General features: G+C 64.2%; 52 protein-coding genes and 2 pseudogenes (2 of these 54 cut by a window edge). 47 read left to right on the top strand and 7 right to left on the bottom strand.

Going from position 1 to position 56,577, the window contains the following annotated elements; translation table 11 throughout:
* Positions 1–480 carry the 5' portion of an IS5 family transposase gene (locus tag JZ00_RS12090; RefSeq protein ID WP_039589802.1) on the bottom strand. The gene continues 513 nt to the left of window position 1, outside the view, so only the first 480 of its 993 coding nucleotides appear in the window; the start codon lies at positions 478–480; its stop codon lies off the left edge, out of view.
* A 39-nt stretch (positions 481–519) separates the two neighbouring features.
* Between JZ00_RS12090 and JZ00_RS12095 the strand changes: the two genes are divergently transcribed.
* The gene (locus JZ00_RS12095; protein WP_039589800.1) at positions 520–1,578 is read left to right on the top strand and encodes a DUF3800 domain-containing protein; all 1,059 of its coding nucleotides are present in this window, start codon (positions 520–522) and stop codon (positions 1,576–1,578) included.
* A gap of 132 nt (positions 1,579–1,710) precedes the next feature.
* Here JZ00_RS12095 and JZ00_RS12100 read toward each other — a convergent pair whose 3' ends face one another.
* Positions 1,711–2,004, bottom strand: a complete 294-nt coding sequence (locus JZ00_RS12100) for a helix-turn-helix domain-containing protein (RefSeq protein ID WP_011516230.1) — start codon at positions 2,002–2,004, stop codon at positions 1,711–1,713.
* A 215-nt stretch (positions 2,005–2,219) separates the two neighbouring features.
* On the opposite strand from JZ00_RS12100, the gene JZ00_RS12105 reads away from it, so the two are divergent.
* From JZ00_RS12105 to JZ00_RS31480, 14 genes and pseudogenes are all read left to right on the top strand, one after another.
* Positions 2,220–2,567, top strand: coding sequence for a DUF2958 domain-containing protein (locus JZ00_RS12105; protein ID WP_039388932.1), 348 nt, complete (start codon positions 2,220–2,222; stop codon positions 2,565–2,567).
* A 343-nt stretch (positions 2,568–2,910) separates the two neighbouring features.
* On the top strand, positions 2,911–3,690 hold the full coding sequence (locus JZ00_RS12110; protein ID WP_039388930.1) for a DUF2285 domain-containing protein: 780 nt from the start codon (positions 2,911–2,913) through the stop codon (positions 3,688–3,690).
* Positions 3,691–3,773: 83 nt separating this feature from the next.
* Positions 3,774–4,055 carry a helix-turn-helix transcriptional regulator gene (locus tag JZ00_RS12115; protein WP_039391709.1) on the top strand — a complete coding sequence of 94 codons (282 nt, stop codon included), beginning with the start codon at positions 3,774–3,776 and terminating at the stop codon, positions 4,053–4,055.
* A 26-nt stretch (positions 4,056–4,081) separates the two neighbouring features.
* Positions 4,082–4,939 (top strand): replication initiator protein A, encoded by an 858-nt coding sequence (locus JZ00_RS12120; RefSeq protein WP_039388929.1) that lies wholly within the window; start codon positions 4,082–4,084, stop codon positions 4,937–4,939.
* A gap of 253 nt (positions 4,940–5,192) precedes the next feature.
* Positions 5,193–5,831, top strand: coding sequence for a ParA family partition ATPase (gene parA / locus JZ00_RS12125; protein ID WP_039589798.1), 639 nt, complete (start codon positions 5,193–5,195; stop codon positions 5,829–5,831).
* Positions 5,828–6,112, top strand: coding sequence for a hypothetical protein (locus JZ00_RS12130; protein WP_039391707.1), 285 nt, complete (start codon positions 5,828–5,830; stop codon positions 6,110–6,112). The genes parA and JZ00_RS12130 overlap by 4 nt, the downstream gene beginning before the upstream one ends.
* Positions 6,109–6,642, top strand: coding sequence for a DUF2840 domain-containing protein (locus JZ00_RS12135; protein WP_039388927.1), 534 nt, complete (start codon positions 6,109–6,111; stop codon positions 6,640–6,642). Before JZ00_RS12130 ends, JZ00_RS12135 begins: the two co-directional genes overlap by 4 nt.
* 5 nt (positions 6,643–6,647) lie before the next feature.
* Positions 6,648–7,214 carry a S26 family signal peptidase gene (locus JZ00_RS12140; protein ID WP_439332011.1) on the top strand — a complete coding sequence of 189 codons (567 nt, stop codon included), beginning with the start codon at positions 6,648–6,650 and terminating at the stop codon, positions 7,212–7,214.
* Positions 7,215–7,650: 436 nt separating this feature from the next.
* On the top strand, positions 7,651–9,630 hold the full coding sequence (locus tag JZ00_RS12145; protein ID WP_023110655.1) for a relaxase/mobilization nuclease and DUF3363 domain-containing protein: 1,980 nt from the start codon (positions 7,651–7,653) through the stop codon (positions 9,628–9,630).
* A 302-nt stretch (positions 9,631–9,932) separates the two neighbouring features.
* On the top strand, positions 9,933–10,976 hold the full coding sequence (locus JZ00_RS12150; RefSeq protein WP_046509667.1) for an efflux RND transporter periplasmic adaptor subunit: 1,044 nt from the start codon (positions 9,933–9,935) through the stop codon (positions 10,974–10,976).
* Positions 10,973–14,281 carry an efflux RND transporter permease subunit gene (locus tag JZ00_RS12155; protein WP_039589794.1) on the top strand — a complete coding sequence of 1,103 codons (3,309 nt, stop codon included), beginning with the start codon at positions 10,973–10,975 and terminating at the stop codon, positions 14,279–14,281. Before JZ00_RS12150 ends, JZ00_RS12155 begins: the two co-directional genes overlap by 4 nt.
* A complete protein-coding gene (locus JZ00_RS12160; RefSeq protein ID WP_052742310.1) occupies positions 14,274–15,770 on the top strand; it encodes an efflux transporter outer membrane subunit in 1,497 nt (498 codons plus the stop codon). Before JZ00_RS12155 ends, JZ00_RS12160 begins: the two co-directional genes overlap by 8 nt.
* A gap of 9 nt (positions 15,771–15,779) precedes the next feature.
* Positions 15,780–17,525, top strand: coding sequence for an ABC1 kinase family protein (locus JZ00_RS12165; protein ID WP_039589792.1), 1,746 nt, complete (start codon positions 15,780–15,782; stop codon positions 17,523–17,525).
* A pseudogene (locus JZ00_RS31480) lies at positions 17,522–18,598 on the top strand (MGDG synthase family glycosyltransferase); the annotation flags it as partial. The gene JZ00_RS12165 and the pseudogene JZ00_RS31480, both read left to right, overlap by 4 nt.
* Before the next feature lie 1,359 nt (positions 18,599–19,957).
* Here JZ00_RS31480 and JZ00_RS31485 read toward each other — a convergent pair.
* Positions 19,958–20,194: pseudogene (locus JZ00_RS31485) on the bottom strand (transposase); the annotation flags it as partial.
* Positions 20,195–20,275: 81 nt separating this feature from the next.
* Here JZ00_RS31485 and JZ00_RS12175 point away from each other — a divergent pair.
* From JZ00_RS12175 to JZ00_RS12305, 27 genes are all read left to right on the top strand, one after another.
* Entirely contained in the window at positions 20,276–21,013 is a 738-nt protein-coding gene (locus JZ00_RS12175) for a CerR family C-terminal domain-containing protein (protein ID WP_235433077.1), read from the top strand.
* A gap of 44 nt (positions 21,014–21,057) precedes the next feature.
* Positions 21,058–21,666, top strand: coding sequence for a GumC domain-containing protein (locus JZ00_RS12180; RefSeq protein ID WP_039589790.1), 609 nt, complete (start codon positions 21,058–21,060; stop codon positions 21,664–21,666).
* 48 nt (positions 21,667–21,714) lie between these two features.
* Positions 21,715–22,422 carry a hypothetical protein gene (locus JZ00_RS12185; protein ID WP_039589787.1) on the top strand — a complete coding sequence of 236 codons (708 nt, stop codon included), beginning with the start codon at positions 21,715–21,717 and terminating at the stop codon, positions 22,420–22,422.
* Between the two features lie 109 nt (positions 22,423–22,531).
* Positions 22,532–22,813, top strand: coding sequence for a hypothetical protein (locus JZ00_RS12190; protein ID WP_023110648.1), 282 nt, complete (start codon positions 22,532–22,534; stop codon positions 22,811–22,813).
* Between the two features lie 30 nt (positions 22,814–22,843).
* Positions 22,844–23,293 carry a hypothetical protein gene (locus JZ00_RS12195; protein WP_023110647.1) on the top strand — a complete coding sequence of 150 codons (450 nt, stop codon included), beginning with the start codon at positions 22,844–22,846 and terminating at the stop codon, positions 23,291–23,293.
* Positions 23,294–23,429: 136 nt separating this feature from the next.
* Positions 23,430–24,374 carry a LysR family transcriptional regulator gene (locus JZ00_RS12200; RefSeq protein ID WP_023110646.1) on the top strand — a complete coding sequence of 315 codons (945 nt, stop codon included), beginning with the start codon at positions 23,430–23,432 and terminating at the stop codon, positions 24,372–24,374.
* Positions 24,371–24,634 (top strand): EexN family lipoprotein, encoded by a 264-nt coding sequence (locus JZ00_RS12205; RefSeq protein ID WP_023110645.1) that lies wholly within the window; start codon positions 24,371–24,373, stop codon positions 24,632–24,634. Before JZ00_RS12200 ends, JZ00_RS12205 begins: the two co-directional genes overlap by 4 nt.
* 235 nt (positions 24,635–24,869) lie before the next feature.
* Positions 24,870–26,870 carry a conjugal transfer protein TraG gene (locus JZ00_RS12210; RefSeq protein ID WP_023110644.1) on the top strand — a complete coding sequence of 667 codons (2,001 nt, stop codon included), beginning with the start codon at positions 24,870–24,872 and terminating at the stop codon, positions 26,868–26,870.
* Positions 26,867–27,343, top strand: coding sequence for a hypothetical protein (locus JZ00_RS12215; protein ID WP_023110643.1), 477 nt, complete (start codon positions 26,867–26,869; stop codon positions 27,341–27,343). The genes JZ00_RS12210 and JZ00_RS12215 overlap by 4 nt, the downstream gene beginning before the upstream one ends.
* A complete protein-coding gene (gene trbB / locus JZ00_RS12220) occupies positions 27,340–28,386 on the top strand; it encodes a P-type conjugative transfer ATPase TrbB (RefSeq protein WP_023110642.1) in 1,047 nt (348 codons plus the stop codon). Before JZ00_RS12215 ends, trbB begins: the two co-directional genes overlap by 4 nt.
* Entirely contained in the window at positions 28,383–28,775 is a 393-nt protein-coding gene (locus JZ00_RS12225; protein ID WP_023110641.1) for a TrbC/VirB2 family type IV secretion system protein, read from the top strand. Before trbB ends, JZ00_RS12225 begins: the two co-directional genes overlap by 4 nt.
* Positions 28,772–29,041, top strand: coding sequence for a VirB3 family type IV secretion system protein (locus JZ00_RS12230; RefSeq protein ID WP_023110640.1), 270 nt, complete (start codon positions 28,772–28,774; stop codon positions 29,039–29,041). Before JZ00_RS12225 ends, JZ00_RS12230 begins: the two co-directional genes overlap by 4 nt.
* Positions 29,042–29,053: 12 nt before the next feature.
* Positions 29,054–31,504 carry a conjugal transfer protein TrbE gene (gene trbE, locus JZ00_RS12235; RefSeq protein ID WP_023110639.1) on the top strand — a complete coding sequence of 817 codons (2,451 nt, stop codon included), beginning with the start codon at positions 29,054–29,056 and terminating at the stop codon, positions 31,502–31,504.
* Complete coding sequence (trbJ, locus tag JZ00_RS12240; RefSeq protein ID WP_023110638.1) at positions 31,501–32,244, top strand: P-type conjugative transfer protein TrbJ; 744 nt, start codon at positions 31,501–31,503, stop codon at positions 32,242–32,244. Before trbE ends, trbJ begins: the two co-directional genes overlap by 4 nt.
* Positions 32,245–32,256: 12 nt before the next feature.
* Positions 32,257–32,589, top strand: a complete 333-nt coding sequence (locus tag JZ00_RS12245; RefSeq protein WP_023110637.1) for a hypothetical protein — start codon at positions 32,257–32,259, stop codon at positions 32,587–32,589.
* A complete protein-coding gene (gene trbL / locus JZ00_RS12250; protein ID WP_023110636.1) occupies positions 32,586–33,962 on the top strand; it encodes a P-type conjugative transfer protein TrbL in 1,377 nt (458 codons plus the stop codon). Before JZ00_RS12245 ends, trbL begins: the two co-directional genes overlap by 4 nt.
* 17 nt (positions 33,963–33,979) lie before the next feature.
* Positions 33,980–34,684 carry a conjugal transfer protein TrbF gene (trbF, locus tag JZ00_RS12255; protein WP_023110635.1) on the top strand — a complete coding sequence of 235 codons (705 nt, stop codon included), beginning with the start codon at positions 33,980–33,982 and terminating at the stop codon, positions 34,682–34,684.
* Positions 34,681–35,673: a P-type conjugative transfer protein TrbG gene (gene trbG, locus JZ00_RS12260; RefSeq protein WP_023110634.1), complete on the top strand. Its 993-nt coding sequence runs from the start codon at positions 34,681–34,683 to the stop codon at positions 35,671–35,673. Before trbF ends, trbG begins: the two co-directional genes overlap by 4 nt.
* Before the next feature lie 2 nt (positions 35,674–35,675).
* Positions 35,676–36,947 (top strand): TraB/TrbI/VirB10 family type IV secretion system protein, encoded by a 1,272-nt coding sequence (locus tag JZ00_RS12265; RefSeq protein WP_023110633.1) that lies wholly within the window; start codon positions 35,676–35,678, stop codon positions 36,945–36,947.
* Positions 36,944–37,189: a DUF2274 domain-containing protein gene (locus JZ00_RS12270; RefSeq protein ID WP_023110632.1), complete on the top strand. Its 246-nt coding sequence runs from the start codon at positions 36,944–36,946 to the stop codon at positions 37,187–37,189. The genes JZ00_RS12265 and JZ00_RS12270 overlap by 4 nt, the downstream gene beginning before the upstream one ends.
* 190 nt (positions 37,190–37,379) lie before the next feature.
* Complete coding sequence (locus JZ00_RS12275; RefSeq protein WP_235433078.1) at positions 37,380–38,237, top strand: class I SAM-dependent methyltransferase; 858 nt, start codon at positions 37,380–37,382, stop codon at positions 38,235–38,237.
* Positions 38,234–38,641: a GtrA family protein gene (locus JZ00_RS12280; protein WP_039589780.1), complete on the top strand. Its 408-nt coding sequence runs from the start codon at positions 38,234–38,236 to the stop codon at positions 38,639–38,641. Before JZ00_RS12275 ends, JZ00_RS12280 begins: the two co-directional genes overlap by 4 nt.
* Complete coding sequence (locus tag JZ00_RS12285; RefSeq protein WP_082112077.1) at positions 38,641–39,924, top strand: NAD-dependent epimerase/dehydratase family protein; 1,284 nt, start codon at positions 38,641–38,643, stop codon at positions 39,922–39,924. Before JZ00_RS12280 ends, JZ00_RS12285 begins: the two co-directional genes overlap by 1 nt.
* On the top strand, positions 39,914–41,500 hold the full coding sequence (locus JZ00_RS12290) for an FAD-dependent oxidoreductase (RefSeq protein ID WP_039589778.1): 1,587 nt from the start codon (positions 39,914–39,916) through the stop codon (positions 41,498–41,500). The genes JZ00_RS12285 and JZ00_RS12290 overlap by 11 nt, the downstream gene beginning before the upstream one ends.
* A complete protein-coding gene (wecB, locus tag JZ00_RS12295; RefSeq protein WP_039589777.1) occupies positions 41,497–42,606 on the top strand; it encodes a non-hydrolyzing UDP-N-acetylglucosamine 2-epimerase in 1,110 nt (369 codons plus the stop codon). Before JZ00_RS12290 ends, wecB begins: the two co-directional genes overlap by 4 nt.
* The gene (locus JZ00_RS12300; RefSeq protein WP_039589771.1) at positions 42,597–43,703 is read left to right on the top strand and encodes a glycosyltransferase family protein; all 1,107 of its coding nucleotides are present in this window, start codon (positions 42,597–42,599) and stop codon (positions 43,701–43,703) included. The genes wecB and JZ00_RS12300 overlap by 10 nt, the downstream gene beginning before the upstream one ends.
* Before the next feature lie 116 nt (positions 43,704–43,819).
* Positions 43,820–45,763, top strand: a complete 1,944-nt coding sequence (locus tag JZ00_RS12305; protein WP_039589768.1) for a sigma-54-dependent Fis family transcriptional regulator — start codon at positions 43,820–43,822, stop codon at positions 45,761–45,763.
* Between the two features lie 53 nt (positions 45,764–45,816).
* Here JZ00_RS12305 and aldA read toward each other — a convergent pair whose 3' ends face one another.
* Both aldA and JZ00_RS12315 read right to left on the bottom strand, forming a co-directional pair.
* Entirely contained in the window at positions 45,817–47,253 is a 1,437-nt protein-coding gene (gene aldA, locus JZ00_RS12310) for an aldehyde dehydrogenase (RefSeq protein ID WP_039590059.1), read from the bottom strand.
* Between the two features lie 42 nt (positions 47,254–47,295).
* A complete protein-coding gene (locus JZ00_RS12315; RefSeq protein ID WP_039589766.1) occupies positions 47,296–49,473 on the bottom strand; it encodes a PQQ-dependent dehydrogenase, methanol/ethanol family in 2,178 nt (725 codons plus the stop codon).
* A 290-nt stretch (positions 49,474–49,763) separates the two neighbouring features.
* On the opposite strand from JZ00_RS12315, the gene JZ00_RS12320 reads away from it, so the two are divergent.
* On the top strand, positions 49,764–50,660 hold the full coding sequence (locus JZ00_RS12320; protein ID WP_039589764.1) for an alpha/beta fold hydrolase: 897 nt from the start codon (positions 49,764–49,766) through the stop codon (positions 50,658–50,660).
* Between the two features lie 83 nt (positions 50,661–50,743).
* Positions 50,744–51,151: an ACT domain-containing protein gene (locus JZ00_RS12325; protein ID WP_039589762.1), complete on the top strand. Its 408-nt coding sequence runs from the start codon at positions 50,744–50,746 to the stop codon at positions 51,149–51,151.
* Positions 51,152–51,179: 28 nt separating this feature from the next.
* Here the strand turns inward: JZ00_RS12325 and glcC are convergent, their stop codons facing one another.
* A complete protein-coding gene (gene glcC / locus JZ00_RS12330; RefSeq protein WP_039589760.1) occupies positions 51,180–51,947 on the bottom strand; it encodes a transcriptional regulator GlcC in 768 nt (255 codons plus the stop codon).
* A 232-nt stretch (positions 51,948–52,179) separates the two neighbouring features.
* Between glcC and glcD the strand changes: the two genes are divergently transcribed.
* The 3 genes from glcD to glcF are packed head-to-tail and all read left to right on the top strand — an operon-like array spanning position 52,180 to position 55,964.
* Complete coding sequence (glcD, locus tag JZ00_RS12335; protein ID WP_039589759.1) at positions 52,180–53,679, top strand: glycolate oxidase subunit GlcD; 1,500 nt, start codon at positions 52,180–52,182, stop codon at positions 53,677–53,679.
* A complete protein-coding gene (glcE, locus tag JZ00_RS12340) occupies positions 53,679–54,743 on the top strand; it encodes a glycolate oxidase subunit GlcE (RefSeq protein WP_039589757.1) in 1,065 nt (354 codons plus the stop codon). The genes glcD and glcE overlap by 1 nt, the downstream gene beginning before the upstream one ends.
* Before the next feature lie 3 nt (positions 54,744–54,746).
* On the top strand, positions 54,747–55,964 hold the full coding sequence (gene glcF, locus JZ00_RS12345; protein WP_039589755.1) for a glycolate oxidase subunit GlcF: 1,218 nt from the start codon (positions 54,747–54,749) through the stop codon (positions 55,962–55,964).
* An 82-nt stretch (positions 55,965–56,046) separates the two neighbouring features.
* Here glcF and JZ00_RS12350 read toward each other — a convergent pair whose 3' ends face one another.
* Positions 56,047–56,577, bottom strand: the 3' portion of a protein-coding gene (locus JZ00_RS12350) for an MFS transporter (protein WP_039589754.1). The gene runs 636 nt beyond the window's last position; the window shows 531 of its 1,167 coding nt (coding positions 637–1,167); its start codon lies beyond the right edge, outside the window; its stop codon occupies positions 56,047–56,049.

The raw sequence follows: 56,577 nt of genomic DNA on the forward strand, positions 1-56,577 counted from the left end.
GCCTGTGCTGTTCTTGGTCGAACTCGGCGCGGCAATCAACGTTGCATCCACGACCGTGCCTTGCTTGAGCAGCAAACCCTTGGCGGTGAGGGTGGCGTTGACGGTCGCCAAGATTTGCAAGCTCAGATCATGAGCTTCGAGCAAGTGGCGAAAACGCAAGATGGTGCTTTCGTCGGGAAGATGGTCCTCTCCCATGTCCAACCGGGCAAACTCCCGGAACATCGGCGTGTCGTACAAGGCCTCTTCCATGGCCGGGTCAGACAAGTTGAACCACTGCTGCAAAAAGTGAATGCGCAGCATCGTTTCCACAGCAAACGGTGGACGCCCACCTTTGGCACCACGCGCCGGCGCGTGTGGCGCAATCAAGCCCACAAGCTCAGCCCAAGGCACGACCAGATTCATCTCGTCGAGGAACTCGCGCTTGCGCGTTCTCTTGGTCTTGCGTTCAAATCCAGTGGTGCTCAGGCTCATCTGCTTCATGCTGTCACTGTCTCACATTCAGGGCTGCATGCGGAGGTTTTGCAGACCATCCCTAGCGCAGCGCTTGATTTCGGTGGGCAAGCTGTTTTCAGTTTGGCAGCAGTGGGAATTTCTAATGAGAGCAGCCTTGTAGCAGAGCTTGCCGCCTTAAGGCAGAAGCACAAAATTCAGGCCAACGAACTTAAACTCAGCAAAATTCTGAGGCGCAAGCCTGACTTCGCTCTTGATGCCATCAATCTCTTGGTGAAGAGCGACTTCCCATTCTTCATTGAGATTGTAGACAAAAAGTACCAACTGGCTGTAAGCATTACCAACGGCTTCATCTGGCCTCCGTATTTCAATACTCCAGAATCACAAGATACCGTTTGGATGAAAAACATCTTTGCCGATTACATTTATTACCGAGTTCCCAGCGATGTGGTTTATGAGTTCGTTCAATGCATGAACAATCCATCAAATGAAAAGATTGGCACCTACTTCGATCTTCTCAAAGATTGTGTAAGCCAACATTCCCATGAAGTTGCGCAGGGCATCGCCTCGCAGGTGGAAGAAAGCAAAGATGACTTCCGCATCATGATTGAGAAAGAGGGAGACAAAGCCCATAGACGGTTCTTGCCTCTCCCGGACATCGGCAAGCGCGACCAAGAGATTTGGCTGCTTCCGAATTTCTCATCTTTCACCAACATTTATGCCAGAATGAATCTTTACTTGTCTGGGAGTTTGGAGGGATGTCGAATTTTCCATGATGAGCAAGCCCACTTCGATGAAATCATCGCCGAAGCCAAATTCCAGGCTGAGAACGCTAAGGTAGACCCCGCACAATTCAAATTGCCTTATTCAGACTATAACTTTCAGCAAATGGCTGATTTGTTTTTTAAGGCATCACCAGAAAGCACAGGAATTCAACTCTCCGATATAGTGGCGGGTCTATCAATGCGCTGGTACCAAGCACATTTGCAAGAAGAAGGTGATACACAGGTTCTTGACGAGGCGGTCGATCTACTTTTGCATCACAGCGATAGAGATAGGGGGATAGGAATCAACGTAGTAGGCCCTCATAAAATGGCACACCAGCTATTTGGGGTGGCTGGGTACTGACCTCCCTCTGCGACTGCGACGCGGCGCGCTTCGCTTGCCTCCAGGGAAAGCCCTGCGGGCTATCCCCGCCGCGCGTGGCTTGGCGCCCCTGAACTCCCCGAACCGGCGGCGCCGGATCGGCTGGGCCGTCGCCTACGGCTGGGCCGCTGCTGCGAGCTGGCTTTCAGCCTCGCTCATCAGCACCGCCGTGCTGCATTCGAGCGCGCCGGCGATCTTGAAGATGATCGCCAGCGTGGGCATGTGCTCGCCGCGCTCGATCTTGCCCATGTGGGAACGCTCGATCCCGGCCTGGTGCGCCAGCGATTCCTGCGCGATGCCGCGCTCCATCCGCAGCGCACGCACCGCTGCGCCGAAGGCGTGAGCCAACTCGGCGTCATGGGTGGTGGAGCCGGCCGGTCGGCCGCGCTGGACGGTGCGCTTCTGCATAGACAGAAGCGTCAATTCGCAGCACAATTAAAACCACGTTATCTTTAACTCATTCATACGATTCGATCCTTTTTTGTGGTTCTACGTTTTTACGGAAATCCGCTTTTGCGGCTTCCCACAAAAGCGCAAAGCCGCATCCGTGCATATCTCCAAATCCGCCGAGATGGCTTTACGCTTTCACGTTTCGGCGGATTTGTTCCAAGAAGGGGCCGCCCATGAACCGACTCATCACCGAGGACGAGCGCAGGCAGTTGCTGGCCCACGGCCGGGCCCGTGCCGGTGGCGAGGCCATCGACCCGTTACCCGTCGTGCGGCTGTTCACCCCCGACGCGCACGCCATCTGGCTGCTGACCGCGCTCGATCCCGTTGATGCCGATACGGCCTTCGGCCTGATCGACCTGGGGATCGGTATGCCTGAGCTGGGCACCGTGAAGCTGTCCGATCTGGAGTCCATCGTCGGGCCGCGCAAGCAGCCCGTGATGCGTGATCGGTATTTCCAGGCGGCACGCCCGCTGTCGGAATATCTGCGGCTGGCCCAGGAGAACGGTTCCGTCCTCGATTGAGCGATTCGCCCTGCGGACAAGCGAGGCGTATTGAGACTATTTCCGTCTTACTCCAGACCTGTCCGGTCTGAATTCGCACTCTTGCACCAAAACCGTGCTGGCATGACCGAATCAGTCACGATCTCTGATGCGGGTTCGGGCACGGTGTTTTATGCCGCGCGACGTTTTGAGGTCAGGCGGCCGTCGCATTCGGACGGGATTCGCAATACACCGGAGCCAATCGGTCTTGACACCGCATGTTACAGCTTTGAATTGATGCAAATGATGGTTTTGATCTGGATGCGGTAGCTCCGTTTTGATCTGCCCGTGGCGGCGTTCCTGCGGTTCGACAGGAGCTTTCGCCATGATCCAGCCTCATCATGTTGCGCACTGGTATCCCACTGCCGCCTACCTCTACATCCTGTGGCTGGATGCGCTGGCGCTGGCCTGGGAGTACCTGCGCAGGCATCCCGACTACCGGCTTGACTGGCTGCGCCACCATCGCCGGCCACAGGCCGCACAGCAGGCGGCGCATCGCTGGGGCTTGCGCCTGCTGGAAGACCCGGCGCTGGATGCGCGCGACGCGCATCCGGCCTGGCTGCCCGGCCATACGGCCGTGGTGCAGCTCCATCCCGATGCCGATCCACCGCCGGATGCGGCCGTCTTCGCGTTCTGGCGCATACCCGGACACAAGCAACTGCTGCACGACGGCAAGGGACTGACGCTGATCGCGCGCAGCCCCGGCCATTGCGCGCGCTTCGCGCTCGCTCCAAGCCTTGAAGACGGCATGGCGGTCGCACATGCCCATCGCGGCGGCGCTGCCGCGCCTGCCTGTGGTCATGTGCCCGTGCTGGATGCCGCCCTGGCCCATGCCATGCCCAGGCCACCACCCGCTGCACTGCTGGAGCTGCATACCTTGCAGGCGCTCGACGCGACCCTGGCGGGCGCATCCTTGCGCGAGGTCGGCGAAGGGCTGTTCGGTGCCGACGCCGTGGCCGATTGGTACAGCGACGGCGGCCTGCGCTCCAAGGTGCGCCGCCTGGTGCGGCGCGGCGATGCGTTGATGCGCGGCGGCTATCGCCGCTTAGCACAGCTTTCACCGCTTGAGAAGGGTCGTTTTGAAGGCGACGCAAAACGACCCTGAGCACGCGGGCCGCGTTTTCTGAGACTGCCTCCATCCGGTTGCGCTGTGTGGCCGGAGCTTTGAAAGCTATGGAGGTGTTCACCATGCGTCCTGCTCCCTTGCGGCCTGCCGCTACTGTCTCGACTCCCGCTGCGCAGCCGCAGCGCTATCTCACCAACGACGAAGCCGCCGACTACCTGCGCCTGTCGCCGCGCACGCTGGAGAAGCAGCGCGTGATCGGCGGCGGCCCCAAGTTTCGCAAGTTCGGCCGGCGCGTCATGTACGCCGTGGCCGACCTCGATGCCTGGGCGGCCGACCGCAGCTTCGAGACGACCTCCGATCCCGAATACGCCGAGCACCACTCGGCCGACAGTCGTGCGCGCTGATCGGCGGCGCGCGGCAGGCCATCGCCATGTCCAGCACTGCGCTGCCCATGCGGCAGCGGCCGTTGCAAGAACGCGAACAGCTCGACCTGTTCCGCGCCTTGCCGGGCGACATGGCGCCGCGCGACAGCCAGGACTTGATGGCCTATCCGTTCTTCTCGCTCGGCAAGTCCAAGCGGGTCAAGCCCATCGACTTCCGTGCAGGCAACGTGACGATCCGCGTGGAGGGCACGCAGGAACACGGCATCGCCACGATCTGGGATTCGGACGTGCTGATATGGGCGGCCTCGCAGATCGTGGAGGCGAAGGACGCGGGCCTGCGGCCCTCACGGCTGATGCGCGCCACGCCCTACGAGATCCTGCGCTTCATCGGGCGCGGCAAGTCGCTGCGCGACTACCAGCGCCTCAAAGCCGCGCTGGATCGCTTGCAATCAACCACGGTGGCCACGTCCATCCGCGAGACGAGCGGACGACGCTTGCATCGGTTTTCGTGGATCAACGAATGGAAGGAACTGGCCGATGCCAGCGGCACGCCGCTGGGCATCGAGCTGATCCTGCCGGACTGGTTCTATGCCGGCGTGCTCGACGCCGCCCTGGTGCTGACCATCGACCCGGCGTATTTCCGGCTCACGGGCGGCATCGAGCGCTGGCTGTACCGGCTGGTGCGCAAGCACGGCGGCAAGCAGGAATACGGCTGGCAGTTCGACTTTCGCTACCTGCACCAGAAATCGGGCAGTACCGCCAAGCCCTACGACTTCGCCTGCGACCTGCGCGCGCTGGTCGCGCGGCAGTCGCTGCCCGGCTACGTCCTGGGCATCGAGCGAATGCCGGACAACGGCATGGAGCTGCTGACCTTCCGGCCCGTGCCGCATACGGCACGGGGATAACTTCGGAAAAGCCTGTGGATGGTGTCGTGCTATCAGGCGTGCGGGGTATCGTGCTATCAGGCGTGGGACTATCGTGCTATCAGGCGTGCAGATCGGCCGCAAACCCGCGCCAGCGCTGGGTTTCCTCGCCCTCTAACTTCCCTAACTTAATTTCTCTAACTTTTAGTAGGGAAACGCCGCTGCGGTGGACAACCACCACGCGGCCGCAAACGCAGCGGCAACAGCCGGGCTTTCCAACGCGGAGGGCCAGGCCATGATCGTCGCTCTGCTCAACCAGAAAGGCGGCGTGGGCAAGACCACGCTCGCCACGCACATCGCCGGCGAACTGGCGATGCGCGGCCAGCACGTCGTGCTACTGGACGCCGACCCGCAGGGTTCATCGCTGGACTGGACGCAGCGCAGAAGCCAGCAAGGCTTGCCACGGCTGTTCGGCGCCGTGGGCCTCGCACGCGAAACGCTGCACCAAGAGGCGCCAGAACTCGCCAGGCGGGCCGATCACGTCGTCATCGACGGGCCGCCGCGCATCGCCGCCTTGGCGCGCTCCGCGCTGCTGGCGGCCGAGCGCGTGCTGATCCCGGTGCAGCCCAGCCCTTACGACCTGTGGGCCAGCGCCGAGATGGTGGCGCTGATCCGCGAGGCGCAGGTGTTCCGGCCTGCGCTGCGCGCGGCCTTCGTCATCAACCGGCGCGTCAGCACCACCGTGATCGGACGCGAAGCACGCCAGGCGCTCGCAGACCAGCCGCTTCCTGCGCTGCGCTCGGAAGTGCATCAACGCATCGTGTTCGCCGACAGCGTGGCCGCTGGCCGGCTTACACGCGAGACGGCGCCGGACAGCGCGGCCGCGCGTGAAATCACTGCGCTGGTAGACGAACTGCTGCGGTGGCCGTCATGACAGAGAAGCCATCACCGAACAGCAAGCGCACGGCCAAGCGCGTCGGCATCGGCGCGCGTCCGCCCGCGAATCCGCATGCCGAGGCGTGGATTCGCCAGGGCGACGCGGATGCGCTGGGCAAGGGCGACCTCTACACCGCCCGCCTGACTCTCGACATCACGTCCGCGATGCGGGCGCGCATCAAGGTGTCGGCCTTCACGCAAGGCGTGACCGTGGCCGACCTGCTGCGCGGCCTGCTGGAACGGGAGTTTCCAGAGCAACGTAGGGAGAACGCACCATGACTGCATCCGCTTCGCCTGCCGCTAGCGCGGCCACGGCTGCGCTCGCAGCACCTTCCGGCCAGCCTGCCAGCGCGCCGCTGACGCGCGTGGCACTGGCCTACATCGAACCGCGCTTCAAGCTCTACCTGCGCTTCGGCGAGCCTGCGCGCACACACCAGCTCGACCGCTGGCGGCGCTGCGCGGTGTTCCAGCCGGGCGCCATGTTGTGCCGCATCCACTGGCAGGCCAACGACTACGGCACTGTGCGTTGGCAGCTCATGGTGATGCAGGCTTGCACGCCGCTGGATGCGGCGCAGCGCATCCCCGGCGTGCAGCCAGGCGCGCGCCTGCTGCTGCACGCCGAGGGCGACAACCAGGTGCGCGCCGTGCTGGAACGCATCGACGCCATCGAGGCGCTGGGCATCGCGCCCGTTGCCGTCTCGCCCGCGTACTGGCGCACGCTGGGCAATCGGCTCGCTGCGCGCCTGCCGCTGCCCGAATACACCGCCGAGCGGCACGCCGCCTGGCTGGCCGGGAGGGCATTGCCATGACCACGATGATGGCAACGCGGCCTCGCTCACGCCTGCGCGCTCGCCTCGTGCTGGCGGGCCTGTCCGCCTGCGGCCTCGCTGCGCTGGCCTGGGCGTCCTTTGTGCATCCGTTGCCGCGTCTGACCTACAACCCGTCCGACAGCGTGGCGGTCGGCTGGTATCGCGTCGATCCGCTTGACCTGCGCACCGGCGCGCTGCCACGTCCATTGGCCGTGGGCAGCATCGTCCTGACCACGCTGCCGCCTGACGCTGCCGCGCTGGCCGCGCAGCGCGGCTACCTGCCGACGCGCGTTCCACTGCTCAAGCGCGTGGGCGCGATAGCACCGCAGGAGGTGTGCATTACTGGCGGCAGCGTTCGCATCGACGGTGTGCCTTCGGCCGCTGTGTTGTCCGCCGACCGCTGGGGCCGGCCGCTGCCATCCTGGCAGCAGTGCCGCCGCCTGCGGCCCGGCGAGCTGTTCCTGCTCAGCGTCACCAACCCGGCGTCATTCGACAGCCGGTATTTCGGGCCCGTGCGCGCGTCCGCCGTGATCGGCGTTGCGCGTCCGGTCTGGCTGGAGGCCCGCCCATGATGGCGGCCAATTCGCTGCACGTTGCCGTGCATCTCATCGTGCCATCGGGCGTGCCGATCCAGTGGCTTTCTGCATGTCGTCGCGCGTGCAATGCCAGCGCATCCGCGCTGCACTTCGCGCTGCCTTCCCATGTGCAGGCGTCTTGCCTCGAACGCGCCCGGCCTATGGCCGTCGCCGCGTTCGCCGGCGCGCTGGCTGCTCACGCAGCAGCGCCGCCGGGCCGCCGCTGCCCGGAGCGCCAGCGAGGGGCAAAGGCGGAAGGCAAGACAAAAGGACGCGGCACAGGGCCGCGTCGAAAGCCAGTCTGCACGTGGGGGTGGCGCGGCACACAGCGGCTTCGCCGCCGTGCCGCTTGTGGCGCGAAGTCCGCGCCAAGACAGGGCGGCCCGCGTGCTTCGCACGCCGTGGCACGCCATAGCTTTCCTTGGAGACTGCCATGAGCGACCGCCGCGACGACGATTTCCGCGTGCGCCCCAGTGCCCCGAAGAACCGGGGCCAGGGCTTCGTTTCCAAGGTGCTCAAGCAGGCGGGCAAGGCCAGCGGCGGCAAGTCCTCTATGCGCAATTCCGCAGCCGGTGGCAGCGGCGCACGCGCCGGCCAGCGCCCCGGTTCGCGCTTGGGGCGCGGCCATACGGCGGCGCGCTTCGCGGGCGCGAAGCTCACGCCCTTGTCGCGGCGTGTAACCATCAAGACGCTGCTGGTCAATCAGCGCAATGCCAGCCCGCAATCGCTCGCCAAGCACCTGCGCTACATCGAGCGCGATGGCGCGGGCCGCGATGGCGAGCCGGGCCGAGCCTACGGGCCGCAAACCGACGAAGCCGACCTCGACGCCTTCAAGGAGCGGGCCGCCGACGACCGGCACCATTTCCGCTTCATCGTTTCCCCGGAGGACGGCGCCGAGCTGGACGACCTGCGCACCTACACCCGGCACCTGATGAATCGCATGGAAGCCGACCTGGGCACGCGGCTGGATTGGGCGGCGGTAGATCACTGGAACACCGACAACCCGCACACTCACCTGATCGTGCGCGGGCGTGACGACACTGGCAAAGACCTCATCATCTCGGGCGACTACATCGCGCAAGGCTTTCGCCATCGCGCCGCCGAACTGGCGACCGAATGGCTGGGGCCGCGCACCGAACTGGAGATCCAGCAGACCTTGCAGCGCGAGGTGGAGCAGGAGCGGTGGACGAGCCTGGATCGCACCCTGCAACGCGAGGTCGGCGAGGACGGCCGAGTGCAGATCGAACGCTTCAACGAACCGCGGCTGCAACGCCAGCGCCTGCTGCTAATCGGCCGCCTGCAACGCTTGCAGCGCCTGGGCCTGGCCGACGAAATACAGCCCGGCACCTGGGCCGTCTATGCCGACGCGGAAGAGACCCTGCGCGCCCTGGGCGAGCGTGGCGACATCATCCGCACCATGCAGCGGGCCATGCGCGGCGAGCCGCGCGAGCTGGCGGTGTTCGAGCCTGGGGACGATGGCCGAACCATTCTCGGCCGGGTGGCCGCGAAGGGGCTGGCCGACGAGCTGCGCGACCGGGGCTATCTGGTCATCGACGGCGTGGACGGCAAGGCCCACTACGTCGCGCTCAACGCCCGCGACGAGTTGGCGAACTACCCGGCCGGCGCCGTGGTGGAGGTGAAGGGATCTGCCGACGTGCGGGCAGCCGACCGCAACATCGCCGCGCTGGCGAGCGGTGGCCTGTACCGCACCGACCATCACCTTGCCGTGGCGCGGGGTCAGGCTGTGCCCGGCCGCGATCCGCAGGAAGTCGTCGCGGCCCACGTCCGCCGACTGGAAGCCCTGCGCCGGGCCGGCATCGTGGAGCGCGTGGCCGAAGGGCTATGGAAGGTGCCGGGCGACCTGCCCGAGCAGGGCCGCCGCTACGACGCGCAGCGCCTGGGCGGCGTGGCCGTGGAACTGAAATCGCACCTGCCCATCGAGCGGCAGGCCCGCGTGATCGGGGCTACTTGGCTCGACCAGCAGTTGATTGGCGGCTCGGGCCTGGGCGACCTGGGCTTTGGCGGCGAGGCCAAGCAGGCCATGCAGCAGCGCGCCGACTTCCTGACCGAACAAGGGCTGGCCGAGCGGCGCGGGCAGCGCGTGATCCTCGCCCGGAACCTGCTGGGCACGTTGCGCAATCGGGAACTGGCGCAGGCCGCCAAGGACATTGCCGCCGAATCCGGCTTGGAGCACCGTCCGGTGGCCGACGGCCAGCGCGTGGCCGGTATCTACCGGCGCAGCATCATGCTCGCCAGCGGGCGCTACGCGATGCTCGATGACGGCATGGGGTTCAGCTTGGTGCCGTGGAAGCCAGTGATCGAACAGCGGCTGGGCCAGCAGCTCGCGGCCACAGTGCGCGGTGGCGGGGTGTCTTGGGAGATTGGGCGCGCACGCGGGCCTGCTATCAGTTGAGGCGGTAAACAAAACGCAGCTAGCAACACGATACGGAGGGCTTGCACACCTTCCGATCAAGAAAACATCGAGCGAGCACGGAGGTCATCCGCTCGTTCCGCACTTGACCAAATTATTCGATAAAATATAGTTCGATCGTACGAACTCTATTAGAATCTGACATAACCAAGACCTTCGAGACACTCATGAATCGCTTGACTACCTATGCGCTCGACCTCCATAGACCCGTGCCGTCGGTCCGGGAGACTGGCACTTTGAGCACGGGCAGGAGCGTGCAGGCGTGCACGGTGGCCGTGCTGTCCATGTGTGTACTTCTGCTCGCTGCCTGCACTGATGGCTCAATCTCGTCTAGATCCGTGGCCACGCCGGTGGCTGCAGAAGTCGCTGTGGTACGGCAGGCACGATTACCTGTTACCAACGATGTGACTGGCAGCGTAGTCTCTGATGGACGCATCGACGTGGCTTCGCGCGTGACCGGATTCATTCGCCAGCTCGATGTTCGGGAGGGTCAAGCGGTCAGGCGCGGCGACCTGCTGTTGCGCATCGACGCCTCTGACATCGACGCGGCCATTGCGCAGGCACGCGCCGGTGTGCAGGCCGCCCAAGAGGCTTGGCGGGATGCGCGGCACGACGTGAATCAAAACGTGCAACTGGCGCCGGCCGGCGCGATCTCGGCCGATGCGCTGCGCAAGTCCAGGGTGCGGGAGGAAACCACCCGCGCGACGCTGGAACAAGCGCAGTCGGCGTTGGCGGCGGCACAGGCGCAGCGCAACTACGTGGCCATCACCAGTCCGGTGGACGGCGTAGTCGTCTCAGTGGCCCGGCGCAGCGGCGAAATGGCAACTCCCGGCGCGCCGCTGATGACGGTGGAGTCGCGCGAGGTCTTGCTGTTCAAAGCGTTCGTGCCCGAGCGCAGCCTGGCGGCAATCAAGTCCGGCGACTCGATTCCCGTGCGCATCGACGCGCTGGGCGATGAGCGCTTCAAGGGACGGGTTCGGGGCGTGGTGCCATCGGGCGATGGCGTGACCCGTCGCTATGAGGTGGACATCGTGCTGCCGCGGGACGCGCGCCTGCTACCGGGAATGTTCGGCCGCCTCGAAATCCTGCTGGACGAGAAACAGGCCGTCACGGTGCCGCGTGCGGCCCTTGTGCGACGCGGTGGCTTGGACGGCGTGTTCGTGCTCCAGGACGGCGTGGCGCGTTTTCGATGGCTGCGCACCGGCCAGCGCCTGGGCGATGTGGTGGAGGTGGCCGCCGGCCTGTCGGACGGAGAAACCATCCTCGCCAGCGTCGCCGACACCGTCCATGACGGCATGCCGATCCAGGCCGCCGGGGGCGCGCGATGACGTCGAGGCGCCTGAACTTCGCGGGTTTTCTCGCGAAGCACTTCATCACCTCCAAGCTCACGCTGGTTTTCATCATCGCCGTGGCATTGATGGGTGTCGTGGCGGTGCTGCAGACCCCGCGCGAGGAGAACCCGCAGATCATCGTGCCCGCCGCCGCCGTGGTGGTCGGCCTGCCCGGTGCCTCGGCCGCGGAGGTCGAATCGCTGGTGGTTACTCCGCTCGAAGGCATCCTGAGCGAACTGCCCGGCGTTGATCACATCGAGAGCACTTCCCGCAACTCACAGGGAATCGTTCAGGTGCAATTCAAGGTCGGTGAATCCAAGGAGCAGTCGCTGGTCAAGCTCTATGACCGCGTGATGGCCAGCCGTGCCTGGCTGCCTGCCGATGCCACGACGCCATTGGTGCAAAGCGTCGACGCGGACGACGTGCCGATCGTCACCTTCACGCTGGCTTCGTCGAAATACGATGACTACGCGCTCAACCGCATGGCCGAACGCATGGCCGAGCGCCTGCGCAGTACCGAAAACGTCTCGGTGGTTTCCTTGCGCGGCGGGCAGCATCGCGAAATCACCATCGAACTGGACCCCGATCGCCTACAGGCTTACGGCGTGACCCTCGGCCAAGCCCGAGCGGCCTTCCCAACCAGCAATCTGACGTTGCCACTACAGCCCACCGTACGTGACGGTCAGGTACAAGCCATCAAGCTGGATGCGGCCTATACCTCAGCCGAGGATGTGCGTAACCAGCTCATCGCCGTGCGCGATAAGCGGCCGGTTTACGTGCGCGACGTGGCCACCGTCACCGACGGCCCGCCGCCGGAGCCGGCCACGGCCAGCCGCCTCTCCTTCGGTCCCGGCGATCCACGCTTTGGCACGGCCGATGCCACAGACCTGCCCGCCGTCACCATCGCTGTGGCCAAAAAGAAGGGCACCAATGCCGTGGTGGTCGCCAATGCAGTGATCGACCGCATGCAGCGCATGCAGGCCACCTTCGTGCCCCAGGACATTCAGGTCGTGGTGACGCGCAACGACGGCCAGAAAGCCGACGACGCGGTCAACCTGCTGCTGGAACACTTGGCGATCGCCCTGGTCACCGTGGGCCTGGTGCTGATCCTCTTCCTGGGCTGGCGCGAGGCGTTGATCGTGATGATCACGGTGCCGTTGATCATGGGCATCACGCTGGCGGCCAACCTGCTGGGCGGCGTCACCATCAACCGCGTCACGCTGTTCGCGCTGATCCTGGCGCTGGGGCTGCTGGTGGATGCCGCCATCGTGGTCATCGAAAACATCCACCGCCACTACGCCAGCCGCAAACCGAAGGCGGACAAGGAGGCGGAAACCGTGCTGGCGACCAACGAGATCGGCAACGCCACCAACTTGGCCACCTTCGCGGTGATGCTGGTCTTCATCACCCTGCTACTGGCCCTGACCGGCATGCCGCGCCAGTATTTTTTCCCGGTCGCGGTCACTGTGCCGGTCGCCATGGCCGCTTCCATCGTGGTGGCCTACATCGTCGTGCCGTGGGCATCCAATCGCTGGCTTCATCGCCACGACATCCAGCAGGAAGCATCAGCGCACGGGCAACAGTCCCATGGTCATGGCGCACCGGGGCGGATCGAACGCCTCTACCTGCGCCTGTTCGGCCCCCTGCAGCAGCACAGAAACGTGCGCATCGGCTTCGGTCTGGCGGTGCTGTTGCTGATGACGGTCTCGCTGATGCAAGGCGCCTGGCAGTTCGTCCGTCCGGCGGGCGTGGGCGGGGCTGTGTCCGCGTTGGGCGTGCCGATCGGCTTTCTGCCCAAGGATGACCAGAACACTTTCAACGTGGTGGTTTCGATGCCGGAAACCACGCCGGTGGAAGACACCGATCGCTTGGTGCGCCAGGTCGCCACGGTGCTGGCACAGGAGCCGCACGTGCTCAACTACCAGACTTGGGTCGGCCAGGCTGGTGTAGCCGACTTCAACGGTCTGTTCAAGGGCACCTCCGCGCGTGCTGGCAACCACGTCGCGGAAATCCGCGTCAACCTCATCGACAAGCGTCACCGCAAGGAAAGCTCCATCGACATCGTGCGCAAACTGCGTCCCCAGGTGGAGGCCATTCGCATAGCCTGGCCCGGTGCCGAGGTGGCGCTGGTGGAGCAGCCGCCGGGTCCGCCGCTGCGCTCGACCGTTTTGGCGGAAATCTACGGCCCCGACGCCGAGGGTCTGCGCGCGCTGTCGGCCCAGGTACGCGGGGCCTTCGCACAAACCTACGACACCGTCGACATCACCGACACCGAACCAGAAGATGTGCGGGAGCACCGCATCGTGCCGGACAAGGACAAGGCCGCGCTCTCCGGCGTCTCGACTGCGCAGATTGCCGAGGCGCTGGCGCTGGTCTACGGCGGCACCACCCTCGGCCGCGCCCACCTGCCGGACGAGAAACTGCCGGTGCCAGTCAGGGCCTTCGTGCCGCGCCGCTTTGAGGTCGATCCCGGCCGGCTCGACCGGGTATTCGTGGACAACGCAGCCGGCCAGCCCGTGCCGCTGGTGGAGTTGGTCAAAGTGGTTCCCGCATCGGTCGATCGTCCCATCCTGCACCGCGACAACGAGAAGGTCTCCTTCGTCGGTGCGGAACTGTCGGACTCGGTGCCGCTGTACGCCGTGCTCGACCTGCAGCGGCGCCTGCATGGCATCACCGCGCCGGACGGACGTCCGCTGCGCACCGGCAACCTGCGCTTCAAGGAGGACGTGCCCGACACCATCGACGGCTATCAGTTGCTGTGGGGCGGCGAGATGCGCATGACGCTGGACGTGTACCGGGATCTCTCCCTCTCCCTCAGCGGCGCCCTGCTCATCATCTATTTCGCGCTGGTCGCCTACTACCGCTCGTTCATCGTTCCGCTGGTGGCCATGTCGGCCGTGCCGCTCGGCATCATCGGCATCTTTCCGGGGCACTGGCTGGTCGGCATGGATTTCTCCGCGACATCCATGGTCGGCATCATCGCGCTGACGGGGGTGGTGATCCGCAACTCGCTGCTGATCATCGACTTCATTCAGGACAACATCCGCCACGGCATGCCGCTGAGGGAGGCCGTGCGCCAGGCCGGCGCGGTGCGTCTGCGGCCCATCCTGCTGACGATGCTGGCGATCATCTTCGGCTCGGCCGTCATGGTGACCGACCCGGTCTTCGGGGGCCTGGCCGTCTCGCTGATCTTCGGCACGCTGGTCTCGACTGCGCTGACCGTGTTCGTCGTACCGCTGCTCTACGAGCTGCATGCGAAGCGCCATGCAACCCCGGCGGCCACAGGAGCAGACCATGCATGAGAATGACAGCGGTACATCGTCCCCTCGCCGTCGCCAGGCCCGCGCAGGCCATGAGACCGGCCCATCGGCCCGCCATCGGCTCGTCGGCACGCTGGCGGTGGCGGTGGCGGTGCTGGCGATGCTGAGCGGTTGTGCCTCGCTGGCACCCGCGCTCGATCCCATCGCGCTCCCCGTCGCATCGAACTGGCGGACGCAGCCCGACACGCCGGGCGTTGCGGCCGCGGCTGACCTGGCGTGGCGCGAGTACTTCACCGACCCGGCCTTGCAGGCGCTGATCGAGATCGCGCTGGAAAACAACCGCGATCTGCGCGTGGCGGTGCTGCGCACCGAGGAGGCGCGCGCCGCCTTCCGCATCCAGCGTGCGCAGCAGGCGCCAATAGTCGGCGTGGGGGCGCAGCAAATCCGCACCGGCCTGCCCGATGGGCTACAGCCGCTGGCGGGCCGCTCGGTCCTGGAGGTCAACGTAGCCTCCGTGGGCATCAGCAGTTGGGAGTTGGACCTGTGGGGCCGCGTACGCAGCATGAAGACCGCCGCATTAGAGCAATGGCTGGCCACCGAGCAGGGCCACCGTGCCGTGGAATTGGCACTGGTCGCCCAGGTCGCCGATGCCTACCTGGGCCTGCGCGAACTCGACGAGCGCATTTCGCTGGCAAGGCGCACGGTGGAAAACCAGCAAGCGCTGGAGCAAATCTTCCAGAAACGCTTGGAGCTGGGCCACGGCTCGCGGCTTGAGCTGACCCAGGTGCGCACCCTGCTGAGCCAGGGCAAAGCCCTGCAGGTGCAACTGGAGCTTGCGCGCGAACAGCAACGCAATGCCCTGGCGCTACTGCTCGGCAGCGACCCCCAATTGCCGCCGCCATCGGCCCCGATGGATGAAGCCCTGGTCATGCCCGAACTGAGGCCCGGGCTGCCATCGGACCTGCTGGTCAACCGCCCGGACATCCTGGCCGCCGAGCATGCGCTGCGGGCGCGCCAGGCCAACATCGGTGCGGCGCGCGCCGCGTTCTTCCCGCGCATCGCACTGACCGGCGGTGCCGGCTCGGTCAGTACCAGCCTGAGCGACCTGTTTTCGTCGGGCACCCGGGTATGGTTGTTCCAGCCGACGATCGAATTACCGATCTTCGATGCTGGCATGCGACAGGCCAATCTCGACGCTAGCGTCGTGCGGCGTGACATCGCCATTGCCGAATACGAACGCGCGATCCAGGCAGCGTTTCGCGACGTCTCCGACGCCCTGGCCGCAAGGCAGAAGCTCACCGAGCAGCTCGTCGTGGCGCGCCAGGCCCACGCCGAGCAGAGCGAGCGTTTGAAACTGGCGCGGATGCTGTTCGATGCCGGCTCGGCGGCGCACCTGGAGGTACTGGACGCCGAGCGCGACCTGCTTGCCGTCGAGCAGCAACTGGTGCAGGTACGCAGGGCGGCATTGTCAAGCCAAATCGGGCTGTACGCGGCGCTGGGCGGTGACACGAACCAGCCCCCGAAAAGATGAGGAAACGCAATGTTCTGGCAGGCACTGACCGCGATGCGTGATCTACGGCGTTTGCACGAAATCGCCTCGATCCTGATCCGCTACGGGTTTGGCGACATGGTGCGCCGGATGGGGCTGTCCAACGCCCTGGAGCGGGCGGGGACGGCACTGCACTGGAACGAAGCGGCAGACTTCGCCCACATGACGCCCCCCGAGCGCGTGCGGCGGGCGCTGGAGGAAATGGGGCCGACTTTCGTCAAGCTCGGCCAGGTGCTCGCTACCCGAGTCGATCTACTCGAACCCGAGTGGACCGCCGAATTCGGGAAGTTGCAGGACAGCGCGCCGCCCGCTCCCTGGGCAGCCGTACATCAGCAGCTCAGCGAAGACCTCGGCGCGCCACCCGAGGAAATCTTCGCGGCCTTCGATCCCGAGCCTCTGGCGGCCGCTTCCATTGCGCAGGTGCATCGGGCGCGTCTCGAAGATGGCGGCGAAGTCGTGGTCAAGGTGCGCAGGCCCGGCATTCGGCCCATTCTGGAAGCCGATCTGCGCTGGCTTGCGCGCCTGGCCGAACTCGCCGAGACGGAGAGCGCGGAATGGCGCGTCCTGCATCCGCGCGAGATGGTGCGCCAGTTCGCCCAGTCGCTGCGCAATGAACTCGATTTCGCCGGTGAATGCCGCAATGCCGAACGCATCGCCGAGAACTTCACCGGCTATACCGATCAGGATTCTCCTCCTGCCGTCCCGGGCGAGGAGAAGCCGGACGCGGATGGCGCACCTCCCATCATCGTCATTCCCCGCGTGTATTGGCAGTGGACCGGCGAGCGGGTCTGCGTACAGGAATTCATTGGCGGTATTTCCGGGCGCAGGCTTCAGGCCGTAGATCAGGCTGGCCTGGACCGCAAGGTGCTCGCACGGCGTGGCGCCAATGCGGTACTGAAGATGATCGTCGAGGACGGGGTGTTTCACGCTGACCCCCATCCGGGCAACGTGTTCTATTTGCCGGGCAATCGAATCGCCTTCATCGACTTCGGCATGGTTGGCAGGCTGGCGGAGGAACGCCGCGACCAGTTGATCCGCCTGCTGCTGGGGCTGGTGAGGAACGACGCCGGCGGCGTCGTCGACGTCATGCTCGAATGGACGAGCGACGGCGTGGCAAATGAGCAGGATCTATTGTTGGAAATCCAGTCTTTCATTGATCGCTACCACGGCGTGCCGCTGAAGCAACTGCGCTTGAGTGCAATGTTGTCCGACCTCGTGGCGATTCCGCGCCAGCATCACCTCGTCCTGCCTAACGACCTGTCCCTGCTGGTAAAAGCCTTCGTCACACTGGAAGGCTTGGGCCGCGAACTCGATCCCGGCTTCGACATGGCCAACCAGGCACTGCCGCTGCTGGAGCGTGCCATGCACGTGCGCTACTCCCCGGCAGCGCTGCTCAGACGGGGGCGGCGGGCGGCCGGTGACATCTTCTCGTTGCTGGCTGGCTTGCCCCAGGACATCTCCAGGCTGCTGCGAGCCGCCCGCCGTGGCCGTCTGGAAGTACACATCGACGTCACCCATCTGAGACGGGTCGGCGATCAACTCGACAATGCCGCCAACCGCCTGGTGATCGGGATCGTCGTCGCCGCGCTCATCGTCGGCTCGTCCATCGTCATGACCGTGTCGGGAGGACCGACGCTTCTGGGGTTACCGGTTTTCGGCCTTCTCGGATTCCTTGGCGCGGTGGCCGGCAGCCTATGGCTTCTGCTTTCCATTCTGCGCAGCGGGAGAGGACGATGAGCAGCATCGGGAAGGTCGTCATCTTCTATTCCTCCATCGGATACGGACACATCAGTGCCGCTCAATCCATTCAGGACGAGATACGGCGGCAATCTCCGGCGACCCAGGTGCTGCTGCAGGACATCCGCACGTTCATGCATCCGGTGTGGCGGCGGGTCGACGAGCGCCTGTACTGGTTCGCCGCCAGCAATCTGCCGGAGTGCTTCGAGAGTCTGTTCCGTGCGATGCAGACGCGCGGCAGCCGTGCCCTCTCGCTGTCGACGCTGCCCAACGATTATCCGGAAGAACGCGTATTGGCCTACTTGGCCGCGCAGCGACCGGATGCTGTTCTCGCCACCCATTACGGGGCGGCCCAGGTGTTGGGAACCTTGCGGGAGAAAGGGCTGTTGTCCGACCCGAGAATCGGCTGGCTGCACACGGATTTCTTCGAGGGCTATTTCCCGCGCATCTCCAAGCGGATCGACCGCACCTTCGTCGCGCATCCGGAACTCGAACGACGCTGGCTGGCGGCGGGGGTTGCGGCCGGGAAGGTCGTCACCAGCGGCATGCCGGTGCGGCCTCCGGCGACATCCGCAGACGCCCGCCGCATCACGCTCGAGGAGCTGGGGCTGTCGGTGGACGTAGCGACACTGCTGCTGAGCGGCGGCAAGGAAGGGGCGGGGAACTATCCGGGGGTGATTGACAGCGTCGTTCGCCACTGCCCGGGCTGCTTGCAGATCATCGCGGTGTGCGGCACGAATTCGAGGCAGTACGAGGCGCTCGCCGAACTGCAGGAAAAATTGCCGCAGAGGGTGACACTGAAGCCTCTGGGGCTGCTGCCGCGCAGTGACATGGCGTCCTGCATGGCCGCCGCCGACATCCTGGTCACCAAGGCGGGCGGGATGACGCCAGCAGAGGCTTTTGCACTCGGAGTGCCGACTGTGCTGCTCGATGTGATCAGCGGCCACGAACGCGAAAATGCAGCCCTGTTCCAGCGCCAGGGTCTGGCCAGGTTCGCGGTTTCCGCCGACGATGCCGGGAGGTTCGCGATGGAGTTGCTCTCCGACCCCGCCCTGCGGGAGGCGATGCTGCGTGCCCAGCGAAAATTCCGGCAAAGCATCGACATCGCGAGCATCGTCCGATTTGCGCTGGACGATGGCTTCAGGCCGGCCCGGCCCTTGCCCGACTACGGCGTCGAAAACGGAGCCCCCGTCCAGGGGATCGACCAAGCGCTGGCGCAACTGGATTCCGAAGCGCCGGCAGAGGTCGAACTGCTGTTGTCCTACGCCACCTCGCAAACGCCGCAACGGGTCGTCCTCGAAAATCCATTTGGGCATCTTGCCATCCGCATCAACGGCATCGTCTACAGCGCGAACTACATCGCGGACCCGTCCGTCGATCGGAACTTCCTGCAGCACGTAAGCCTGGCAGACTACCTGTACGGCATCAATCGCCCGTCCCGTTCGCAGGTCCATACCAACACCTACGGCATGGCTTATGGCCGTGAGACGCTCGGGTTGCGGGTCCAAGGCATTCCCGCCGAGCGTCGTGCGGCCATGGTGGCCGAGGCACACCGCATCGAGAACGGATTCCGGGACGGAAGCCTGCGCTGGAACAGGAGCGATCTCAATTGCGCCGACGTGGTTGCGCGAATTCTCGCCGCCGGTGGCTACGGCGACCGTTCCCTGTACGACTGGGCGGGCTTACCGAGCATGCCGTTGGACCTGTTCGAGCGGATGCGGGCGCGCTTCGAGGAAGCCCCTTCCTTGCGGGAAGAACTGGTCGCCTACCGGTTAATGCCTGGAACCCAGGCAAGCTATCGTTTCTCCCGTTTCCCGCTGTCGTTCGGGCAGCCATTGCGCTCGATGGCGCGCGTCCTGAGCGATGCGCCGGGGGATGCGCTCGAACAGGCGACGACCCGGCAGGTCACCGGTTACTTTGGGGACCGGCGACTCTATGTGGAGGACCTGCGGGCCTGCTGGTCAGCTTCGGGATTTGCGGATCGCTCCTTGACCGGCCGTCCCCACTTGGCGCTGGAGCAGGCCATCCTCGCCGATCTGCGGCGCCTGCTCGCGGTATACGCGAAACTGCCGCTCAAGCGGATCGAGCGCTTGGGGAGGTCCCCCGCCGCACAGGCATACCACCGCCTCGTCGACCGCGGGCTCGAACTCGCCCGACTGGCCACCGAGCATGCCGAGGATGATCTGCGTCATCGCGCCGACCGCCTGCGCACGTTGTTCACCCAACTCGTGGAGAACTATGGGCGGATCGACCCGCAGCGCCTGGAGTCGCGCCACGTGCGGGCATACCTTGCGCGGCTTCGGGCGTTCGAGTCGGCGCTGGAGCGTGAACGCGTGCCCGCCCGTACTGCGTGGGCGCTGCTGCACGCGTGGTGGCACAGGATGGTGGCGCCCGCTCGCGCCAGCGCGCGGGCGCATCCTCGCGGCAAGGGGTCAAGTGGGTTCAGCGGCATGCGGGTTGATCCGGGCGAAGTCAAGCCTACCGGCGATGCGAAAGAGCACGGTGCGCATCCCCTCGAAGCTGGTCCAGCCACGCGCTCGGCGCTCGGCCACCTGGAAGCGCCCATTCAGGACTTCCAGGAGGCCATTGGTCTTGCGGGGCTGGGTCCAGGTGACGATGCCCTCAAAGTAAATTCGGATCAACCAGGCGACGTCCGTCATCGGCTTGAGACCTCCATGACAGTTGCCAAACCCTGCAAATGAGTACACCCGATTTCTCGCCGTTCCATTACCATTGCAAAGATCGTTCGTATGAACTATATTTTTACCGGAACAGCCGGAGGATGTATGCGCAATCATGCAGAGACAACCAGCGGCCACGAGGCGCGCAGTGCCAAGACCCGATCGCAGTTGATCGAAGCGACGATTGACGTTGTCGCTGCTGTTGGCTACGAGGGGGCAACCACACGCGCCTTGTCCCAAGCGGCTAAAACCACGCTGTCGGCCATTCCCTACCATTTTGGCAGCAAGAAGGAACTCTATCTGGCCGCAGCGGACATGATCGCCGAATATGCGGCCAATCGCTTCGTGGAAGCCGCAGCCTTGCTTGACGATACGTCGAACGTCGAGCTTTCCGCTCGCTTCGAACTCGCACTGATCCAACTGCTCCACACCATGCTGGAGGAAGCCGAGCCCCATGCCTGGACGGCATTCGTGGCCCGCTGCGCTTACGACAACGACGACGCCTTCGCCCTGATTCACGGACGCGCGATCGCGCCGCTGCAGGAGCGTCTAGTGCATGCCGCCAGCCAGTTCAGCGGCCGATCTTCCGATGACGAGGCACTGCGGCTGCGCGTCAACGCCATCATGACGGCGATCTTCAGTTTCAGGTTTCTGCGCGGCGTGATGCTCCGTGGCATGGACTGGAAAAGCATTCAGACCCAGGCCGTCGGGCAAATCACGGACATGGTCCGCGATCTGTGCCGAAGCGGCTTTCTTGCTGTTCGGCCGGCTGGTGACGGCGCGGACCGAAAAACAGGCCCCACCTGATTCCCTGATTCCACCAACCCCTCTCAATTGAAAGGAAATGCACCATGACTCTCCAATCCTACGCACACCAGACCGTCGCATGGGCGAAGCAGCGCCTCGATGAGACCGATGCCATTCTCTCCGAGGTCGAAAAATTGGCCACCGACATCAAGGAGGATTCCCGCAAGCAAGCCGACGCAGCCCGCGCACGCCTCGCGGAGTCCCGCGCGAAGCTGCAGCAGTACTACGATGCGCTGCGTGCACAGGCAGATACCGTGAAGCAGGAAGCGGGCGAAATTCAGGACAAGCTCGAAGCCGAATGGATCGAGGTCGAGTCCGCCCTCCAGCAGTTTGTCGCCACCACCGGCGATCAGGTGAAAACCGTGCGCAGCATCGTCGTCGTCCGTGCCCGCGCACAGCGGCAAGCGTGGCAAGACTCCCTGAAGGATTTGCGTGGCCAGGCGGCTGATGCCGTCGAGAAGGCCCGCGGCGAACTCGATGCCGCGTTCGATCACCTTTCCGCCGCGGCCGACAAGTTCCAGGCGCGCATCGGCGAGGTCAAGGACGCCGGCGATGAGTCCTGGCGTGCCGTGAAGCAGGGGTTCACCAATGCCAAGGCCGCTCGCGATGTCACGGTTCAGAAGATCAAGGACACCTTTTCCAAGGTTCTTTGAACGTAGGCGCCACATCGCTTAATTTTTGGCTCATCCGGAGAAATCATCATGAAACTTCGCTTTTCCACGATCGCCTTGGCGCTGGCTGCCCAGGCAGCATTGCTGTCGGCTCCTCCCGCCCTGGCACAGAATGCAGAAGCACAGGCCGATTCAGCCGCCACACAGAAGAAGCCCTCAAGGGTTCACCAAGCACTGGCGTGGTCGCAGGACCGGCTGGCCCAGCTTGATGCCAACATTGCTGCCCTGGAAAAAGACGCCAGCAGGCTCCAGGGCGAGGCGCGTACCAAGGCCGATGCGGCGTTGGCGGACCTGCGCAAGCAGCGGGATGCCTATCGCCGCCGGGCTCAAGATGCCGCAGCCAACGCAAAGAACTGGAGCGATGCCCAGGTCGCCGAAGCACGTCAGGCGCTCGACAACGATTGGGCCGCCTTCCAGGCCGCCCGAGACAAGTATCTTGAAGAAAGCAAGGCCAGCATCGCTACGCGGCGCGCCGTACTGGAGGCGGAACTTGAGGCGCAGCAGAAAGCGCTTGCTGGATTGCGTGCCGACACGGCCAAGCTCGCGGCAGATCAGCGCGCAGCCATTGAGGGGCGTATTGCTGCACTGAATGCAGACGTGGAGGAGACCAAGGCCCGGGTCTCAAAAGCCTCGGCCGAGGTATGGGAGACCACGAAAAAGAGCTATGGGGAAGCCCAGCGGCTTTTCTCTGAGACCTATGCGTCTATCCGCCAGTCCATCGACGAGGCCAAAAAGTAATTTCCCTAATGCCGGAGACGCAGGCATGTCCTGCGCATTCTCGTCTCTGGCGCATGTGCAGATGCATGGGAAGGTGACAGCCGGAAAATTCTATTGAAGGGGAAAGGCGATGAATCTGACAAGTGAAATCAAAGCCCTTGGCGTAGAGATCGCCGAGCAAGCTCGCCAACGGACGAAGCCGCAAGATGAAGCCCCGCCCCCCACCGAAGAAGTGAGCTGCGTCAGCGAAGCACGTTCTCAATTACACGATGCCGACGCTTTCTTGAAAGCTGTAAACGAAACCCTTGACGAGTTTGCGGACGATCTGAATAGGCACCCGCGCTTGACGGCGCTGGCCGCGCTTGGCATCGGCCTGGCTGCGGGCGTCGTCATCGGTTACCAGGCTCGATAACCGATTTGTGCTTTCCTTGAAAGGTCTCCTATGTCGACTCTCAACTCTGCAAAACTCTACGGCCGCATAGCATTGCTGCGCCGCCAAGTCCTGCTTCGACAGCTCATTCGGCGCAGTATCACCGCCGCACTGGCTATCGCGGCGTTCATCGCCACCTCCGGGCTGGCGACTTATGCGCTGTTCCTGGCCATCAAAGCTCCTCTCGGTGATCTCGGGGCAACACTGGCAATCGCTACCCTTTACTTGGTGGCGGCGCTCATTTTGCTGGGTTACACCTTGCATGAGCCACATTCCCCTGAACTGGAGGCACTTGCCGAAATGGAGGCCGCCGCGCTTGAAACAGTCACGGCCGATACGCAAGGCATCGTGCAACTGGCCACCGCAGCCGGCCACCGCATCGAGAATCTTGGCAGCAGCTTGACTCTTGGCGTTGGCATGCTGGGCGCGCTTCGCAAGCTCCTGGCTTCTCGAAAGCCTTAAAGAACGGGGCGCAACCGACCGGCTGTGCCGGTGAGTACTCACAAGAAGAACGCACCGCGAGACGTAGATCTGTGCCAACGCGGAACTCAGTTATCACGGCAAGGATTTGCCAGCCACCCAGTGAGGAAGGGGACACATGGAACTTCGTCACTTGCGCTGCTTTCTGGCCGTGGCCGAAGAACTCCACTTCGCCCGTGCGGCCGAGCGGCTGCACATCGAGCAGTCGCCGCTATCGCGCACCATCAAGGAACTGGAAGAAGACCTGGGCGAGCAGTTGTTCGTCCGTACTAGCCGCAGCACACGTCTGACGCGGGCCGGCAGACTGTTTCTGGAGCACGTGCCGCGTGTGTTCTCCGCCTTGCAGCAGGCCCGCGACAGCGTGAAGGCGGCAGCCAGTGGCTTCCACGGCCAATTGCGCATTGCGCTGTCCGATGGCATCACGCCCTCACGCTTGCCGACCTTGCTGGCGATGTGTCGGCAGGAGGAACCCGAGGTTGAGATTCGATTGTTCCAAGTGCCGCTGTCACAGCAGATCAAGGGGTTGCAAGACGATCTGTATGACGTGGGCTTTGCACAGTCCGATGAAGTGGGCGATGGCATCGCGGCTGACGCAGTGTGGAGCGACCCGCTGATGGTGGCGGTGCCGGCGCGGCACCATCTACTGAAGCACAAGCGAATTCCACTGGATGAAGTGCTGCACTTTCCTCTCGTGCTATGCGACCCGCAGGCGTGCGAGGGCCTCGCGCGACAAGTCGAGCGTGTTCTGCGCCGCTCTGACCGGGAACCGCTGATCGTCGAGCGCGTCGCCTCGTTCGAGCTGATGATGGTGGTGGTTTCAGCCGGCTTCGCCTTGGGACTGGCAGGCGGCCCGCACATCGCGGCAAGCCGGGAGCCCGGCGTAGTAGCTCGACCCTTGGCGGGACGTTCGCCCATGCTGCTGACCTACCTGCTGCGGCGCGAAGGCGAGATTTCGGAAGTGCTGTCCCGATTCATCGAGCGGGTGCAAGCCATCGATTTGTCCGAAGGCATGAGGTCCGCTCTACCACCTGAACCTGATCTCCAGGAGGAAACCGACCTATGAAGAAATCCATCCTGTTCCTGCTGGTCGTGCTGCTAACCGCTTGTGGCCCGTCTGAGGCCCCCAAGCAGGCCAACGTGCCGACCGTGGATGAGTTGGCCGCCGATCCGTCGCGGCTGAAGGAGTTGCGCCAGCAATGCAAGACCGACCGCGTAATGCTTGGCGACGTGTTGTGCAATCGCGTTGCCGAGGCCACGCGCAAGCGGTTCTACGGCGACGGAAAGACGCCCTACACACCATCGGAAACGCCACCGAAGTTCTGATCGTCAGTTCTCTGCAATAAATCCTGCCCTTCTTTGCAAACACGCCGCAGCGCGCTCGCGCCTGCGGCGTTTTTATTGGTTTCTTCGCAGCCTGAAACCTTGTTTTTTTCATCATCTTGCTTCCGATAACGGTCTTTGACCGGCACTGACTCGGCACTGATCCTCGCGCTATGCGGCACGTCCTTGTGCCGCTTTCTGACGAGGAATCAGCGCAGGGGAAATCGGAGGCCAGTGAATGCAAGCTCAGGGCGTGCTGTTCGGGCAGATCGCCGCCGTCTTCGGCATCGTGATCGCCGGTGTGTGGAGTGCAACGCAATGGACAGCCGCCGCCCTGGGCTATCAACTACGCCTTGGCTCGCCGTGGTTCGACTTCTTTGGAACGCCGGTCTATCACCCCTGGCGGCTGTTCGAGTGGTGGTTCTTCTTCGATGCCTACGCGCCGCACGTCTTCGACATAGGTGGCGCGATTGCAGGCGGCAGCGGCCTGGTAGCCGTGGTGGTCGCCATCGCCATGTCGGTGTGGCGCTCGCGGCAGTCGCGCCTGGTCACTACCTACGGTTCGGCACGCTGGGCCGATGCGGATGACGTTCGCAAAGCCGGGCTGACTCAGCCGGCCGGCGTTTTCCTCGGCCTGCATCGCGGGCAGTACCTCCGGCACGAAGGCCCGGAACACGTCCTGACCTTCGCGCCCACTCGCAGCGGCAAGGGCGTGGGACTGGTGGTGCCCACTTTGTTGAGCTGGCCCGCGTCCGTCGTAGTCCACGACATCAAAGGCGAGAACTGGACGCTCACCGCCGGCTGGCGTTCGCGGTTTAGTCATTGCCTGCTGTTCAACCCGACCGATGCGAAGTCGGCGGCCTACAACCCGTTGCTGGAAGTGCGGCGCGGCGCGCATGAAGTGCGCGACGTGCAGAACGTGGCCGATATTCTGGTCGATCCCGACGGCGCGCTCGAACGCCGCAACCATTGGGAAAAGACTTCGCACGCGCTGCTGGTCGGCGCGATCCTGCATGTGCTCTACGCAGGCGAAGACAAGACGCTGCGCGGCGTCGCCAACTTCCTCAGTGACCCGGCTTGCCCGTTCGAGCTGACGTTGCACCGGATGATGACGACGAAGCACTTGGGCGATACACCGCACCAGGTTGTCGCGTCCGCTGCGCGCGAAGTGCTCAACAAGTCGGACAACGAGCGGTCGGGCGTCCTTTCCACCGCCATGTCGTTCCTCGGCCTGTACCGCGACCCTACGGTGGCCGAAGTCACGTCGCGCTGCGACTGGCGCATCGCCGACCTGATTTCCACCGAGCACCCGGTATCGCTTTATCTGGTGGTGCCGCCGTCCGACATCAGTCGCACCAAGCCGCTGATCCGGCTCATCCTGAACCAGATCGGCAGGCGCTTGACGGAATCGCTCGACGGCAGCGACGGCATCCAGCGCCGCCACAAGCTGCTGCTGATGCTCGATGAATTTCCAGCGCTGGGCCGGCTCGACTTCTTCGAGTCCGCGCTGGCCTTCATGGCTGGCTACGGCATCCGTAGCTTCCTCATCGCTCAGTCGCTCAACCAGATCGACAAAGCCTACGGCCAGAACCATTCGATTCTGGATAACTGCCACGTCCGCGTGACGTTCGCCACGAACGACGAACGCACGGCGAAAAGGATTTCCGAAACACTCGGCACCGCCACCGAACTGCGCGCGCAGCGCAACTATGCGGGCCACCGGCTCGCGCCGTGGCTCGGGCATCTGATGGTGTCGCGGCAGGAAACCGCGCGCCCGCTGCTGACGCCCGGCGAAGTGATGCAGCTTCCGCCGGATGAGTCCGTGGTGATGGTGTCCAGCGTCGCGCCGATCAAGGCGAAGAAGCTGCGCTACTACACCGACGCCAATTTCAAGCGCCGTGTGCTGCCGCCGCCCGCGCTGGCGACCGGGCAGTACGCCGACGTGCCGCCATCGCGGCCCGACGACTGGAGCGGGCTGGCGATCCCGGCCGTACCCGCCGCGCCGGCCACAGCATCCGCCGACGACCTGGGCGGCACCGATGACGGCGGCCCGCGCCGCCAGCCGGAGCTATCCGAAGTTACCGAATACAGCCCCGAACCGCTGTCCGCAGGCAATGACCTGGGGCTGCTCGATGACGACGACGACCTGCCGCTACCGCTTCCCGGCCAGCTCGACCCGGCCATGCAGCGCACGGCCCGGCTGGCTTCCCTCGACCCCAACGACGGAATCGACCTATGAGCCAATACCGCCTCAATCTGTTCATCCAGCACGAGCACGCCAAGCGGCTGGAAGAACTGGCCGCCAAGAAAGGCGTGTCCAAGTCGTCCATCGTCGCGGCGGCGCTGGCGTCCTGGCTGTCGCCGGACGCGGGCGACCAGCGCGAGGCGGCCATCGCCAAGCGGCTGGATCGCCTGTCGCGGCAGGCCGATCGACTGGAGCGCGACCAGAACATCCAGATCGAAACGCTGGCGCTGTTCGTGCGCTACTTCCTGACGGTCAGCACGCCGGTGCCCGAAGCGCATCAGGACGCGGCCCGCGCGCAGGGCAAGGCCCGTTTCGAGCAGTTCGTTGAACAGTTGGGCCGCCACCTGCTGCGCGGGCGCAGCCTGGTGCGCGATGTGGTGGAGGAACTGCACCCCGACCCAATGCGGATGGATGACGCGGCGGCGCAGGCCGAAGCCCATGAACGTGCTGCGGAGCGTGCCTCATGAGCGCCGTCCCGCAGATCCCGCCCGAACCCCGTTCATCGGCCGCGACCTCGCTGGATCGCCGCATCCAGATGCTGCGCACGGCAATGGGGCCGCTGATCGCCGCCGCGCTGGAAGACCCGGACGTGGTGGAAATCATGCTCAACCCCGACCGCACCCTATGGGTGGATCGGTTGTCGTCTGGCCGCACGCCGCTGGGCGTCGAACTGCCCGAAGCCGATGGCGAACGCATCATTCGCCTGGTGGCCGCGCACGTCGGCGCGGAAGTGCATCGCGGCCAACCGCTCTTGACCGCCGAGTTACCCGAAACCGGCGAGCGGTTCGAGGGCATCTTGCCGCCGGCCGCGCCTGGCCCGGCCTTCGCGCTGCGCAAGCGGGCCGTGAGCATCATCGGCTTGGATCGCTACGTCAGCGACGGCATCCTGACCGCAAGCCAAGCGGACTTCCTGCGCCGCGCCGTGCGCGAGCGCCAGAATATCTTGATCGCCGGAGCCACGAGCAGCGGCAAGACCACGCTGGCGAATGCGCTGCTGGCCGAGATCGCCGCCACGGGCGACCGCGTGCTGGTGCTCGAAGACACCATCGAGCTGCAATGCGCGGCCCGCGACCATGTACCGCTGCGCACCCGCGCCGGCGTCGTGTCGATGACCGAGCTGGTGCGCGCCACGATGCGCTTGCGCCCCGACCGCGTGATCGTCGGCGAAGTACGCGGCGGCGAAGCCCTCGACCTCATCAAAGTGTGGGGAACGGGACACCCCGGCGGCATCGCCACCATCCACGCTGGTTCCGCGCTGGGCGCATTGCTGCGCCTCGAACAGTTGATTCTCGAAGTCGCGGTGAACCCGCCGCGTGCGCTGATCGCCGAGGCGGTCAACGTCGTCATCCACATCGCCGGACGTGGCCGCAAGCGCCGCGTCGGAAGCATTGCCCGCGTCGTCGGCTTCGACGGCATGGGCTATCGCCTGGCGGACGCGCTGGAAACGCCGTTTCCCGAGTTGCCGCCGCTTTCTTCTCCGTCCCCTGACCAACCTGGAGAACTGCCATGACGCAGATGCACGCTCACGCTTTCCGCTTTTCCGTAAATCCGCTTCCCCGCCTGTCCAGCCTTGCGCGGCTGCGCAGCCTAGCCCACCCGGCGGGGCAAGGTCTGCTGCTGGCCGCGCTGCTGCTGTTGCTGGCTGGCACGGCACAGGCCGCCGGTTCCTCGATGCCCTGGGAAGGGCCGCTGCAATCCATTCTGGAGTCGATTCAGGGGCCGGTGGCGCGCATCGTCGCGGTCATCATCATCATCGCCACGGGCCTCGCGCTCGCCTTCGGCGATACGTCGGGCGGCTTCCGCAAGCTGATCCAGATTGTGTTCGGCCTGTCCATCGCCTTCGCTGCGTCCTCGTTCTTCTTGAGCTTCTTCAGCTTCTCCGGCGGGGCTGTCGTATGAGTACGGCCAACGATCTTCCGGGCTTCGAGGTGCCGCTGCATCGCTCGCTGACCGAACCGATCCTCATGGGCGGTGCGCCGCGAACGGTCGCCATTGCGAACGGCACGCTGGCCGCCGCCGTCGGACTGGGCCTGCAACTCTGGATTCCTGGCGTGGTGCTCTGGATCGTCGGCCATTCGCTGGCGGTGTGGGGCGCGCGCGTCGATCCGCAGTTCATGGTCGTGTTTGCCCGGCACATCAAGCACAAGCCGCTGCTGGACGTGTAGGGGGATGCCGCCATGCTGAACCTTGCCGAATACCGCCAGCGGCCCGCGCTGCTGGCCGACTGGCTTCCCTGGGCCGGGCTGATCGCGCCGGGCGTCATCTTGAACAAGGATGGCGCTTTCCAGCGCACGGCGCGCTTTCGCGGACCGGACTTGGACAGCGCCACGCAAGGCGAACTGATCGCCACCTCGGCCCGGCTCAACAACGCGCTTCGCAGGCTGGGTTCGGGCTGGGCACTGTTCATCGAGGCCGAGCGCCGTCCCGCCGCCGACTATCCGCGTTCCGACTTCCCCGAACCACTGTCGTGGCTGGTGGAGGAAGAACGCCGTGCCGCGTTCGAGGAATCGGGCCATCACTTCGAGAGCGGCTATCACCTGACGCTGGCCTACCTGCCGCCGGAGGAATCCCGCGCCCGCGCCGCCAAGCTACTTTACGAGAACACGCCCAGCGACGGCGTGGACTGGCGCGGCCGGCTCGATGCCTTCGTGGCGGAAACGGATCGGGTCTTTGACCTGCTCGATGGTGTGATGCCGGAAATCGCCTGGCTCGATGACGCTGAAACGCTGACCTACCTGCACGCCACGGTGTCCACGCGGCGCTACCGCGTGAGCGTGCCGGAAGTGCCGTTCCATATCGACGCGCTGCTGGCCGATTCCGCTCTGGTCGGCGGCCTCGCGCCGACGCTGGGCGACCAGCACCTGCGGGTGGTGTCGGTACGGGGCTTTCCGACTTCCACCTGGCCGGGCCTGCTGGACGACCTCAACCGCCTGGGCTTTGGCTACCGCTGGAGTACGCGCTTTGTCTGCATGGACAAAGCCGAGGCGGAAAAGGAGTTGGGCCGCCTGCGCCGCCAGTGGTTCGCCAAGCGCAAGAACGTGGTGGCGCTGCTGCGCGAAACCATCTTCCAGCAGGAAAGCCCGCTGGTCGATACCGACGCCAGCAACAAAGCGGCCGATGCCGATGCCGCCTTGCAGGAGCTGGGCAGCGATCAAGTCGCCTTCGGCTACCTCACCGCCACGGTGACGGTGCTCGACGCCGACCCGGCCGCTGCCGATGAAAAGCTGCGCATGGTGGAGCGCGTCATCCAGGGCCGGGGCTTCGTCACCATCCCCGAAACCTTGAACGCGGTCGATGCCTGGCTGTCGTCCATTCCCGGCAATGCCTATGCGAATGTGCGCCAGCCCATCGTCTCGACGCTGAACCTGGCGCACATGATGCCGCTGTCGGCGGTATGGGCCGGGCCGGAGAAGAACGACCACCTGGGCGGCCCGCCGCTGATCGTCACCCGCACCGATGGCGCGACGCCGTTCCGGCTGGTGACGCACATCGGCGACGTGGGCCACACGCTGGTCGCTGGCCCGACCGGCATGGGCAAGTCGGTACTGCTCGCCATTTTGGCGATGCAGTTCCGCCGCTACTTCGGCTCGCGCATCTTCGCATTCGACATGGGGCGCTCGATGCGAGCCACCATTCTCGGCTTGGGCGGCGAGCACTACGATCTCGGAGCCGATGGCGGCATTGCCTTCCAGCCGCTCGCCCGCATCGACGGCGAGGGCTACCGCACCTGGGCGGCCGAATGGGTGGAAGGCCGTCTTCTGCATGAAGGCGTCACCGTCGGCCCGGACGAGAAGGCGGCGATCTGGTCGGCGCTGGGGAGCCTGGCCGGTGCGCCGGTGGAGCAACGCACGCTGACCGGGTTTTCCGTGCTGCTGCAATCCAACGCGCTGCGGCAGGCTCTGTCGCCGTATGTACTGGGTGGCGCGCACGGCAAGCTGCTGGACGCCGACCGCGACCGGCTGGGCATGGCCGCCGTGCAGGGCTTCGAGATGGAAGAACTGATGCACAGCCCCGCCGCCGTGCAAGCGGTGCTGCGCTACCTGTTCGCCCGCTTCGATGAGCGCTTCGACGGTGCGCCCACGCTGCTGATCCTCGATGAAGCCTGGTTGTTCCTCGATGAGCCGTCTTTCGCGGCGCGCATCCGGCAATGGCTCAAGACGCTGCGCAAGAAAAACGTGTCGGTGATCTTCGCCACGCAATCGCTGGCCGACATCAAGGACTCGACCATCGCGCCCGCGATCATCGAAAGCTGCGCCAGTCGGATTTTTCTCCCTAACCCTCAGGCGACAGAGCCTCAGATTCGCACGATCTACGAGGGCTTCGGCCTCAACAGTCGGCAAATCGAGATCGTCGCTACCGCGCAGCCCAAGCGCGATTACTACTACCAATCGCGCCTGGGCAATCGCCTGTTCGACCTCGACCTGGGGCCGGCCGCGCTCGCTTTTGCGGGCGCATCTACACCACAAGACCAACGCGACATCGACCGCGTGCTGACGCAGGCCGGCGCTCCCGGCTTCGCCGGCGCGTGGCTGCGCCATCGCGGCCTCGATTGGGCCGCCGACCTGCTGCCGTCCTCACCGGCGGCGGCTTCTTTCCTCAACTCCCCACCACTGGAGGTTTCACCATGAATACCAAGCACCGTTTGCTGTCTGCCTCGCTCGCCACCGTGCTGTCGGTGTCGCTGTTGGCCTCACAGCCTGCATCCGCACTGACGGTGTTCGACCCGTCCAACTTCGTGCAGAACACGCTGACCGCCGTGCGCACACTGGAGCAGATCAACAACCAGATTAATCAGCTCCAGAACGAAGCGCAGATGTTGATGAACCAAGCGCGCAACTTAGCGAATCTCGACTTCAACATCGTCAATCGCCTGCGCTCGACACTGGCGACTACCGAGCGCCTGATCACCGAGGCACGCGGCCTGGCCTACGACGTGCAGAGCATGGATGCCACCTTCGCCCGGCTGTACCCGGAGCAGTACGCAGCGACGGTGAGCGGCGACCAGATGCTACGCGACGCGCAAGAGCGTTGGAAGAACACCTTGAACGGCCTGCACACCGCGATGCGGATGCAGGCGCAGGTGTCGCAGAACCTGGCCCAAGACGAAAGCGCACTGGCCGACCTCGTGAGCCAGAGCCAGTCGGCCACCGGCGCGCTGCAAGCCATGCAGGCGACGAACCAGCTTCTCGCCTTGCAGGCCAAGCAGTCCATCCAGGCCCAGCAGCTCCAGATCACGCAAGACCGGGCGGCCTCGCTGGAACTGGCGCGGCAGGCGGCGGCCACCGAGCGCGCCCGCGAAGTGCGGCGGCGCTTCCTCGGCACCGGCACGCCGTACACGCCGCAGTCCGTCAACTTCTACAACAACTGACAGGAGGCGGCCATGCGATGCGTTCACGTCCTGCCGGTTTCGTTGCTGGCCGTGCTGCTGACCGCGTGCGGCCAGCAACCGGCCGAACACCTGGCCGCGACCTTGGCCGCCGATGCCGTGCGGCTCAAGGCGCTACGCGCGCAATGCGCGGCCGACCGGCAGGCCGTGGGCGAAGACGCTTGCCGCGCCGCCGCCGACGCCTTCCGGCGGCGCTTCTTCGCCGGCCACACCGGGCCGGACGAATACGGCTCGCTGGCCGACCTGCCACCGATCCCGGCGAGCTTCGACACGCCCACCGATGACGCTGGTGATGCGCCGCTCGCCGCTACGGAGGACACGCCATGAATGACGTGACCATCATCGACAAGTTCCTCGATACATTCTCGCGCTACATCGACTCCGGTTTCGGACTGCTGCAAGGCGAGGTGGCGTTCCTGACGGCCACGCTCATCGTCATCGACATGACCATCGCGGGACTGTACTGGGCCATGAGCCATGCGACTGGCCAAGGCGAGGACGTGATCGCCAAACTGGTTCGCAAGGTGCTCTACGTCGGCGCCTTCGCCTACATCATCGGCAACTTCAACTGGCTGGCAAGCATCGTGTTCCGCTCGTTCGCCGGTTTGGGCATCACTGCCACCGGCTCGGCCATCACGATGGAGAACTTTCTTCAGCCGGGGCGACTGGCAAAGACCGGCATCGACGCGGGTGCGCCGATCTTGGAACAGATCGGCGACATGGCGGGCTTCCCCGAGGTGTTCGTGAACATCGACCCCATCGTGGTGATGTTCCTCGCCTGGCTGGTGGTGATCCTGTGCTTCTTCGTGCTCGCGGTACAGCTTTTCATCACGCTGATCGAGTTCAAGCTGACGACGCTGGCCGGCTTCGTCCTGATCCCGTTTGCGCTTTGGAACAAGACGAGCTTCCTGGCGGAAAAGGTACTCGGCAACGTGGTGTCGTCAGGCATCAAGGTCTTGGTGCTGGCCGTCATCGTCGGCATCGGATCGGGCCTGTTCACGGAGTTCCAGGTTCACCCCGACGAGCCATCCATCGACCACGCGCTGGTCGTGATGCTGGCCTCGCTCGCCTTGCTGGCGCTCGGCATCTTCGGCCCCGGCATCGCCACGGGCCTCGTGTCCGGTGCGCCGCAACTCGGCGCGGGCGCGATGGCCGGCGCGGCGGTTGGTGCTGTCGGCACGGGTGTTGCCATCGGCGCCGCCGCTACTGGCGTGGGCGGCGCGGTCATGGCTGGAGCGCGCATGGCCCCGGCCGCCGCCAAGCTGGCCGGCGCGGGTGCGCGTGCCGCGACCTCGGCGGCTGGTAGCGCCCGCTCGGCGTTCCAGGCCGGTTCCGCCGCTGCTGGCGGCGGGGCCAGGGGTGCAGCGGCTGGCCTAGGCAATGTCGCCAAGACGGGCGCACAGGCGGCGGGCCGCCGCGCCGCGTCTGGCGCTTCCGCTGCCGGGCAGAAGGTGGCCGATTCATTCCGCGCCGGCTGGAACGGCACAGGCGCTGGCGCTGCTGGCGCAGGCCAGGCCGCCGCTGGCGAAGCAGCAGACGGTGCTGCCGGCTCGCCCAAGCAGGAACAACCCGCCTGGGCCAAGCGGATGCACCGCCGCCAGCAAATCACCCATGCCGCGACCACCGCCGCCCACACGCTTCGCGGGGGCGACGGCGGCGGCTCCGGGCAAGGCCCGAGCCTGCGCGATTCCGATACCTGACCTTCAAGGAGAAACCCATGCGATTCAAGCGACCGCAGGTGCGCTATGCCGACACGCCGCAGCCTGCCACCCCATACCAATCCGCCGCCCAAGTTTGGGACGACCGTATCGGCTCGGCCCGCGTACAGGCGAAGAACTGGCGTCTCATGGCGTTCGGTTGTCTAGTGCTGGCACTGCTGATGGCCGGTGGCCTGGTGTGGCGCTCGGCGCAGTCCATCGTCACGCCCTATGTCATCGAGGTGGATGAAGCCGGCCAGGTGCGCGCCGTAGGCGAAGCCGCCACGCCGTACCGGCCAGGCGATGCGCAGATCGCACACCACTTGGCGCGCTTTGTGACGATGGTTCGCTCGCTGTCCGTCGATCCCATCGTCGTGCGGCAGAACTGGCTCGACGCCTACGACTACACGACCGACAAAGGCGCGGCCGCGCTCAACGATTACGCCCGCACCAATGACCCGTTCGCGCGCATCGGCAAGGAGTCGGTGACGGTGCAGATCACCAGTGTCGTCCGCGCAAGCGACACGTCATTCAACGTGCGCTGGACGGAACGCCGCTATGTCAACGGCGCGGCCGCCGGGCTGGAGCGGTGGACGGCCGTGGTGTCCATCGTCCTGCAAACCCCGCGCACCGAAGAACGCCTGCGCCGCAATCCCTTGGGCATCTACGTCAATGGCCTGGCGTGGAGCCGCGAACTGGATTCTTCCGAAGGAGCCAAGCCATGAACCTGCCTTTCCGCTTTTACGCTTTGCCGTCGATCCTGCTTGCCCTTGCGGGCTGCGCCTCGCAGGGCAAGCCGCCTCCGGTCATTTCGCTCGATGGGCCGGTGCAGGCGCAACCGCTGCCCGAGCCGCCCAAGCCGGTCGAAGTCGTGGCCGTCCCCGAGCCGCTGGCGCTGCCCGCGCAGTTGAAGCCGCTGCCGGAGGTCGATATGGCCCCGGCTGCGCCGGAGCCAGCCGACGAGAAGGTGCGCGTTTCGCGCGCCAACGCCGAGGCGCGCATCGCGCCGACCCGCGAGGGCTACGTCAATGCGATTCAGGTGTGGCCCTTCACGGACGGCGCGCTCTATCAGGTCTATGCCGCGCCGGGGCGCGTGACCGTGGTTTCCTTGCAGCCCGGCGAGGAACTGATGACGGTCGCCGCTGGCGATACCGTGCGCTGGATCGTGGGCGATACGTCCAGCGGCAGCGGCGAAGCGCTGCGCGTCAATGTGCTGGTCAAGCCCATCCGCTCGGGCCTGAAAACCAATCTGGTCATCACCACCAGCCGACGCACCTACCTGCTGGAACTGACCTCGACGGAAAAGGCGTGGATGGCCTCGGTGTCCTGGGACTATCCGAAAGACCGGATGCTGGCCTTGCAGCGCCAGTCGCAGGCGGCCAGCGCCGCCGCGCCGGTCGATACTGGCTTGTCGCTGGAGAAGATCCGTTTCCGCTACGCGGTCAGCGGTAGCAATCCGCCGTGGAAGCCGCTGCGCGCCTTCGACGACGGCGAGAAGGTCTATATCCAGTTCCCGCCCGGCATCGCGCAAGGCGAATTGCCGCCCTTATTCGTCATTGGTGCGCAGGGCGACGGGCAACTGGTGAACTACCGCTTCCGCTCGCCGTACTACATCGTGGATCGGCTGTTCGGCGCGGCTGAACTGCGCCTGGGCGGCGATGGCGGCGACGTGGTACGCATCGAGCGCACCGATGGCGTGGCGCGGAGGAACTGACCATGAGCCAGGACGACACTCCCGACCTCGCCACGCCGCAGGCGGCGGACAAGATCGCGCCCGAGGCGGTGGCGCTGCGCGCGCAGCCGCGCCCGGTCACGCGCCTGAACCGGCGCACCCTGGCCATCCTTGCCGGCGGCCTCGCGGTCGCCGTGCTCGGCGCGCTGATGTGGTCGCTGCAACCGCAGAGGCGCGGAGCCAGCGAGCAGGCCGAGCTTTACAACGTCGATCGCGTCTCGAAGTCGGAAGGGCTGGATGCGCTGCCGGCGGATTACTCGAAGCTGCCGCCCGCCGTTCCCGAATTGGGGCCGCCGCTGCCGGGCGATCTCGGCCCGGCCATCGTGAAGTCGCAGCAGCCGGTGACGGCCGCCTATGCGGCCCCCGGCCACGATCCGAACGACGCGCTGCGCAAGGAAGCCGAAGCGGCCGCGGCTTCGTCCGTGTTCTTCCGTTCGGGTGCGCAGGCGGCTGCGCCGGTCGCGCAGTCGCAGGTCGCCGCCGCGCCGGGCTTCGCCGCCAATGCGGCCTTCGACCCGATGGCCGCAGGGCCGGCTTCGACGGCGGCCCTGCCTGCCGACCCGACCGCCGTGCAGAACCGGCAAGACCAGAAAGAGGCTTTTCTGAAAGGTGGTTCTACGGAAACCCGCAATTCCGGCAACCTGACCCTGCCGGCTTCGCCGTACCAGGTCATGGCCGGAACGGTGATCGCAGGTGCCTTGGTAACCGGCATCAAGTCGGACTTGCCGGGCGACGTGATCGCCACGGTGACGGAGCCGGTCTATGACACGGCGACCGGGCGCTTCCTGCTGATCCCGCAGGGTTCGCGCATTTTGGGCCGCTACAACAGCCAGGTCAGCTACGGGCAGAGCCGGGTGCAGGTGGTGTGGAACCGGATCATCCTGCCGGACACGTCATCGCTCACGCTCGACAACCTGGCCGGCACCGACCCGGCCGGCTATGCCGGCCTGGAAGACGATGTGGATTGGCATTGGGATCGCATCTTTGCCGGCGCGGCGCTGACCACGCTGCTAGGCATCGGCGCCGAGCTGGCCGCGCCGGAGAACCGGCAGGACGGCGATCGCATCATCATCGCCGGGCGCGACAGCGCGCAGGACAGCATCAATCAGGTCGGCCAGGAGATGACCCGGCGCAACCTCAACATCCAGCCGACCTTGACCAGCCGGCCCGGCTTGCCGGTGCGGATCATCGTGGCGCGCGATCTGGTGTTGCGTGCCTATCAGCCGCTCTTTTTCAACAAGGGAACTTCACGATGAGCACGACCAGGAAATTGCGGCTTGGCCCTCTGCCTCGCCATGAAGTCATGAAGCTGACCTTCTCCTGCCCGGCCAGCCTGAAAGCCGACCTCGATGCCTACGCCGCGCTGCACGCGCAGGCGTATGGCGAAGCGGTTGATGCGGCCACGCTGATCCCGCACATGCTCGAAGCCTTTATGGCGGGGGATCGAGGATTCAGGAAGGGAAGTGTGGGCAAGGCCGCAGCCCCTAAGCCTGGTTGACGATGCAGACGCATCCGCCATACGCGCACGATGAAAGCGCAGCCCGAGGGCTGCGCTTTCGCTTTGAGAGGTGGTTTGTGACACGCTAGGGCTATGATGACGATGCGACCTTGCCCGCTGTGCCGCCCCTGGGTTTGCCGCCGCGAAGCGCCTATCCGGCACCTAGCTCGAAAAGAGACAAGCGTACGCGATGGCCGAAATCTGGCCTAACCTGTTGCCCCATAAGACCTTTCGCGCCGATGCATCCCTGCGCCAAAGACTTGACAGCGGACATTTTTTATCGGACCCCTCGCTCAAGGCCTTGGACGTCGATGGCATCGAGCGCCTCGAACTTCACGCCAAAGTGCTCGGGCGCAAACGGATGCTGCGGGAAGTCTTCGTGGAGTTCCACCACGTGCTCCGTCGCCTGGCAGAGCGCTATTTCACCGTCGGGGGCCTTGAGGTGGAGTTGGGGGCCGGCGTCTCGCCCATGCGTAACTCATACCCGCAAGTGCTGGCCACCGACATTGTCTGCACCGATCAGTTGGACATGGCACTCGATGCCGAGGCAATGAGCCTTGATGATCAGTCGGTCCGGGCTTTCTTTTGCCAAAATTGTTTTCACCACTTTCCTCATCCCGAGCGGTTTTTCACCGAACTGGAAAGGACCCTCAAGATCGGCGGCGGCGCTATTTTGATCGAACCCTTCCATGGCCCCTTTGCCGCGTTCCTCTACAAGCGTCTGTTCAAATCCGAAGGGTTCGACATGCACTACCCTTCCTGGGAAACGCCATCGACCGGTCCCATGAACGGCGCCAACCAGGCCCTCAGCTACATCGTCTTCGTGCGCGACAGGCAGGCGTTCGAACGCAAGTACCCTGGCCTGGAAATTGTCCATCAGGAGATCGGCGGCAACTATCTGCGCTACTTGATTTCCGGCGGCCTGAATTTTCGCCAGTTGCTGCCTGACGCGCTGATCCCCGCACTCAAGGTCATCGAAAAACTGCTGCATCCGTTGCGACGGGTCTTGGCGCTGCATCACATCGTGGTGCTCAGGAGGGCGTCTTGACCTTTATCCGGTACGGCGCCATCCAACTCATGGCCTATGCGTTGGACATGGGTGCTTTTCTGTTGTTGATCGCGTTTTTCGAGGGCCATCCCGTCCTGGCCAACATTGCCGGCAAGGCCATCGCCGGTGTGTTCGCGTTCTTTGTGCATCGGCACTTCACGTTCCAGTCGACCCACGGCAGCGGCAAAGCCCAGGCGGTGCGCTACTTCTCGCTGCTCGCCATCAACATCCCGGTCGCTTCGACGCTGTTCAGCGTGGGCCTGTATTTCGTCGACAGCCCCGGCCCGGTTAAATTGATCTGCGATGTGCTCTGTGTGGCCCTGACCTACTGGATCAGCAAACTGTTCGTGTTTCATTCCGGCACGCGCCCGCCCGTTCCGGCTGACCGCGCGGAGGGTACTTGATGAAATTGGTGATTACCGGCGCGACCGGCTACATCGGTCAACGCTTGTCAGCCCTCGCAGCGGCACGCGGACACGAAGTCATTTGCGCCACGCGCGAGCCGTGCCCCGCGGCTTATGCCTGGCTTCCCTACGATCTACGCGACCCGGCGCCCAACTGTCCGGCCGACGCCCAAGCGCTGATTCATCTGGCAGCCCACACGTCGAACGCTGTCCATAACGACGCGGACGGCGAAGTCAGGGCAGCCCAGGCGCTGATCGAATGCGCCCGGCAAGGCTCGGCCAAGTTCATTTTCATCTCCAGCCAGACCGCCGAGGCCACCACCCCGAGCGTTTATGGCCGGACCAAGTGGCGTATCGAACAACCTGTGCTGGCGGCTGGCGGCACGGTGATCCGCCCCGGCCAGGTCTATGGTGGCCCCGAACATGGGCTCTTTGGCTTGTTGTCGGGGTTGGTTCGGCGAAGCCCGCTCATACCGATCCTCATCCCGGCACCCTGTGTGCAGCCCATTCATGTCGACGACCTCGCGGCCGCGATACTGGCCGTTGCCGAGCGGGATGACATTCGTGCCGAAATCCTCAACGTGGGCGCCGTGCAACCGATTGCCTTTGGTCGGTTCCTGATGTCGATTGCAACGCATCGGGTCCGTGCCCTTCGGCTGCCAATCCCGGTACCGGTGGCACTGCTCAGGCTATTGCGCCGGTCACTCGGGCAATCGCTGAGTACGAAACTGGGCCTGGAGCGGATTTTCTCCCTCATCCTGCTGCCGCCCATGGACACCGAACGTTCCCTGCAAAGACTCGGCCTCCGGTTGCGCCCCCTTGCCTACGGCATGCATCGCTCCGGCCATGGCCGACGTCGCGGTCTCCTCCGGGAAGCGGCGGCGCTGTTGGGGTATTTGCTCAAACGTCCGCCGCAAATAAACCTGGTCATTCGCTACACCAGGGCACTGGAGCATGCGGGCAGGACCTGCCCCATTCTTCACTCTCGCTGGCTGATGCGCTGGCCGATGCTCATGGCGCTCCTGGATGACGCCGGCATCCTGGGCAAGCCCGACGGCCAGGAGCTGGCCTGGCGCCTGCAAGTTGCACTCGGTATCGCCGAAGCCAGCCCACAAGGGGCGCAGGTGTTCCTTGGCGCGCTGCCCCCGCGCAGCCTGCCGGTGACCGTGGCGGCGCTGGGACTTACCCTGGCCAGCGCACTGGCGTGGAAAGTGGCGGCGCTGGCGTGCCGCCCTTTCGCCCGTCAGCTTTTGCTCGGAAGTGAAGCCCATCGTGGCGCCTGAATTCGATGTAATCATCGTCGGCAGCGGCCCGGCCGGGACTTCAGCCGCCTATCCGCTGGTCAAGGCAGGCCTGAAAGTCCTCATGGTCGATGCCCAGGCCGATACGCGCCCTTCAAAGCCGCCAAGCCGCCCATTCCTCGACGCCAGGGCGAACGATGAGCATCAATGGAAATGGATGATCGGCGATAACTTTCACGCCTTGAACCAGCTGGATGCGGTATCGCCCAAGTTGAAGACACCGACCCACGCCCATGTCTTCGAACGATTCAACGCCGACAACCGCATCGAGACCGATAATTTCATCGGCATCGGCTCACTGGCAACCGGAGGCCTGTCCAATGCCTGGGGCTGCGGCGTAGCAACGCTCAGTGCGGGCGATTTTGCCGGGCTGCCCATAGATTATTCCGAGATGCAGGCGTCGTACGAAACCGTCGCTCGGCGCATCGGTATCAGCGGCCGGGTCGACGATGACCTGTCGAGCTACTTCGGCCTCGATGAGTGGTCGCAGCCACCGCTGCCGCTGGATGCCCTGCACCGGCGCCTGCTCGATCAGTACGCCCGGCGCTGGCCGGGGTTTACCGATCCGGGCTTCCGTCTTGGTCGCTCCAGGGTCGCCGTGTTGAGCCAGCCTTTGGAAGAACGCAAGGCCTGTGATTTGTCTGGGAACTGCTTGTGGGGCTGTCACAACCAAGCCTTGTACAGCGCCTCTCAAGAGCTGAAAAAGCTCAAGCAATACCCCGGCTTCCAGCACGTCCAGGATTTTCTGGTGGACGACCTGTTGAAACAGGACGGTTCATGGATGATCAACGATCGTCGCTCCGCCCGGCGGTTTTGCGCGACGCGCCTGCTGCTGGCAGCAGGCACCCTGGCCTCGACCCGGCTCGCCCTCAAGCGCCTGAACCATTACGCCCCGATACCCTTGCTGTCTTCGCCAACCGCGGCCTTCCTGCTATGGCTGCCAAAGATGCTCGGCGCCCCAAGGGGGCCGACCTTTGGCCTGGGGCAGCTTTCGTTCGCCCTTGAGCTATCGTCCACTGCAACGGCCTTCGGTTCGACGTTCAGTACCACTGGTTTACCGATGGGCGAGTTTGTCAACCGGATCCCCATGAGCAAACGCCACAGCATCGAACTGCTGAAGAACCTGCTGAGCGCTTGCCTTGTGGGAAACATCTTCCTGCCCGGGCACCTGTCCCACAACACGGCACGCTTGTCGCCCGATGGTTCGTTGAGCATTACCGGCCAAGTGCATCCCGACCTGCCAACACTCATGAAGACTGCCGAGGCCAGGCTACGCCGGATCTATTGGAGAATGGGCGCGCTGTTGATCCCCATGAGCTTCACCCTCGGCAGGCCGGGAGCGGATATCCATTATGCGGGAACCCTGCCCATGCACTCGATGCCAAAGCTCGGACAGACCGATAGCCTGGGCGAAGTCGCGGGCCTTGGCGGCGTGCACATTGTCGACGGTGCCTGTCTGCCCAGTCTGACCGAAAAGTCCCACACGTTGACACTCATGGCGAACGCGGACCGGATAGCCCGCTCTCTTGCCACAACGATGGGAAATCAAAAGGCATGATTCGCAAGGTACTTTGCATCGTCGGTACACGCCCGGAAGCCATCAAGATGGCCCCGGTGATCAAGGCGCTCCAAGCCGAAAGACACATCGATTGCCAAGTGCTCGCCACCGCCCAGCACCGAGGCCTGTTGGACCAGATCCTGAACGGTTTCGCAATCACCGCCGACCTGGACTTGGACATCATGCGGCCCAACCAGTCATTGGCGACACTGACCTCACGCTTGCTGCTTGAGCTCGACGGCGTGCTGCAAGGCGAGAAACCGGATGTCGTGCTGGCTCAAGGCGATACGACCACGGTCATGTCTGCTGCGCTGGCATGTTTCTACCTGCGGATTCCCTTTGGCCATATCGAGGCCGGCCTGCGTACCGGGGACCTCGACAACCCGTTCCCCGAGGAAGCCAACCGGGTGATCGCCAGCAAGCTGACCCGCTGGCATTTCGCGCCCACCCAGCGCGCCGTGGAAAACTTGCGGGGCGAAGGCGTCGCGGCCAGTGCCATCACCCTGACCGGGAACACCGTGATAGACGCGTTGCTGATGACCGCAGCACAGGAATCAGCCTTGGCTGTTCCACTGGATTCCAGCAAGCGCCTGGTACTGGTCACCGCCCATCGCCGGGAGAACTTCGGCGAACCGTTCCAGAATATTTGCCAGGCACTCAAGTGCCTGGCCGAACGAAACCCGGACATCCAGATACTCTATCCCGTCCACCCCAATCCGAACGTCAAGGATGTCGCGCATCGCCTGCTCGGCCAGTCCCCGAATATCCTTCTCTGCGCACCGCTGGATTACGCGCCGTTCATCGCGGCAATGAAACGCTCGTACCTGATCATCAGCGACTCCGGAGGAGTCCAGGAAGAAGCACCGGCCCTGGGCAAACCGGTGCTGGTACTGCGAGAGGAAACCGAACGCCCGGAGGCGGTCGACCTTGGCGTGGTCAAGTTGGTAGGCGCCCACCGGGACACTATCGTCGAACAGGCACAGCGTCTGCTCGATGACCCGCAGGCTTATCGAAGCATGGCACATGGGGTTTCCCCCTATGGCGACGGCAAGGCCGCAGCCCGTATCGTCAAAGTCCTGAAGCAGTATTTCCAATCATGCGCATGATCTATTTGTCGCCGGTGCCATGGGCCAGCTTCAGCCAGCGGCCTCATCACTTCGTCAATTGGTATCACCACCAGACTGGAGCGCCAGTGCTCTGGATCGATCCGTATCCCACGCGCTTGCCAACGCTGAGCGATTTCAGGCGTAAGCCGCCGGTCGCCGGCCAACAAAACGCCAGCGTTCCTCCCTGGTTGCAGGTCCGCAAACCCCGCAGTCTACCCATCGAGCCCCTGCCGGGATCGGCAATGCTGCTCAAGCGGCTGTGGCAAAACCTGCTCAGGGAGGCTGCGGCATTTTCCGCAAAAGCGCCTTGCAGGATCTGCGTCGGAAAACCTTCCGAACTGGCCTTGCAACTGCTGGCGCTCATCCCTGACAGCCATGCCGTCTACGATGCCATGGATGATTTCCCGGCGTTTTACCAAGGCCTGTCACGCAGGTCCATGGCGCGTCGCCAGGCGCAGGTCATCCAACGGGTGGATAAAGTACTGGCCTCCTCCAGCCCGCTTCACGACAAGCTCCGGGGCATGACCGACCAGATAGAACTGGCCCTCAACGCCTGCGACATGCAGCAACTGGCACCGGTTGAAAGCCTCGACCTGGGCGCCAAACAACAAGTGCTCGGCTATGTCGGCACGTTGGGTCGTTGGTTCGATTGGGATCTGGTCATCGCGCTGGCGCAGGCCAATCCAGCACACCGGGTCCGACTGATCGGCCCGCTCTTCACCCCACCACGTCGCGTATTACCCGCCAACATCGAGCTGCTCCCCGAGTGCTCCCACGCCAGCGCAATCGCGGCGATGGCGACGTTTTCAGTGGGCTTGATCCCGTTCAAGCTCAACCGCCTGACCGCTTCGGTCGACCCGATCAAATACTACGAATACCGTGCCCTCGGCCTGCCCGTCCTCTGCACCCGCTTCGGTGAAATGGCCTCGCGGGACAAGGAACCTGGCGTCTGGATCGTGGATGAAGACACTGATCTGCGTAAGACCATCGTTGAAGCGCTTGCCAGCCGAACTGATCGTTCTGCTGTCGAACAGTTTCGCGAGGCACATCGTTGGGCGGGTCGTTTTTCTACGGTGGATCTTTTGAAGGGAGAATGATGGCTGAAAAATCGCGCGCCAGCGTCTATGGTTGATACTTGCAACGCAGACCATCCCCTAATAACAAGATTGCCGTGAGAGCCCTGCGCGGGCGTCACGCCCGATGGGAGCCTTTCATGACCCTGCATAGCGCGCAGCCGATCCCCAGCGAACTGGCGGCCTTCGTCAACGATCATTTTTCCGGACGCGGCCTCAAGCCCGATGGCGTAATTGCACAGTCCTGGTACCGCAGCGTCGTGGAGCATCGGCTCGACCCTGGCGCGGCAAGCCGCAAGAACATACTCAGTGCCGAGGACATCCGTCGGCATCAGGAACAGCACCAGCAATATCTTTCCATTGCCAGCCAGGGGGTCAGCGGTCTGGCCCGGCGCGTGGTGCCCGCCGGCTTCGCCGTACTGCTGAGCGACGAACGTGGCATCACCCTGGACTCCCGGCTGCCCGACCAGCCCGACATCTATACACAATCAGGGCTGGTGGTGGGTGCGCAGTGGGAGGAATCGGTGGTGGGCACCAATGGCATTGGCACAACCCTGGCCGCCGCGCAGCCGTTGATCATTCATCGGGAGGAGCATTTCCTGGCGTCCAATTTCAGCCTGAGCTGTTCGGTAGCGCCCATATTCGATGCCCAAGGCCTGCTGCGCGGCTGCCTGAACGCAACTTGCATGAACAGCAAAGGTCCCCGGGAAAGCCAGTACCTGACGCTGCAACTGGTGATCATGTACGCGCGCCTGATCGAAAATGCACATTTCCGCCAGAGCTACCGCGACCGCTTGACCTTGTCCCTCAAGCCCCTCGATGAAATCGCCGACCTGGCCAACGAACAATTGCTGGCCCTTGATGAGAGCGGCCACATCATCGGCGCCAATCGTGCAGCCTTTGTAGCCCTGGACCTGGCTGAGGGGCCGGCATTGCTGGGCACAGCCATCGATCGCGTGCTACCCACCACAATGGACGATTTGCTCAAACTCAGCAACGGCGGCGCCCTGGGGGTTCGTCTACGTGGTCTTCGGGATGAGGCGTTGCTGGAGGTCGGACTGCGAATCCCCTCTCGACAACACCGCTCGCGCCCCATCGCCCGTCCTGCCCCTGACGCTCACCCGGACCTGCAACAACTCGCCGGCCTCGACCCTCAACTGCAACAGAGCGTCCGCCGGGTGCGCAAGGTGATCGACAAAGGGATCCCGATCCTGATCACCGGCGAAACGGGAACCGGCAAGGAAGCCTTTGCCCGCGCGATCCATCAGGCCAGCCATCGTCGCACAGGGCCTTTTGTCGCACTCAACTGCGCAGCCATCCCGGAGACTCTGATCGAGAGCGAGCTATTCGGTTATCGCGCCGGCAGCTTTACCGGCGCGAACCGAAAAGGCATGAAGGGCAAGTTGGAACTGGCCAATGGCGGCACACTGTTCCTCGATGAGATCGGCGACATGCCCGCCCATTTGCAAACCCGCTTGCTGAGGGTGCTGGCGGAGCGGGAAATCGCGCCGCTGGGGGCTGAAGTGCCGGTGGCGCTGGACGTCCAGGTGATCTCGGCGACTCACCAGGACTTACCGACCATGATAGGCGAGAAGCGCTTTCGCGAAGATCTGTTCTATCGCCTCGCCGGCATGAACCTGGCACTGCCCGCCTTGCGCGAACGCAGTGACCGCGCCGCGCTGATCGAGCGGCTGCTCGCGGCACAGGACGAAACCCGCTCGCTACGACTGGAAACGGATGCCCGCCGGTGCCTGCTCGATTACCACTGGCCTGGCAACATCCGCCAGCTACTCAACAGCCTTCGTTATGCGGTGGCCCTGGCTGAAGACGGCGTCATCGACCTGGACTGCTTGCCCAGCGAAGTGTTGGCGCCACAGCGGCTGTCATTGCCCGCCAATACCAAACCATTGGCCGGCAATCTGGGCGAACAGTTGGGCGATGAGGAGTCCCGCCGCCTGCTGACGACCTTGCGCCAGCATCGCTGGAACGTCAGTGCCGCCGCTGCCGACCTGGGCATCTCCCGCTCCACGCTGTACCGCAAGATGAAAAAGCACGGCGTCGTCGCGCCCAATGACCTGTTCTGATACGCCCATGAAAATGCCGGCGACCTTGCGGTGCCGGCATTTTTCTCGCCAGATCAGACTTGGATGTAAACCACATGGGTATGAGTGTATTCATACAAGCCGTGCTTGCCGTCCGCGCCGCCAATACCGGATTTGCGCGCCCCCGCATGGAAGCCCTGCATCGCTTCGAAGTTCTCTCGATTGATGTAGGTTTCGCCGAAATCCAGCTCGTTGCTCGCGCGCATGGCAGCACTCAGGCTGCTGGTGTAGATCGATGACGTCAGGCCGTAATCGCTGTCATTGGCCAGGGCAATGGCTTCGTCCAGGTCTTCGACAATCTGGATCGGCAGCACCGGGCCGAAGATCTCCTGGCGCATGATCGCCATCTCGCCACCGCATCCGGCCAGCACCGTCGGCTGGTAATGGAAGCCCTGGCCTTTGTCGGCCACCGCGCCGCCCGTGACCACTTCGGCCCCCTCCCCCTTTGCGACCGTGACCATCCGCGCCACCTTGTCCAGCGCCGCCTGGTTGATCAACGGCCCCATGTCCAGATTGTCCTCGGCCAACGGGTCGCCGTAACGGGTTGCGGCCATCGCGGCGGCCATTTGCTCGATGAACGGGTCGGCGACTTTGCGCTCGACATACACCCGCTCGGCGCAGTTACAGACTTGCCCGGTGTTGATCACCCTCGAAGCGGTGATGGCCTTGACCGCGAGGTCCAGGTCCGCATCCGCCAGCACGATGGCCGGCGCCTTGCCACCGAGTTCCAGGTTGAGCTTGGTAATGTTCGGCGCCGCCGCGGCCATGATCCGCGAGCCGGTGCCGACGCTGCCGGTGAAGCTGATCAGGTCGATGCCTGCATGACGGGTCAGGTCATGCCCTACCGTCGCTCCTGTGCCGCTGACGACATTGAACACCCCGGCCGGCAAGTCGGTCTCGGCCACCAGGCGCGCAAATTCGAAGCAGTTGATGGGCGTTTCTTCGCTGGGCTTGATCACGATGGTGTTACCGGTCACCAGAGCCGGCGCCATCTTGCGAGCGATCAGGAAGAACGGGAAGTTCCACGGCAAAATGCCGGCCACCACACCCAGTGGCTTGCGCAGCAGGAAAATGCTTTCGCCGGCGCGGTCGCTGGTCAGCACCTCTCCCTCAAGGCGTCGTGCCCACTCGGCCATGTAGTCCAGATAATCGGCGGTGAAATTGACTTCCACCCGCGCCAACCCCAACACTTTGCCCTGCTCGGCGGTGACGATATGGGCGAGTCGTTCGGCGTTGTCGCGCACTTTGGTAGCGATTTTTCGCAGGTAGCCGGCACGCTCGATGGCCGGGCGGGCGGCCCAACTTTTTTGCGCCTTGCGCGCCGCGGCAATGGCCGCGTCGACCTGCTCGCCGCTGGCTTCGGGCACCCGTGCCAGCAACCGGCCGTTGGCCGGGTTGCGCACATCGATGCTTGGATCGCTGGGAATGAAGGCGTTGGCAATGAAGTTCTGGTAATCGGTGATCTCGGTCATGTGCTTGCTCTCGCGGTCAGTTTCAGAACGATGCAGGGGCATTCATTTGGCGGTGAAGGTTTTCCAGACGCCGCCTTCCTGCTGCAGGTCGTGGGCACGCTTGATCAGGTATTGGTGGATTTGCTCCACCTGTTCCGGCGTGAAGGCGTCGGCAAAGGACGGCATGCCGTCCGGCACGCGGCCGCCGTAGAGAATGCCGAGGAACATCTGATGTTTTTCCGCCGTCAGCTTGCGCAGGTCCGGCAGCACACCGCCGCTGACCGCATGAATGCCGTGGCATTGGGAGCAGTAGCCGTCGTAGAGCTTGCCGCCGGCGTCCACTGCGGCCAGGTCGCCGGTCAGGGGCGGCGGTTCCGGCGTGTCGGCGAGCGGCGCTGGCTCGTTGAGCTTCGCAGTGCCGCCCAGCTTGTAGGTCAACACTTGGGAAAACGGCCGGACCCCGGCGCGCAAGGACAAGGCACCGGCAAAAGTCGAGAAGGCGCCGCCCCACCCGGCCATGAACGTCACGTACTGCTCACCGTCCACGCTGTAGGTAATCGGCGCCGCCATCACACCGCTGGCCGCCGGCTGCTCCCAGAGTTTCTTGCCACTGTCGGCGGCGTAGGCGATCACCCGGCCGTCGGCGCTGCCCTCGAACACCAGATTGCCGGCGGTGCTCAAGGTGCCGCCGTTGAAGATCGTCACGTAGGGCACTTCCCACGCCGGTTGCTGCTTGACCGGGTCCCAGGCGATCAGCTTGCCCGACCAGCCCTTGGCCATTTCCAACAGCCCATCGGCGTCCTCCGGCATCATCCCGGTGCGCAGGCCAAGTTGGTACATGCTCTTGAACGGGTTGCGCTTCGGCGCCTCGGGGATGTGCTCGTAATAGGCGGACATGATGTGCGCCGGGATATACACAAGACCGGTGTTCGGGTTGTAGGACATCGGCTGCCAATCATGGGCGCCCCAGAACGCAGGCGTGACCAGTTTGCGCTTGCCATCCTTCCAGTACGCGGCGTTCTCGTCATCGACGATCGGCCGGCCCGTCTTCATGTCCATGCCCTTGGTCCAGCTCTGCGGCACGATGCCCTTGGCCGACAGCAGCTCGCCCGTGGCGCGGTCGATCACGTAGAAGAAACCGTTCTTCGGCGCTTGCATCAGCACCTTGCGCGGCTTTCCATCGATCGGCAGCTCCGCCAGGATCATGTGCTGGGTGGCGGTGTAGTCCCAGGCGTCCCCCGGCGTAGTCTGGTAGTGCCAGGCGTACTCGCCCGTATCGGCATTGACCGCGACGATCGATGACAGGAACAGATTGTCGCCCTTGGCCTGGCTCCGCCATTTCGGGTCCCACAACGAACCATTGCCCACACCGATGTACAGCAGGTTCAAGTCCGGGTCGAACGCAAAGGAATCCCATGCCGTGCCACCACCGCCCTGGGCCACATAGGCGTCGCCGTGCCAGGTCTTGGCGGCAATAGCCATGGCCTTGTCTTCGGGCGGCAATTTGGGATCGCCCGGCACCGTGAAGAAGCGCCAGGCCTGCTTACCGGTCTCGGCGTCGTAGGCGGTGACATAACCGCGTACGCCGAACTCGGCGCCACCGTTGCCGATCACGACTTTGCCGTTGACCACTCGCGGGGCTCCGGTGATGGTGTAGCTGCGCGAGTGATCGGCCCGGGTGTCCACCGACCAGGCGCGCTGGCCGGTCTTGGCGTCGATGGCCTCCAGGCGACCATCGAGCACGCCCACGTAAACCTTGCCCTTCCACACCGCGACGCCTCGGTTGACCGCGTCGCAACAGGCCTCGCCGGCACGATTGCGGTCAGACTTGGGGTCGTACTTCCAGATCAACTTACCGTCGCGCGCGTCCAGCGCATAGACCACCGAGAATGGGCCGGTCGTATACATTACGCCGTCGACCACGATAGGCGTGGCCTCGACACCGCGATCCAGGTCCAGCTTATAGCTCCACGCGAGCCCCAGCTGGCCGACGTTCTGGTCACTGATCTTGTTCAACGGGCTGTAGCGCTGTTCGTCGTAGGTGCGACCGGTGCTCATCCAGTTACCGGGTTCCTGGTCGGCGGCGATGATGCGCCTGCCGTCGACATTCGCTGGCATGTCCTGCGCCCAGGCCGGGACCGTATGGAAGGTAAGCGCCAGCACGACAAATAGCGCCTTGAGGGGAATGCGAAGGGCCGCGTTCCGAGAAGCAGTAGGCACGGCGAGGCCAATCTGTGTCATGGGGGGACTCCTGGTTCTTATTAGTAGCGAAGCCATTGCGCTGCGCACCAAGAGAGGAGCAACCCCCATGCCAGCGTTTGAAAACGCTTCGCAAGCCCCGTTCCATGGGACTTTCGGCTCGTGTAGCGGGTCGCGAAGCCGTGCGACAGTTGTCGCATTCCCCGCGACAGTTGTGCCAGAGGTGCGCCAAGTTGCACACGATTCGTGAAGAAAGCTGTCACACGCAGTGCCTTAGTACTCGACCCCGTGCGCTCTACAATAGGCGCAACCATCAGCAGGAGAGCCACGCGATGTTCGCCTCATTTGAATCGGGCCGGTGCCAAGTCAATGGCATCACCGTCAACTACCGCAAAGGCGGAAGCGGCCAAGGCCTGCTCCTGCTCCACGGGCATCCCCAGACCCACGTCATGTGGCACAAGATCGCCGAACCCCTGGCGAAGCATTTCACCGTGGTCGCGGCGGACCTTCGTGGCTACGGTGACAGCGACAAACCGGCAGGCGACGCCGAGCACCTCGCCTACTCCAAGCGGCAAATGGCGCTGGACGGGATCGAGCTAATGCATGCGCTGGGATTTGTGAAATTTGACGTGTTGGCACATGACAGGGGCGCGCGCGTGGCCTGTCGCATGGCGATGGACCACCCGGACGCAGTGAAGCATTTGGTCACGTTGGATATCGCTCCGACCCTGGCGATGTATGAGCAGACCAACGAAGCGTTCGCCCGCGCCTACTGGCACTGGTTCTTCTTGATCCGCCCCGCTCCGTTTCCCGAAACGCTGATCGAGGCTGATCCGGAGCTTTACCTGCGCAGCGTCATGGGCACTCGCAGCGCTGGCATGGCGCCGTTCACCGACGCCGCCTTTGCCGAGTACTTGCGCTGCCTGGCACTCCCTGGCGCAGCTCATGGTCTGTGTGAAGATTACCGGGCAAGCGCCAGCATCGACCTGGAGCACGACCGAAGCGACCGGCAAGCCGGCAGAAAACTTTCAATCCCGTTGCTCGCGTTGTGGGGGGCGGACGGCGTCGTGGGCCGCTGCTTCGATCCGCTTGGAGAATGGCAAAAAGTCGCGATCGACGTGCGAGGGAAAGCGTTGCCGTCGGGGCATTACATTGCCGAAGAAGCGCCAGAGCATTTGATCGATGAGGTGCTAGGATTCCTGCTCCCTTCGATCCCTGGAGGCAGGTAGTTACAGGCGGTATCAGCTTCAACGACACCCGCCAGCAAATTCCTGCAAGATGGCTCACTTATTCCATCGAACGGTGAACCGACATGTCAGGCGAGAAATCGATCGCGAAACTACTCAGCGGAATGAGCCCGACGCTCAATGACGGGGATTACGTCTTCTGCTGCGTCACTGACCCAGACCTCGTCAAAGGCGAGGAGATCCTGGGCAGCTTCCGCGAAAAAGAAGGGCTGACGGTGATCATCGAGCGCAACAGGGCCAAGGCCCTGGGCCTGGACTTCGAATACGTCGCCGCCTGGATTACCTTGACCGTGCATTCCGCCCTGGACGCCGTCGGCTTGACCGCTGCCTTCGCAACGGCCTTGGGAAACGCCGGTATCAGCTGCAACGTCATCGCGGCTTACTACCATGACCATATTCTCGTGGGGCGGGAAGATGCACAGCGGGCGATTGAGGTTCTGGAAGCGCTTGCTCGGTCAGGGGGTGGAGAGTGATATCGGTTAACTGATCCAGCCGCTGCCGCTACGCCCACCCCTCAAGCCGCAACGTGGCACGCACCAGGCGTTGCTCTTCGTTTTCGATTTCCTTGAGGTTTTCGCAGATGCTCTGGATGTGGGCGATGGCCGCCTTGCGTGCCTGCTCCGGCAGGCGGCCGGTCACGGCGTTGTAGAGCCGGGCGTGTTGGCGGTCGATCTGGCGCTTCTGCGGCTCGCGGTGATAGAGGTTGTTGACCGAGGCGAATACCGAACTGAGCAACAAATCCGTCAGCGAGCGCAAGGTTTGCACCAGTACCGGATTGTGCGACGCCTCGCAGATTGCCAAGTGAAACGCATGGTCGAGCCGGGCGTGGACGCTGGCCTCCAAGGGACGGCCATGGGCATCGAGCATGGCCTCGTAGCTGCGGGTGATCAGTACGAAATCAGCCTCGGTCCCGCGCAAGGCCGCCAGGCGCGCGGACTCGCCTTCCAGCAGGCTGCGCACTTCAAATAAATCATAGAGCGTACGTGGCTGCGAACTGAACAGGTGCATCAGCGGCGACACCAAGCCATGCCCGGACAGGTCGGCCACGAACGACCCTTTGCCCTGCTCGGTCTTGATAATCCCGCGAGCGCGCAGCAGCTTCAGTCCCTCGCGAAGCGCAGTGCGGGAGACGCCGAGTTTTTCCGTCAACCGCCGCTCCGAAGGCAATAGTTGCCCAGTCTTGAGTACGCCATCGACGATCAGGCGCTCGATGCGCTCGCAGACCACGTCGGCGACTTGGAGATTACGGCGCGTCTCTTCGCTATCCATCAACCCTCCTACTGGTATGACCAGCTTCGAAACAATGCTCAAGCTCGTTCAGAGGCTTGCGTAAGCCGCTGTTATGACGTGATTTTATTCAATCATTGTAGAGGGCGACCTTAAAGAACTGGTTCGACCAGCGTGGCACCCCATAGACAGTAGAACGCCCCGGGCCAATGATGCAAGTCAGCCGTATCGGAACAGACCTCTGATAAAAACAAGCGAGTGTCGCCTGCGAACGATGAACATTCTCTACGACGAACGCGTCGACGGCGCCCTGCCTGACGTCGACAAAAACGCGCTGCTACTGGCCCTGCAAACCCAGCTGCCCGACCTGGAAATCCTGCATCAATCCGAAGAGCTCAAGCCGTACGAGTGTGACGGACTCTCCGCTTACCGCACCACGCCCATGCTGGTGGTCTTGCCCCGACGTATCGAGGAGGTCCAGGGCGTACTTCGGCTCTGCCATGCGCGCAAGGTGCCTGTCGTGGCCCGGGGCGCGGGCACCGGTTTGTCTGGCGGTGCCTTGCCATTGGAAAAAGGCGTGTTGCTGGTAATGGCGCGCTTCAACAACATTTTGCACATCGACCCCGCCGCCCGTACCGCACGGGTTCAACCAGGCGTGCGCAACCTGGCGATTTCCCAGGCGGCTGCACCGTTCGGCTTGTACTACGCGCCGGACCCCTCCTCGCAGATCGCCTGTTCAATCGGCGGCAACGTCGCTGAAAACGCCGGTGGCGTGCATTGCCTCAAATACGGGCTGACCGTGCACAACCTGCTCAAGGTCGACATTCTCACCGTCGACGGCGAGCACCTGACCCTGGGTTCCCAGGCCCTCGACTCGCCCGGGTTCGATCTGCTGGCATTGTTCACCGGTTCCGAAGGCATGCTCGGGGTGATCACCGAGGTCACGGTCAAACTGCTGCCCAAACCACAGACGGCCAAAGTGCTGCTGGCGGCTTTCGATTCCGTTGAAAAGGCCGGCCACGCCGTGGGTGACATTATTGCAGCCGGCATCATTCCGGGCGGCCTGGAGATGATGGACAACCTGGCCATTCGCGCCGCCGAAGACTTCATCCACGCTGGCTACCCGGTGGACGCCGAAGCTATCCTGCTGTGCGAGCTCGACGGTGTGGAAGCCGACGTCCACGATGACTGCGACCGGGTACGCAAGGTATTGGAACAGGCCGGTGCCACCGAAGTGCGCCAGGCTCGCGACGAGGCCGAGCGCGTGCGCTTCTGGGCCGGGCGCAAAAATGCGTTCCCGGCGGTGGGCCGCCTCTCGCCCGATTATTACTGCATGGACGGGACGATCCCGCGCCGGGAACTACCGGGTGTGCTACGGGCTATCGCGGCGTTATCGGCTGAATACGGCTTGCGGGTCGCTAACGTTTTCCATGCCGGCGACGGCAACATGCACCCGCTGATCCTGTTCGATGCCAACCAACCGGGCGAGCTCGATCGCGCCGAAGCGCTGGGCGGCAAGATCCTTGAATTGTGCGTGAAGGTCGGCGGCAGCATCACCGGGGAACACGGCGTGGGCCGCGAGAAGATCAACCAGATGTGCGCACAGTTCAACAGCGATGAACTGACCGTGTTCCATGCCATCAAGGCAGCGTTCGATCCGAGCGGGTTGCTCAACCCTGGCAAGAACATTCCGACGCTGCATCGCTGCGCCGAGTTTGGCGCCATGCATGTCCATCTGGGGCAGATGCCCTTCCCCGAACTGGAGCGTTTCTGATGGGCAGCGAACAGGATTTCGACAACAGCGCCGCGCTGCTGGAGCAGGTCAACCAGGCGCTGGAAGACGCCACCCCGTTGCGTATCCAGGGGTCCAACAGCAAGGCCTTCCTCGGACGCAGCGTGGCAGGTGAAGTCCTCGACACCCGCGCCCACCGGGGCGTTGTCAGCTACGACCCGACTGAATTGGTGATCACCGCTCGCTGTGGTACGCCATTGGCAGAGTTGTCCGAAATACTCGACGCGTCACAGCAGATGTTGCCTTGCGAACCGCCCGCCTTCGGTGACAGCGCCACCGTGGGCGGCATGATCGGCTGCGGACTCTCCGGGCCGCGACGCCCCTGGTCGGGGTCGGTGCGCGACTTCATCCTTGGCACGCGGGTCATCACCGGCCAGGGCAAGCACTTGCGCTTCGGTGGCGAAGTCATGAAAAACGTTGCCGGCTATGATCTGTCACGCTTGATGGCGGGCAGCTACGGTTCGCTGGGCGTGGTGACCGAAGTGTCCCTCAAGGTCCTGCCAAAACCGCGACAGACCTTGAGCATCAGCCTGGAAATGGACGCCGCCCGGGCTTTGTCGCGCCTCGCCGAATGGGGCCAGCAACCCCTGCCGATCAGCGCCGCATGCCACGATGGCCAGCGCCTGCACTTGAGGCTTGAGGGCGGAGAAGGCTCGGTGGCGGCGGCCCGCGACCGTTTGGGCGGCGAGTTGCTCAACGCTTCGTACTGGCAGGACTTGAATGAACACCGCTTGCATTTCTTCGAGGAGGAGCGGCCCCTCTGGCGCCTCGCCTTGCCACCTGCTACGCCCCGACTGCCGCTGCCGGGCGTCCAGTTGATCGATTGGGGTGGCGCCCAGCGTTGGCTCAAGTCTGGCGCCGAAGCGACCTTCATTCGCTCGCTCGTCGAACAAGTCGGTGGGCACGCGATCTGCTACACCCCTGGCCAGACCGACAGCCCCTTCCAACCGCTAGCCGGCGCGCTGATGCGCTATCACCGGAACTTGAAGCGCCAACTCGACCCACGGGGCATCTTCAACCCCGGTCGCTTGTACGCGGAGCTCTGAACCATGCAGACCACCTTGAGCGAAAACGCCCGCCAGTTGCCTCGCGCCGAAGAAGCCGAACGCATCCTGCGCAGTTGCGTGCACTGCGGTTTCTGCAATGCCACCTGCCCGACCTATCAGTTGCTGGGTGACGAACTGGATGGCCCGAGGGGGCGCATCTACCTGATCAAGCAGGTGCTCGAAGGCAACGAAGCGACCCGCAAGACCCAGGAGCACCTGGATCGTTGCCTGTCGTGCCGCAACTGCGAAACCACCTGTCCTTCAGGTGTCGACTATCACAACTTGCTGGACATCGGTCGTGCGGTGGTCGATGCGGCAGTCCCGCGCCCATACGGCCAACGCCTGTTGCGCGAGGGGTTGCGTGGCGTGCTGCCCAATCCGGCGTTGTTCAAAGGGCTGGTGAGCAGTGGCCAGGTATTGCGTGCGTTGCTGCCCAACACGCTGCAAGCCAAGTTGCCGCGCAACACGCATCCTGCGAAGTCACGACCGACCACCCGCCATGACCGGCAAGTGCTCATGCTCGAAGGCTGCGTACAGCCGAGCCTGTCGCCCAATACCAATTCGGCCGCCGCGCGGGTGCTGGATCGGCTGGGAATCAGCGTCGCTGCGATTCGCAAGGCCGGTTGCTGCGGTGCGCTGGACTATCACATGGACGCCCAGGCCGCCGGCCTCGATCGCGCCCGACGCAACATCGACGCATGGTGGCCCGCCGTCGAAAGCGGTGCCGAGGCCATCGTGCAAACCGCCAGCGGCTGCGGCGCCTTTATCAAGGATTACGGGCACCTGCTCAGCACCGATCCGGCGTATGCCGACAAGGCTGCCAGGGTCAGTGCCCTGGCCAAGGACCTGGTGGAAGTGCTGCGCGACGAACCGCTGGACAAGCTCGGCGTACACAGCGACCAGCGCCTGGCCTTTCACTGCCCCTGCACGTTGCAACACGCGCAAAGGCTCGGAGGTGCGGTTGAAGCGCTCCTGCAAAAGCTTGGATTCAACCTCACGCCAGTGCCCGACAGCCACCTGTGCTGCGGCTCGGCGGGCACCTATTCGCTGACCCAACCCGACCTGTCCAGGCAATTGCGTGACAACAAGCTCAATGCCTTGGAAAGCGGACACCCCGAAGTCATCGCCACCGCCAATATCGGCTGCCAGGCCCACCTTGACGGCGCCGGCCGAACCCCGGTCCGGCATTGGATCGAACTGGTCGAAGCGGCGCTGCCTTGATCCATGCCTGGGTAACACAACGGAAATCAACGCGACCGGCAAATCGAGCTCTTGGCACTCATCTGGATCAAGTCTTCTAGCGTTACACCGCAGCAGCAGCAACCACCCTGGACCGCCAGGCAAAAGCCAGCACCATCAGCAGCCCCAGACCCGCCATTGCCGCTCCGGCCAGGGAAATCGCCGGGTAACCCAACCCCGCGTTGATCACCGCGCCGCCCAGCGCCGCGCCAATCGCGTTGCCTAAGTTGAAGGCGCCGATATTTACCGCCGAAGCCAGGTTAGGCGCGTCCTTGGCGGCCTCCATCACGCGCATTTGCAGTGGTGGTACCAGGGCAAAACTGGCGATACCCCAGATCAGGATGGCAACCGCTGCCGGCAGCGGCCAGCGCATCAGTACGGTGAAGGCCAGCAGGACGAGAATCAGCACGCTCAGCGAAACGATCAAGGTGCGGTCTATCGAACGATCCGCCGCCTTGCCGCCCCACATATTGCCCAGCGTCAGCCCCACGCCGAACAGCACCAGCATGGCGGTGATGAACGTGGTGGAGGCATGGGTCTCGCTGCTCAGGATCGGGGCGATATAGGTGAACACCGTGAACATCGCACCTGAGCC

This window comes from Pseudomonas frederiksbergensis (genome assembly GCF_000802155.2).
GTDB classification, from domain to species: domain Bacteria; phylum Pseudomonadota; class Gammaproteobacteria; order Pseudomonadales; family Pseudomonadaceae; genus Aquipseudomonas; species Aquipseudomonas frederiksbergensis_A.

What these genes read in the sequence shown, in the direction of transcription:
- parA (WP_039589798.1), top strand. Translation starts at nt 5,193, where the DNA reads ATGATCGTCGCTCTGCTCAACCAGAAAGGCGGCGTGGGCAAGACCACG.
- JZ00_RS12270 (WP_023110632.1), top strand. Translation starts at nt 36,944, where the DNA reads ATGAGCACGACCAGGAAATTGCGGCTTGGCCCTCTGCCTCGCCATGAA.
- JZ00_RS12150 (WP_046509667.1), top strand. Translation starts at nt 9,933, where the DNA reads ATGTGTGTACTTCTGCTCGCTGCCTGCACTGATGGCTCAATCTCGTCT.
- JZ00_RS12325 (WP_039589762.1), top strand. Translation starts at nt 50,744, where the DNA reads ATGTCAGGCGAGAAATCGATCGCGAAACTACTCAGCGGAATGAGCCCG.
- JZ00_RS12140 (WP_439332011.1), top strand. Translation starts at nt 6,648, where the DNA reads ATGATGGCAACGCGGCCTCGCTCACGCCTGCGCGCTCGCCTCGTGCTG.
- aldA (WP_039590059.1), bottom strand. Translation starts at nt 47,253, where the DNA reads ATGACCGAGATCACCGATTACCAGAACTTCATTGCCAACGCCTTCATT.
- glcC (WP_039589760.1), bottom strand. Translation starts at nt 51,947, where the DNA reads ATGGATAGCGAAGAGACGCGCCGTAATCTCCAAGTCGCCGACGTGGTC.
- JZ00_RS12300 (WP_039589771.1), top strand. Translation starts at nt 42,597, where the DNA reads ATGCGCATGATCTATTTGTCGCCGGTGCCATGGGCCAGCTTCAGCCAG.
- JZ00_RS12215 (WP_023110643.1), top strand. Translation starts at nt 26,867, where the DNA reads ATGAGCCAATACCGCCTCAATCTGTTCATCCAGCACGAGCACGCCAAG.
- JZ00_RS12305 (WP_039589768.1), top strand. Translation starts at nt 43,820, where the DNA reads ATGACCCTGCATAGCGCGCAGCCGATCCCCAGCGAACTGGCGGCCTTC.
- JZ00_RS12100 (WP_011516230.1), bottom strand. Translation starts at nt 2,004, where the DNA reads ATGCAGAAGCGCACCGTCCAGCGCGGCCGACCGGCCGGCTCCACCACC.
- JZ00_RS12210 (WP_023110644.1), top strand. Translation starts at nt 24,870, where the DNA reads ATGCAAGCTCAGGGCGTGCTGTTCGGGCAGATCGCCGCCGTCTTCGGC.
- JZ00_RS12185 (WP_039589787.1), top strand. Translation starts at nt 21,715, where the DNA reads ATGAAACTTCGCTTTTCCACGATCGCCTTGGCGCTGGCTGCCCAGGCA.
- trbB (WP_023110642.1), top strand. Translation starts at nt 27,340, where the DNA reads ATGAGCGCCGTCCCGCAGATCCCGCCCGAACCCCGTTCATCGGCCGCG.
- trbE (WP_023110639.1), top strand. Translation starts at nt 29,054, where the DNA reads ATGCTGAACCTTGCCGAATACCGCCAGCGGCCCGCGCTGCTGGCCGAC.
- JZ00_RS12180 (WP_039589790.1), top strand. Translation starts at nt 21,058, where the DNA reads ATGACTCTCCAATCCTACGCACACCAGACCGTCGCATGGGCGAAGCAG.
- JZ00_RS12120 (WP_039388929.1), top strand. Translation starts at nt 4,082, where the DNA reads ATGTCCAGCACTGCGCTGCCCATGCGGCAGCGGCCGTTGCAAGAACGC.
- JZ00_RS12230 (WP_023110640.1), top strand. Translation starts at nt 28,772, where the DNA reads ATGAGTACGGCCAACGATCTTCCGGGCTTCGAGGTGCCGCTGCATCGC.
- glcE (WP_039589757.1), top strand. Translation starts at nt 53,679, where the DNA reads ATGGGCAGCGAACAGGATTTCGACAACAGCGCCGCGCTGCTGGAGCAG.
- JZ00_RS12110 (WP_039388930.1), top strand. Translation starts at nt 2,911, where the DNA reads ATGATCCAGCCTCATCATGTTGCGCACTGGTATCCCACTGCCGCCTAC.
- JZ00_RS12175 (WP_235433077.1), top strand. Translation starts at nt 20,276, where the DNA reads ATGAACTATATTTTTACCGGAACAGCCGGAGGATGTATGCGCAATCAT.
- JZ00_RS12160 (WP_052742310.1), top strand. Translation starts at nt 14,274, where the DNA reads ATGCATGAGAATGACAGCGGTACATCGTCCCCTCGCCGTCGCCAGGCC.
- JZ00_RS12285 (WP_082112077.1), top strand. Translation starts at nt 38,641, where the DNA reads ATGAAATTGGTGATTACCGGCGCGACCGGCTACATCGGTCAACGCTTG.
- JZ00_RS12200 (WP_023110646.1), top strand. Translation starts at nt 23,430, where the DNA reads ATGGAACTTCGTCACTTGCGCTGCTTTCTGGCCGTGGCCGAAGAACTC.
- trbG (WP_023110634.1), top strand. Translation starts at nt 34,681, where the DNA reads ATGAACCTGCCTTTCCGCTTTTACGCTTTGCCGTCGATCCTGCTTGCC.
- wecB (WP_039589777.1), top strand. Translation starts at nt 41,497, where the DNA reads ATGATTCGCAAGGTACTTTGCATCGTCGGTACACGCCCGGAAGCCATC.
- JZ00_RS12275 (WP_235433078.1), top strand. Translation starts at nt 37,380, where the DNA reads ATGGCCGAAATCTGGCCTAACCTGTTGCCCCATAAGACCTTTCGCGCC.
- JZ00_RS12135 (WP_039388927.1), top strand. Translation starts at nt 6,109, where the DNA reads ATGACTGCATCCGCTTCGCCTGCCGCTAGCGCGGCCACGGCTGCGCTC.
- trbF (WP_023110635.1), top strand. Translation starts at nt 33,980, where the DNA reads ATGCGATTCAAGCGACCGCAGGTGCGCTATGCCGACACGCCGCAGCCT.
- JZ00_RS12145 (WP_023110655.1), top strand. Translation starts at nt 7,651, where the DNA reads ATGAGCGACCGCCGCGACGACGATTTCCGCGTGCGCCCCAGTGCCCCG.
- JZ00_RS12155 (WP_039589794.1), top strand. Translation starts at nt 10,973, where the DNA reads ATGACGTCGAGGCGCCTGAACTTCGCGGGTTTTCTCGCGAAGCACTTC.
- glcF (WP_039589755.1), top strand. Translation starts at nt 54,747, where the DNA reads ATGCAGACCACCTTGAGCGAAAACGCCCGCCAGTTGCCTCGCGCCGAA.
- JZ00_RS12105 (WP_039388932.1), top strand. Translation starts at nt 2,220, where the DNA reads ATGAACCGACTCATCACCGAGGACGAGCGCAGGCAGTTGCTGGCCCAC.
- JZ00_RS12265 (WP_023110633.1), top strand. Translation starts at nt 35,676, where the DNA reads ATGAGCCAGGACGACACTCCCGACCTCGCCACGCCGCAGGCGGCGGAC.
- JZ00_RS12115 (WP_039391709.1), top strand. Translation starts at nt 3,774, where the DNA reads ATGCGTCCTGCTCCCTTGCGGCCTGCCGCTACTGTCTCGACTCCCGCT.
- JZ00_RS12245 (WP_023110637.1), top strand. Translation starts at nt 32,257, where the DNA reads ATGCGATGCGTTCACGTCCTGCCGGTTTCGTTGCTGGCCGTGCTGCTG.
- glcD (WP_039589759.1), top strand. Translation starts at nt 52,180, where the DNA reads ATGAACATTCTCTACGACGAACGCGTCGACGGCGCCCTGCCTGACGTC.
- JZ00_RS12315 (WP_039589766.1), bottom strand. Translation starts at nt 49,473, where the DNA reads ATGACACAGATTGGCCTCGCCGTGCCTACTGCTTCTCGGAACGCGGCC.
- JZ00_RS12130 (WP_039391707.1), top strand. Translation starts at nt 5,828, where the DNA reads ATGACAGAGAAGCCATCACCGAACAGCAAGCGCACGGCCAAGCGCGTC.
- JZ00_RS12225 (WP_023110641.1), top strand. Translation starts at nt 28,383, where the DNA reads ATGACGCAGATGCACGCTCACGCTTTCCGCTTTTCCGTAAATCCGCTT.
- JZ00_RS12205 (WP_023110645.1), top strand. Translation starts at nt 24,371, where the DNA reads ATGAAGAAATCCATCCTGTTCCTGCTGGTCGTGCTGCTAACCGCTTGT.
- JZ00_RS12195 (WP_023110647.1), top strand. Translation starts at nt 22,844, where the DNA reads ATGTCGACTCTCAACTCTGCAAAACTCTACGGCCGCATAGCATTGCTG.
- trbL (WP_023110636.1), top strand. Translation starts at nt 32,586, where the DNA reads ATGAATGACGTGACCATCATCGACAAGTTCCTCGATACATTCTCGCGC.
- trbJ (WP_023110638.1), top strand. Translation starts at nt 31,501, where the DNA reads ATGAATACCAAGCACCGTTTGCTGTCTGCCTCGCTCGCCACCGTGCTG.
- JZ00_RS12165 (WP_039589792.1), top strand. Translation starts at nt 15,780, where the DNA reads ATGTTCTGGCAGGCACTGACCGCGATGCGTGATCTACGGCGTTTGCAC.
- JZ00_RS12190 (WP_023110648.1), top strand. Translation starts at nt 22,532, where the DNA reads ATGAATCTGACAAGTGAAATCAAAGCCCTTGGCGTAGAGATCGCCGAG.
- JZ00_RS12320 (WP_039589764.1), top strand. Translation starts at nt 49,764, where the DNA reads ATGTTCGCCTCATTTGAATCGGGCCGGTGCCAAGTCAATGGCATCACC.